Origin of the sequence: Streptomyces yunnanensis (assembly GCF_029011865.1) — a bacterium.
Taxonomy (GTDB): Bacteria; Actinomycetota; Actinomycetes; order Streptomycetales; family Streptomycetaceae; genus Streptomyces; species Streptomyces yunnanensis.
Genome location: NZ_CP095749.1, coordinates 6,622,274 through 6,679,944, shown reverse-complemented (window position 1 = coordinate 6,679,944; position 57,671 = coordinate 6,622,274). Strand labels below are relative to the sequence as shown.

The window sequence follows — 57,671 nt, the reverse complement described above, 5'->3', positions numbered from 1 at the left end:
CGTCGGCCTTGACGGTCAGCGCGCGGGCCGCGAGCGGGCGCAGCCGGGCGGCCAGGCCGAGGGTGGCCTCGATGGACTCGCCGGCCGCGTTCCGCACCGGGCCGGGCACGCCGCGCAGCGCGTCGAGGGAGTCCTGGATGCCGGTGCGGTAGGTGGTGGAGAGCAGCGAGCCCAGGACGGCCACGCCGAGGGTGCCGCCGACCTGCCGGAAGATGTTGTTGAGCGCCGAGCCGGAGCCGGCCTTCTCGCGCGGCAGCGACTGCATGATCGCGACGGTGACCGGCGGCATGATGTGCGCCATCCCGGTGCCCTGGAGGAAGAACAGCACCTCCAGCACCCAGATCGGGGTGTCCGTGCCCAGCAGCAGCATCCCGGCCATCGTGACGGCCACCACCAGCATGCCGACGGTGCACACCGCGCGGGCGCCGAAGCGGTCCACCGCGAGCCGGGCCCGGGGCGCGAAGATCAGCTGGGCGGCGGCCAGCGGCAGGATCAGCATCCCGGACTCCAGCGGGCTGTAGCCGCGCACGCTCTGGACGTAGAAGACGATGAAGAACGTGACGCCCATCAGCGCGAAGAAGACCAGCGCGATGGCGGCGACGGCGGCCGAGAAGGCGGGCTTGCGGAAGTAGCCGATGTCGATGGACGGGTGGTCGCTGCGCCTCTGGTGGACGACGAACCCGGCCAGTACCACCAGGCCGCCGAGGACCGTGGCGAGCACCTCGGGGACGGTGAAGTCGGCGAGCTGCCCGCCCTTGATGATCCCGTAGACCAGCAGGACCAGGCCGACCACCGAGAGCAGCACCCCGACCGGGTCCAGTCTGCCGGGGGCGGGGTCCTTGGAGTCGGGCACCAGGAAGACCATCGCGACCAGCGCGCACACCACGATCGGGACGTTGATCAGGAAGACCGAGCCCCACCAGAAGCGGTCCAGCAGCAGCCCGCCGGCGATCGGGCCGACCGCGATGGCCAGCCCCACGCCGCCGGCCCAGACGCCGATCGCCCGGGGCTGCTCCTCGCGTTCGAAGACGTTCATCAGGATGGCGAGGGTGGCCGGCATGACGAACGCGCCGCCCAGGCCCATCAGGGCGCGGAAGGCGATGAGTTCGGCGGGCGAGGCGGAGACCGCGGCGAGCACCGAGCCGGTGCCGAAGACCGCCAGGCCGAAGAGGAGCACCTTCTTGCGGCCGAGGCGGTCGCCGAGCAGGCCGGAGGTGAACAGCAGCCCGGCGAAGACCAGCGTGTAGGAGTTGATCGCCCACTCCAGCTCGCTCTGGGTGGCGCCGAGGCCGGTGGGGGCCGGGGTCGCGATGGTCTTCATCGCGACGTTGAGGATGGAGTTGTCCAGCACCACGATCAGCAGGCTGAGCATCAGCACGCAGAGGATCAGCCAGCGCCGGCGGTGGATGTGCGCGGGGATGCGGGAGGCTGCTGAGGCGCCGGACGCGTCCGGTGGCGTCGGTGAGGTGGCCATGACGCCACCATACGCTTATATCGATACGGAACCGTTTCGTATTGGTGGCGAGCCGGGCCAAGGCCACCGGTTCGCCGCAGCGGGCCGCCCGCCGCCCCGGCTCCTCGGCTCCCCCGCTCCGCCCCCTTTTGCTCCCCGGCCGGGGCGTGCCAGCATGGAGGGGAGTCCGGAGACACCGTCAGGGTGCTTCGAGATGAAGAAACAGGAGCCGTCACCATGACGCAGCTTTCGCCTGCCCAGAAGCCGGCCGCGGGGGCCACCGCCGAGCCCACCGCCAAGCCCGTCAAGGACAACCCCAAGTCGCTCTACGGGGGCACCAGTTCGCGCCGGATCACGGTCCGCGACATCGCCGCCGCCAAGGAGCGGGGCGAGAAGTGGCCGATGCTCACCGCCTACGACGCGATGACCGCCTCGGTCTTCGACGAGTCCGGGATCCCGGTACTGCTCGTCGGCGACTCGATGGGCAACTGCCACCTCGGCTACGAGTCCACCGTGCCGGTCACGCTGGACGAGATCGCCATCCTGTCCGCGGCGGTGGTCCGCGGCACCAAGCGCGCCCTGGTCGTCGCCGACCTGCCGTTCGGCTCGTACCAGGAAGGTCCGGTCCAGGCGCTGCGCAGCGCCACCCGGCTGGTCAAGGAGGCCGGGGTGAGCGCCGTCAAGCTGGAGGGCGGGGAGCGCTCCGCGCACCAGGTGGAGCTGCTGGTCTCGTCCGGCATCCCCGTCATGGCGCACGTCGGGCTGACCCCGCAGTCGGTGCACGCCTACGGCGGCTACCCGGTCCAGGGCCGCGGCGAGGAGGCCGCCCAGCAGCTGCTGCGGGACGCCAAGGCGGTGCAGGACGCCGGGGCCTTCGCGGTGGTCCTGGAGGCGGTGCCGGCCGAGCTGGCGGCCGAGGTGACCCGCTCGCTGCACATCCCCACCGTCGGCATCGGCGCCGGGGTCGAGTGCGACGCCCAGGTGCTGGTGTGGACCGACATGGCGGGCTTCACCGCCGGCCGGGTGCCGCGGTTCGTCAAGCAGTACCTCCAGCTGCGCGAGCTGCTGGGCGGCGCGGCCAGGGCGTTCGCCGAGGACGTGGTCGGCGGCGCCTTCCCGGCCGAGGAGCACACCTTCCACTGAGGCCCGACCGACGGGCCGCCGACAACCGGTCCTCCCGGGCTGTCGGCGGCCTGTCGGTGCGTTGTCGGTGGCGGCTGGCACCTTTGAGGGCATGACGCGACAGACGATATCCACCAGGGGCGGCAACGCCGTGGAGGTGCGCGGTCTGGTCAAGCACTTCGGCGCGGTCAAGGCCGTCGACGGCGTGGATCTGGACGTGCGGGAGGGCACCGTGCTCGGTGTCCTCGGCCCCAACGGCGCGGGCAAGACGACCCTCGTGCGCTGCCTGTCCACCCTCCTGGTGCCGGACGCCGGCCGCGCCGTGGTGGCCGGCTGCGACGTGGTGCGCCAGCCCCGCGCGCTGCGCCGCCGGATCGGCCTGACCGGCCAGTACGCCTCGGTCGACGAGAAGCTCTCCGGCTGGGAGAACCTCTACATGATCGGGCGGCTGCTGGACCTGCCCCGCAAGGACGCCCGCACCCGCGCCGACGAGTTGCTGGAGCGGTTCTCGCTGACCGAGGCCGCCAGGCGGCCGGCCGGCAAGTACTCCGGCGGCATGCGGCGCCGGCTCGACCTGGCCGCCTCGATGATCGGCCGACCGGCGGTCCTCTTCCTGGACGAGCCGACCACCGGCCTGGACCCCCGCACCCGCAACGAGGTCTGGGACGAGGTCCAGCGGATGGTCCGCGACGGCGCCACGGTCCTGTTGACCACCCAGTACATGGAGGAGGCCGAGCAGCTCGCCGACGAGCTGACGGTCGTCGACCGCGGCCGGGTCATCGCCGAGGGCCGGGTCGACGAGCTGAAGGCCAAGGTCGGCGGCCGGACGCTGCAGATCCGGCCGACCGGGGCGGGCGAACTGGACCGGATGGTGGGCGCCATCGCCCAGGCCGGTCTGGACGGCGTCACCGGGGCCACCGCCGACCACGACGGGGGTGTGGTCAACGTCCCCATCGTCAGCGACGAGCAACTGACCGCGGTGGTCGCGCTGCTCGGCGCCCGGGGCTTCGCGCTGGCCGGGATCAGCACCCATCTGCCCAGCCTGGACGAGGTGTTCCTGGCCATCACGGGCCAGAAGACCTCCGGGGCCGGCACCCCGGAGTCCGATGCCGACACGCACGACGAGCAGGCCGCACACCACGCGGAGGTGGGGGTATGAGCACCGCGACGATCACGGCGCCGATCGGGAAGACCGGCGCCGACGAGGGCCGGATCGGCCTCCGGGGCAATCTGCGGCACATCGGCGCGCTGGTGCGCCGCAACCTCGTGCAGATCAAGAACGACCCGGAGACGCTGTTCGACGTCCTCCTGATGCCGATCATCTTCATCCTGCTGTTCGTCTACGTCTTCGGCGGCGCCATCGCCGGCAAGGGCAACCAGCAGGAGTACGTGCAGTATCTGGTGCCCGGCATGATGGCGATGATGGGCATGAACGTCGCCATGGCGGTGGGCACCGGCGTCAACGAGGACTTCCGCAAGGGCGTGATGGACCGCTTCCGGACGATGCCGATCGCCCGGTCCTCGGTCCTGATAGCCAAGATCGTGGTCGAGATCCTCCGGATGCTGCTGGCCACCGCGATCCTGCTGGCCATGGGCCTGCTGCTGGGCCTCGAAATACGCGGCTCGCTGCTGGAGTTCGCCGGTTCGGTCCTGCTGTCCACGGTCTTCGGCGCCGCCCTGATGTGGATCTTCATCCTGCTGGGGCTCAGCGTGAAGACGCCGCAGGCGGTGCAGGGCATGGCGATGCTGGTGCTGATGCCGCTCCAGTTCGGCTCGTCGATCTTCGCGCCGACGACGTCGATGCCCGGCTGGCTGGAGGGCTTCACCAAGGTCAACCCGCTGTCCAACCTCGCCGACGCGGCCCGCGCGCTGATCAACGGCCAGGGCGCGGTGGCCCATCCGGCGCTGATCACCCTGGGCTGGACGGTCGTCATCACCGCCGTCACCATGCCGCTCGCGGTGCGGAAGTTCCGCTCCAAGACCTGACGCACCGCCCGCGGGGAACCTCCCCGCGGGCGGCCGACGCCCGCCCGGCCCGCGTCAGAGGAGGGCGGCGGCCTCGTCGAGCGAGAGCCCGCCGCCCTCGGCGTGGGCGGCCGTGTAGTCCGGGTCGGCCAGCAGCGCGCGGACGGCCGCCTCGGCGCGGGACCGGCCCTCGCGGATGGACAGCGCCGGCACCAGCGCGCCGGCCCGCAGGGCGTCGAACGCACCGATCAGCCGTGCCGCGTCCCGGGCCCCGGCCGCGCCGCGGACCGCCACCAGCACCCGGGCGCCGGTCAGCAGCTGCACCACCGGCAGATCCGGGTCGACCATCTCCGTCAGCGGGTCCCGCGTCAGTTCCAGCGCCCGCCGGAGCCGTGGGAGGAGCTCCGCCCCGTGCTGCCCCTCGTCCACGTCCAACGCGACCAACAGGCCGTCCAGCAGCCCCAGGAAGAGCTCCGGACCGGACGAGGCGAACGCCTCCCGCACGAGGAGGAGTTCCCGGCGGGCCTCCTGGGTGCGCCCGGTGAGCGACAGCTGCACGGCCAGCGCCATGCGGGTGAACGGCACCGCGTCCCGGCCACTGTTGCGGTCCTGCGCATCGGCCAGCACCTCGCGCAGCATCCGCTCGCCCTCCTCCGGCCGGCCGACCTCGGTCATCACGCCGCCCAGCCGGGCGCGCAGCATCAGGGTCTGGCCGTGCGCGCCCAACTCCTCGGCCTGCACCATCGCGGCCTTGAAGTCGCGCGCCGCGGCCTCGTACTCGCCGCGCTTCTCGGCGGTCTCGCCGCGGCCGGCCAGTGCCTCGGACGCGCCCCAGGCGTCGCCCAGCCCGAGGAAGATCCGCAGTGCCTCGTCGGCGTCCCGGGTCGCCTGGTCCAGCCTGCCGCGCCGGTCGTTGAGCACCCTGGAGCGCAGCTGGAGGACGTAGGCCAGCTCCCAGTCGTAGCCGTAGCCGCGGCACGCCTCGACCGCGTCGTCGAGGAGCCCGGTCAGGTTCTCCCACCGGCCGGTGAGCAGCACCGCGAAGTACCACAGCACCCCGGGCACCTTGCAGGTCTGCGGCATCCCGCCCCGGTAGGCGGCGATGATCCCGGACAGCTCCTCCTGCATCTGAGGGCTGCGCAGCGCCTCCATGTCGCTGTCCAGGGTGGACAGCGCCACCAGCCGGACCTGGCGGCGGGCCTCGGCGAACTGCTCGGGGTCCATCGGCGGGGGTGCGTCGATCGGCCGCTCGTGCAGGTCGGGGGCGGGGGCGACGGGCGGGGCGAACGGGCTGGGGCCCAGGGAGCCCACGGCGAGGGACCAGGTGTGGGCGTCGCGGCGGTGGTCGCGCAGGGACCAGAACCACTGGAGCGAGAGCACCAGGCACAGCGCCTCGTGCTCGTCGCCGGCGGCGACGGCCCGGCGCAGCGCGGTGCGCAGGTTGTCGTGCTCCCGTTCCAGCCGGTCGATCGCGGCGCGCTGCCGGGGGCCGCGCAGCAACGGGTCGGCGGTGCGGGCCAGTTCGCGGTAGCAGACCAGGTGGCGGCGCTCGACGTCGGCCCGTTCCGCGGCCTCGTCCAGCCGCTCGCCGGCGTACTCGGCGACGGTCTCCAGCAGCCGGTAGCGCATCTGGCCGGCGGGCCCGCCGGCGGGCCCGGGGGCGTCCGGGGCCGCGACCACCAGCGACTTGTCGATCAGCGAGCCGAGCAGCCCGGCGACCTCGTCGGCGGCGACGCCGCCGCCCGCGCAGACCTCCTCCGCGGCGGCCAGGTCGCAGCCCCCGGCGAACACCGACAGCCGCCGCAGCACCGCCCGTTCGGGCTCGTCGGTGAGGTCCCAGGACCAGTCCACCACCGCGCGCAGGGTCTGCTGACGCGGCAGCAGCGTGCGGCTGCCGCTGGTCAGCAGCCGGAAGCGGTCGTCGAGCCGATCTGCGATCTGACGAGGCGTCATCATGCGGAGCCGGGCGGCGGCGAGTTCGATCGCCAGCGGCAGCCCGTCCAGCCGGCGGCAGATCTCGGCGCAGGCCACCGCGGTCTCCTCGTCGGCGTCGACGCGGAAACCGGGGCGGGCGGCGGCCCCGCGGTCGGCGAGCAGCCGCAGGGCGACCGGGTCGGGCAGCGGCTCCACCGGCCGCAGCACCTCGCCCGGTACGGCCAGCGGCTCCCGGCTGGTGGCCAGCACGGTCACGCCCGGGCAGGCGGTCAGCAGCCGCTCGGCGAGCTCCGCGGCGGCGCCGATCACATGCTCGCAGTTGTCCAGCACCAGCAGCATCCGGCGGCCGGCGCAGTGTTCGGCGAGCCGGGCGTGCGGGTCGCGGACGGCGTGGTCGGCGGCGGCCCGCAGCCCCTCGGCGGTGGTGCCGCGGACGACGGTCTCGCGGGCCCCGAGCGCGGTCAGCACCGCCTCGGGCACGGTCCGCGGATCGTCCACCGGCGCCAGCTCGGCCAGCCAGACGCCGTGCGGCCAGGCGTCCGGCAGGGCGGCCGCGGCGGTCTCGGCGCCCTCCTGGGACAGCCGGGTCTTGCCGGCGCCGCCCGGCCCCAGCAGCGTCACCAGCCGGTGCCCGGCCAGGTCGGCGCGGAGCGCGGCCAGGTCGTGCTCCCGGCCGACGAAGGAGGTCAGCCGGGCGCGGAGGTTGCCGGGCCGGGCGGGCGCGGCGGGGGCGCCCGGTCCGGCGGGGGCGGTGAGCACGTCGGCGGCCACCGCTGGAGCCGCCGGGACCGCGGGGACGACCGGGGCCGCCGGCACCGCCGTGCGGTCCGGCCGGAGCAGCTCGGCGTGCAGGGCGCGCAGCTCCGGGCCCGGGTCGGCGCCCAGGCGGTCGGCGAGGCCGGTGCGTATCTCCTCGTACGCGGCGAGCGCCTCGGCGGTCCGGCCCGCGTCGCGCAGGGCGCGCAGCCGCAGCGCCTGGAGGGGCTCGTCCAACGGGTGGTCCTGGCACAGCGCGGCCAGGGAGGGCAGCGCCCGGGCGGCCCGGCCCAGGGCCAGGTCGGCGGCGAAGCGGGTGCGCAGGGCGTCCAGCCGGCGGCTCTCGGCGCGGGCCGCCTCGACGGCCGCGTCGGGCAGATCGGCGAGGGCCGGGCCGCGCCAGAGGGCCAGCGCCTCGTCGAGCAGGGCGGCGGCGCGGCCCGGGTCGGCGGCGTCCAGCGCCCGGCCGCCCTCCGCCGTCAGCCGCTCGAAGCGGTGCAGGTCGACCGCGTCCGGCTCGGCGCACAGCAGATAGCCGCCGTCCACGGAGGCGATCGCGGACCGGCCCAGGGCGCGGCGCAGCCGGGCGACCAGCGCCTGGAGGGCGCCGGGCGCGTCGGCCGGCGGGTCCATGCCCCAGACGTCGGTGATCAGGGCGTCCGCGAGCAGCGCCCGGCCGGGGCGCAGCGCGAGCGCGGCGAGCAGGGCGCGCAGCCGGGCACCGCCCAGGGCGACGGGGGTGCCGTCGGCCAGGCCGGCCTGGGTGGTGCCGAGAATTCCGTAGCGCACCGGGCCATTGTCGGTCACCGGCGGAACTCTCCGGGTACCGCACGACGTTTCCGGGACCGGGGCCGCATCCGACCCGGCCCGTGCGCGGGCGACCGCGCCGCGGATACGGTCGGGGCGGCCCGCCGCGGCCCGTGGCCCGGATCCCCGACCGCGACCCACCCCCTGGGAGTCCCCTACCGATGACCACCGCAATCCCGCGCGCCGACCGCCGCGTCAGCCCGGTCTTCCTCGCGCTCGTCGCCGTCCTGGCGGTCTCCGGCTGGGCCGTGTGGAGCGGGACGCTCGCGGCCAGCACCGGCTTCGCGGTCTTCCTGTTCGTGACCGCCGGCTGGGTGGTGTCGCTGTGCCTGCACGAGTACGCGCACGCCCGCACCGCGCTGCACGGCGGCGACGTCACGGTGGGCGGCAAGGGCTATCTGACCCTCAACCCGTTCGTCTACTCGCACGCGCTGCTGAGCATCGTGCTGCCGGTGCTCTTCCTGCTGATGGGCGGGATCGGGCTGCCGGGCGGTGCGGTGTTCATCGAGCGCGGCCGGATCCGGGGCCGCTGGCGGCACAGCCTGGTCTCGGCGGCCGGGCCGCTGACGAACGTGCTGTTCGCCGCGGTGGTCAGCGCGCCGTTCTGGCTGCACGCCGCGGACGGGATCCCGGACGCGTTCCGCTACGCGCTGGCGTTCCTGGCGCTGCTCCAGGTGACCGCGGCGATCTTGAACTTCCTCCCGGTGCCCGGGCTGGACGGCTACGGCGTGATCGAGCCGTGGCTGTCGGACCGGGTGCGGCGGGGCATCGCGCCGTACGCGCCGTTCGGCATGCTGGCGGTCTTCGGGCTGCTGTGGGTGCCGGAGGTCGGCCAGGTCTTCTTCGAGCTGGTGCACGGCGTCCTGCGGGGGCTGGGCGTGTCGGCCTGGGACAGCTACTGGGGCCAGGAGTTCTTCCGCTTCTGGCAGGGCGAGCCGCAGGTCCCGCAGATCGGCGCCGCGGGGTAGCGCCGACCCGGCGGGTCAGCCGGAGGCCGTGGCCCGGCGGGCCCGCTCCAGCTTCGCCTTGCGGACGTAGAACCACGCCATGTTGCTGGAGACGCCGGCCAGCAGGATCCACACGATGCCCACGAAACTGCCCTCGACGAAGGACACCACCGCCGCGGCGACGGCCAGCAGGCAGACGGCGAGGGCGAGGGCGGCGAGGCGCCGGTCCGGTCCGGGCGGGGGCAGGGAGGGCATGGGGTCGGCTCCTGTCGGGTCGTACGGTCCGTTCCAGTGTCCCTTACGCCCCGCGCTGCCCCGCCGCCCCCTCCCCCGCTCCGGCCCCGGTGTCGGTGAGGGGTCGGCTCAGACGTCGGTGACCCGGAGCCCGGCGTGCGCCTTGTAGCGGCGGTTGACCGAGATCAGGTTGGCGACCAGCGACTCGACCTGGTGGGCGTTGCGCAGCCGGCCGGCGAAGACGCCGCGCATGCCGGGGATGCGGGCGGTCAGCGCCTGCACCACGTCGGTGTCGGCGCGACGCTCGCCGAGCACCATCACATCGGTGTCGATCTCGGCGATCTCGGGGTCCTGGAGCAGGACGGCGGAGAGGTGGTGGAAGGCGGCGGTGACCCGGGAGTCCGGCAGCAGGGCGGCGGCCTGTTCGGCGGCGCTGCCCTCCTCGGGCTTGAGCGCGTAGGCGCCCTGCTTGTCGAAGCCGAGCGGGTTGACGCAGTCGATCACCAGCTTGCCGGCCAGCTCCTCGCGCAGCGCCTCCAGCGTCTTGGCGTGACCCTCCCAGGGCACCGCGACGATGACCACGTCGCTGCGCCGGGCGCAGTCGGCGTTGGCGGCGCCCTCGACGCCCAGGCTGCTCAGCTGGGGCTCGTCCGCGGCGGCCCGGGCGCGCTCGACGGCCCGGGAACCGATGATCACCTTGTGGCCGGCCCGGGCGAACCGGTAGGCCAGGCCGCGGCCCTGGTCACCGGTGCCGCCGAGGACGCCGATCACCAGACCGGAGACGTCGGGCAGGTCCCAGGGATCGCGGGCGGCGGGCTTGGCGGCCGTGGCCGAGGTCCCGGCCGGGGTCTCCGCCGGGGTGGCGGACGGGGTCGCAGCAGCGTCGGAAGTAGTCATGACGGCGATCCTGTCACGCCCCGTCCCGGTGCCGGCCGCGCGGTCACGCCTTGACGCTCCCCTCGGTCAAACCGGTGCGCCAGTACCGCTGGAGCACCGTCATCAGGACCATCAGCGGCAGCACCGACAGCAGCGCGCCGCCGACCGTGTACTGGTAGAGCACCGGCTGCCGGTCGGCGTAGCCGATCCAGGTGGTCAGCCCCAGTTGGACCGGGTAGAGACCGGAGTCGGAGAGCATCACCAGCGGCAGGAAGTAGTTGTTCCAGATGTGCACGAACTGGAACAGGAAGACGGTGACCAGCGCCGGGCCCATCAGCCGCAGCCCCAGCCCGGCGAAGATCCGCGCCTCGCCCGCGCCGTCGATCCGGGCCGCCTCCAGCAGCGAGTCGGGCACCGCGGCGGCCGCGTAGATCCGGCACAGGTAGACCCCGAACGGGCTGACCACACTGGGGATCAGCACCGCCGCGTAGGTGTTCGCCAGGCCCAGCGCGCTGAAGAGGAAGTACAGCGGCAGGGCCAGCGCGGTGCTCGGGATCAGCACCCCGGCCAGCACCAGGCCGAAGACCGTCTCCCGCCCCCGGAACGGGAACTTGGCCAGCGCATAGCCCGCCGCGGCGGACAGCCCGGTGGCGCAGACCGCGCCGACGCCGGCGTAGAGCAGGGAGTTGGCGAACCAGCGGGCGTAGACGCCGTGGTCGTAGGTGAGCACGTCGGTGAGGTACCGCAGGGGCCGCGGGTGGTCGGAGAACCAGAAGCCGAAGGTGCCGAAGAGGTCGGCGCTGTTCTTGGTGGCCGAGACGACCAGCCAGTAGACGGGCGCGAGGAAGTAGACGGCGGCGGTGGCCAGGAGGGCACCGATGATGATCCGGTGGCGCACGGGGGCCCGGGTCGGCAGCGCCGCTCCGGGCCGCGTCCGCCGGGGGAACGGGGTCATCCGCGCTCCTTCCCGCGCCCGCCGACCAGCCGCAGGAAGCCGAACGAGGCCGCGCACGCCACCAGCGCCAGCAGCACCGCCTCGGCCGCCGCCCGGTGCTGGTTGTTGCCGACGAACGCCTCGCTGTAGGCGTGCAGGTTGGGGGTGTAGCCGGAGTCGATGGAGGAGGTGAGCGGGCGCAGCACCATCGGCTCGGCGAACAGCTGGAGGGTGCCGATGATGCTGAAGACGGTGGTGAGCACCAGGGCGGGGCGGAGCAGCGGGAGCTTGACGTACCGGGCCACCTGCCAGGCGCTCGCGCCGTCGATCCGCGCCGCCTCGTACAGCTCGCCGGGGACGGACTTCAGCTGGGCGATCAGCACCAGCATGGTGTAGCCGGTGAACTGCCAGGTGACGATGTTGGCGACGGACCACAGCACACTGCCGCGGGAGAGGAAGTCGACGTTCCAGCCGGCCTCCTGGGCGATCCGCACCAGTGGGCTGAGGCCGGGGACGTAGAGGAAGCCCCACAGGATCGAGGCGATCACCCCGGGCACCCCGTAGGGCAGGAAGAAGGCGCTGCGGAAGAAGGTGACCCAGCGGGCGGCGGCGCTCTCCAGGAGCAGCGCCAGCACGGTGGCGAGCAGCGTCATCAGCGGGATCTGCACGGCGCCGAAGAGCAGCACCCGGCCGAACCCGGTCAGGAACCGGTCGTCGGCGAGCGCCTGGGCGTAGTTGGCGAGGCCGGCGAAGGTGTCGTGCTCGGTGCCCAGGCCGAGCGGCCCGGTGCGTCGGATGCGCCGCAGGCTGGTCCACACGGCGTAGCAGACCGGGGCGAGGTAGCACAGGGCGAAGACGGCGAGGAAGGGCAGCACGAAACCGGCCGCGGCCCGGGCGTTGCCGCCACCGGGGCGCCCGGCCCGGCGCGGGCGCCGCGCGGTGGCCGCGCCTGCCGGCAGCCCGCTGTGCCCGCTCACCGGCCGCTCTCCGCCTTCAGCCCCTTGTCCCGCAGGTCGGAGATGGTCTGGCGCTGCACCTTCGTCAGCACCGAGCGGAACGAGCTGCCGTCGGCGAGCGCGTCGGTGAAGGCGTCCCCGAGCCGCTGGAAGAGGGTGTCCACGCCCGGCCCCCACTGCCAGCTGGTGTCCACGTGCGCCCCGGCGTCGGCGAAGACCCTGCTGTACGGCTGGCCGCCGAAGAAGTCCTTGTCGGCGTCGAGGGCGGTGGCGGCGTAGCCGGCCTTGGCGCTGGGGAAGCCGTAGCCGCCCCGGAGGAGCAGGGCGATCGACCCCGGGTCGGTGTTGAGCCAGACGGCGAAGTCCAGGGCGTCCTTGGGGTAGCTCGCCTTGGCGAAGACGGCGGTGGTGGAGCCGCCCCAGTTGGCGTACGCCCGGCCGCCGGGCTGCCACTGGGGCAGCGGGGCGGCCCGCCACTTCCCCTTGGTGCCGGGCGCGTTGCCGGCCAGCAGGGCGTCGCCCCAACTGGCGCCCACCCAGGCCGGGATGGCGCCGGTCTGGATGTCCTTGTACCAGGCGTCCCGGCGGTCCGGGATGGTCTTGACGAGCTTCCTGCGGACCAGTTGCTCCCAGTAGTCGGCGACCCGACGGGTGGGGGCGTCGTCGAGGTGCACCACCCAGGTGTCGCCGTGGGTGGCGTACCACTTGGCGCCGGCCTGCCAGGCCAGGCCGGCGAAGCGGTTGCCGTTGGTCGGGGCGAAGGTCTCGATCCAGGCGCCGTGCCGGCGGACCTCCTGGGCCGCGGCCTCGTACGCGTCCCATGTGCGCGGCACCGGGATGCCCCACCGGTCGAAGAGGTCCTGCCGGACGAACAGCCCCATCGGGCCGCTGGCCTGCGGGATGGCGTAGATCCCGGAGCCGAAGACGGACTGGCCCCACTGCCAGGCGAAGAACGCGTCGCGGTGCCGGGCGGCGCCGAGCGGGGCGAGGTCGCGCAGTCCGCCGTCGAGAAGGAAGCCGGGGATCACCGGGAACTCGATCTGGCCCAGGTCGGGCGGGTCGCCGGCCTTGATGGCGGCGTGCATCTTGGCGTACTGCTCGCCGTTGACCGCCGACACCTTCTCGACCTTGACCTGGACCTCGGGGTGCGTGCGGTTCCACAGGTCCACGGGGCGGTCGATGCCCGGCACCCAGGACCAGAAGGTGAGGGTGATCTTCTGCCCCTTCCGCCGTTCCCGGGGCGCGTCGCCGTCGTCGCCGCAGCCGGCGAGCGCGAGGCCGGCGGCGGCCGCGGCCGCCCCGCCCAGGACCGTTCTCCGGCGGACCCCGCCGCGGCGGCTGTCTGCGCTCTCGTACGTCACGGGTCCCCCTCCGCCGGGCCAGGACGTAGGACGTCCCTTGTCCTGCGGACGATAAGAAGGGCCCAACTGGCCGTCAAGGCACGGCACATGACGCTTTCTCGTGTCGGCAACGGCACCGCCGACGCGGGGTGAAATCCCGGTGAATGGGATGATCGCGACAAAAACCGGTACCCCGGCGCCCCCGCGCGGCCGGCGCCGGGGCGTCCGGTTCCCGGCCGGCGGCTACGCGGTCAGCCGGCGCCGGATGCCGTCGAAGTGCCGGTGCATCGCCGCGACCGCCCGCTCCCCGTCGCCCGCCTCCAGGGCGTCCACGATCTCCGCGTGCTGACGGTAGGTCACCTCCGGGTCCGGCCGGACGTCGGCGAGGTCCTCGCGGACCCGGCGCAGCGCCGCCCAGAACGCGTCCAGCACCTCGCTCAGCAGGTGGTTGCCGAGCGACCGGTACAGCGCGAGGTGGAAGGCCCGGTCGGTGGCGCTGAGCACCTCGCCGCCGCGCGCCTCCTCGGCCATCCGCTGCACCAGCCCCTTGAGGACCGCGAGGTCCTCGGCCGGCAGGCCGCGCGCCACCGTGCCGATCAGCCCCGCCTCCAGGGCCTCCCGGACCTCCATCAGCTCGTACAGGCTGGACTCCCCCTGATGGTGGCGGACCGCGGCCCGGAAGGCGACGCCCTCGACGAACGGTTCGAGGGTGAGCGCGCCGACGTAGGTGCCGAAGCCGTGCCGGATCTCGACGATCCGCATGGCCTGGAGCGCCTTGAGCGCCTCGCGCACCGAGTTGCGGCTGACGTCGAGGATGGCGACCAGCTCGGTCTCCGTGGGCAGCGGATCGCCCGGCGTCAACCCACGGTCCAGGATCAGCTGCTTGATCCGTGCCTGGACGTCCTCGGACATCGTCCCTCGCGCCATCCTCATCGCCCTCTTCCGTCTCGCGCACCTCATGTGCCGCGCGCCGCCGCCCCGTTCGGCCCGTTCCGGGGCGGAAATCCTTGACCGGGTGCCTGCACGCATGCCTATTGTGAACCGCGATATCGGACATCCCATGTCTGATGTCCCAGCTCAGAGCAGCCCTTGGAGCCCCCCATGGCACTCACCGCCCCGCTGCACGGCGTCATCCCTCCGGTCTGCACCCCGCTCGACCCGCACGGCGAGGTCGACACCGCCTCCCTCACCCGCCTGGTCTGCCGCCTCCTCGACGCCGGCGTCCACGGCCTGTTCGCCCTGGGATCCACCGGCGAGGCGGCCTATCTGACCAACCATCAGCGCGCCACGGTCCTGGAGACGGTGGTCACCGCCACCGCCGGCCGGGTCCCGGTCCTCGCCGGGGTCATCGACACCACCACCGCGCGCGTTCTGGAGCACGCCCGGACCGCCGTCGCACTCGGCGCCGACGCCCTGGTCGCCACCGCCCCCTTCTACGCCCGCACCCACCCCCGCGAGATCGCCGCCCACTTCCGGCACCTGCGCACCGCCACCGGCCGGCCGCTGATCGCCTACGACATCCCGGTGTCCGTGCACAGCAAGCTCTCCCCGGCCCTGATCCGCGAACTGGCCGAGGACGGCACGCTGGCCGGGCTCAAGGACTCCAGCGGCGACGACGGAACGCTGCGCCGGCTGCTGGTCGCGCTCGGCGGCCGCACCGGCCGGCACACCGGCCCCGCGCCGGCGTTCGCCGTCCTCAGCGGCTCCGAACTCACCGCGGACGCCGCACTGTTGGCGGGCGCGGACGGCGTCGTCCCGGGCCTGGGCAACATCGACCCGACCGGCTACGTCCGGCTCTACGACGCCGCCCGCGCCGGCGACTGGCCCCGGGCGACCGCCGAGCAGGAGCGGCTGGTCCGCCTCTTCGACCTCACCGACACCGGCCCGGAGGACGAGATGGGCCGCGGCTCCTCGGCGCTCGGCGGCTTCAAGGCGGCGCTCCGACTGCTCGGCGTGATCGCCTGCCGCGACACGGCCGTGCCGCAGCTCCCGCTGAGCGAGGAGTCGGTCGCGGAGGTGGGACGTCGGCTGACCGAGGCGGGGCTGCTGCCCGCCCCCTGAGACGGGCGGCGCCCCGTACACCACCGGCGCCGGGTCGGCAGCGGATGCCCCGAACGGGTGACACCCACCGCACCCGGCCCCCTCGGGGCCCGTCCGTGCGGCACCATGCCGCGCCATGGATGCCGTACGCGTCGCCCTGTTGCGCGAGGTCCTGGCCGGGACCGAGTGGATCGAGGCCACCCACCGCTTCGCCGGTTCGCTGCGGGCCGCCGTCGCCCCGCACGGCGGCGGTCTGCTGCTGGTCGGCAGCGCCGGCTACGAGCCCTGGCACCTGGCCGCCCACCTGGACGACGAGGCGGCCTGGTCGGGGCTGCCGGAGCTGTCGCCGACCCTGGTCCGTCACCGGGTCCCGGCCGGGGCGCCCGCGCACCTCGCGGTGGGTCCGGGCCGGCTGGCGGCGGCCGGGCGCGGTGCGACGCTGCTGGTGGTGACGCCGGAGTCGCCGGACGCCGGGCTGCTGGAGAAGGTGCACGACGCGCGCCGCAACGGCGCCACGGTGCTCGCCCTGGACTCCGGCGACCGCGATCTGCACGCCCTGGCCCACGACGCGCTGATCGCCGCGCCACCACCGGACGACGGGGCGGCCGCCCCGGATCCGCCGCGGCCCCCGGACCTCGACCTGGACACCGTCCAGCACCTGGTCAGCGCCGCCGCCGGCGAGAACAGCCGGCCCGGGCCGCGGCATCACCGAAGGTTCCGCGACCGCCTGGCCCGCCTCGCCGAGGCGCTGGCGGCCCCGCCGCCCCCGCGCTGGTGAGCCGCGGCCCGACCCCGAACCGTCGGTTCGGACACGGCCCGGGCGTCCCGTCCCCATCCCCGTCCTAAGGCGCCCCGTCCCCCTCGCCCTTGCCGCCCTTGTCACCCTTGCCCATGTCGTGCCACCGGGGGTCGGTCTCCCACTCCAGATTCCGCTCGCGTGCGGTCTCCATGGCGTGCGCCGCCTCCTCGCGGGTGGCATACGGGCCGAAGCGGTCGGCGGCGCGGCACTGGGGACCCTCCTCGACCGTGCGGTGCTCCAGGCAGTAGAACCACTCGCCGGGCTTGCCGACCGTCCGCCGCTTGAACAGCGCCATTGCCGCCTCCTGTGCATGACTCCCGTGCCACCATCCTGCCCGACGGCCCGCGGATACACTCGCTGGCATGTCTGGCCAGTCGCTTCTTGTCCCGGGGAGCATCTCCCCCACCCGCCACGTCCCCGCCTCGATCGCGCGCCCCGAGTACGTCGGGAAGGCCGCGCCCACGCCCTATACGGGACCGGAGGTGCAGGACGCCGAAACGATCGAGCGGATGCGGATCGCCGGCCGGATCGCCGCCCAGGCGATGGCGGAAGCCGCCAAGCACATCGCGCCCGGCGTGACCACCGACGAACTGGACCGCGTCGCCCACGAGTTCATGTGCGACCACGGCGCGTACCCGTCCACGCTCGGCTACCGCGGCTTCCCCAAGTCCCTGTGCTCCTCGGTCAACGAGGTCATCTGCCACGGCATCCCCGACTCGACCGTCCTCACGGACGGCGACATCGTGAACCTGGACGTGACCGCGTACATCCACGGCGTGCACGGCGACAACAACGCCACGTACCTGTGCGGTGACGTGGACGAGGACTCGCGGCTGCTGGTGGAGCGCACCCGGGAGGCGCTCAACCGCGCGATCAAGGCCGTCCGGCCGGGCCGCCAGATCAACATCATCGGCCGGGTCATCGAGTCCTACGCCAAGCGCTTCGGCTACGGCGTGGTCCGCGACTTCACCGGGCACGGCATCAACTCGTCCTTCCACTCCGGCCTGATCGTCCCGCACTACGACAGCCCACACCACACCACCGACATCAAGCCCGGCATGACCTTCACCATCGAACCGATGCTGACGCTGGGCACGTACGAGTACGACATGTGGGAGGACGGCTGGACCGTGGTCACCAAGGACCGGAGGCGGACCGCGCAGTTCGAGCACACCCTGGTGGTCACCGAGACCGGGACGGAAATTCTTACGCTGCCCTGATCCGGACGGGAGTAGCGTTTTTACCGACAGGTTGTCGGGAACAGGTTGACCAGGGCCCGCCCTGCGTAGTTAGGTAACCCTAACCTGACGGCTGCGCGTGCCCGTCGGCCTGTTCCCGGGGCCGCACCGCGCGCTCCGTCCCTGTCCGCGCTCTCCCGGCCTCCGGAGGTCCGCCTTGGAAGCGTCCAGCTCGACCCCGTCGTTCTCGACGGCCATCCGCACGGCGTCGCACGAGCAGCACACCGAGGCCGAGAACTCCGCGTTCATGAGTCACCTGCTGGGCGGCGAGCTCGGCGTCGCCGCCTACCGGCGCTACACCGAGCAGCTGTGGTTCGTCTACCGCGCGCTGGAGGACGTCCCGCAGGGGCTCACCGCGGACCGGGTCGCGGGCCCCTTCCTCCGCCCGGAGCTGGCCCGCACCGTCGAGCTGGAGCGCGATCTGGCCCACCTCGGCGGCCCGGACTGGCGCGCCGGCCTCGCGCCGCTGCCGGCCACCGCCGCCTACGCCGAGCGCATAGCCGACTGCGCCCGCGACTGGCCGGCCGGCTATGTCGCCCACCACTACACCCGCTACCTCGGCGATCTCTCCGGCGGCCAGATCATCCGCGGCACCGCCGAGAAGACCTGGGGCTTCGCGCGCAAGGGCGACGGCGTCCGGTTCTACGTCTTCGAGGGCATCGGCAACCCCGCCGCCTTCAAGCGCGAATACCGCGAACTGCTGGACGGGCTGCCGCTGGACGACCTGGAGAAGCAGCGCGTGATCGACGAGTGCAAGCGCGCGTTCGCGCTGAACAGCGCGGTCTTCCGGGAGTTGGGCGAGGAGTTCCCGCGCACCGCGTGACGGGCGCGGCGCCCGCGCCCGCCCCGGGCCTCGTTCACGGCGCCTGCGGCACCCCGGCGCGCACCCGGCCGCCGATCTCGATCGTCCCGTCGGGAAGGGGCCGGGTGAACAACTGCGAGCCGGCCCCCTGACGGATGTCCAGGGAGCGGCCCAGCTGATGCGTCAACAGGAGGGCGGCGGCGCCGGTGGCCTCGTCCTCCCCAATGTTGTCGCCGCGCCGGGGGAAGCCCCGGGCGCGGACCGTGCCCGCCGCCTCGTCCTGCCAGGCCCAGGCGTAGAGCCAGCCGTCGCCGGGCGGCGGCGCGGGCAGCGCGTCGACCTCGGCGGCCGAGCCGTGGCGCTCGGTACGGCGCGCGGTGACCCACTCGGCGCGGGCCCGCACCCAGGTGAGGTCGCCGTCGTAGCGGACGGCCACCTCGCCGGCCGGCGGGCGCAGCGACCGCACCGGCCGGCCCGAACTCCGCAGCAGCCAGGCGAGACCGACCAGGGGGTGCCCGGCGAACGGCAGCCGGACGCTGGGGGTGTGGATGTCCACGGCGCCGGCGGCCGGGTCGTCGCCGATGTTGAGCGCGGCGTCAGCCGCTCCGGTGGAGCCGGTGCTCGCACCGGGGGGATCGAGGAACACCGTTTCGCTGTAGCCCAGTTCGGCGGCGAGGGCGGCCCGGTCGGCCCGGCCGGGAAGGGCGGCGCCGTCCAGGACGACGGCCAGCGGGTTGCCCCCGCCGCCGTCCGGTCCGCAGAAGACCCGCAGCAGGTCCACGTCGGCGGCGCCGCCGCGCCGGTGCGCTTCGTTTCGTTCGTTCACCCCCGCATTGTCCGCCGCCGCCTCCGCACCGCCCGCCGCGGGCCCCGCCCCTCGGGCCCGTCCGAGGACGAACGCCCCCCGACCCCCGCGTACGCCGTCGGCCACCGGGTATGGTTGCGCCGAATCCGTGCCACCCCGGCGGCCGTCCGTCCGCCCCGGTCGCCCCGGTCGCCCCGAAGGAGCCCGAGCCCCATGACACGCAGGTCGCCGTTCCGGGTGCCCGCAGCAGTGACGTCGGCCGCCGCCGCGCTGGTCATGCTGAGCGGATGCATGACGGTGCACGGCGAGCGCGAGGTGCTGCCCGCGGTGTCGCAGGCCGACGCCGCCAAGGCGCTCAAGCAGTTCGCCGACGGCTTCAACAAGGCCAACCGCACGCTGGATCCGACCGTGAACACCTCGATCGAGTCCGGCGCGCTGCTCGCCATCGACCAGGCGCAGATAAAGGCCGCACACGGCGTCCGCCCCAACGGCAACCCCCACTTCGTCCCGCTCTCGTTCACGGACACGCACTTCACCGTGCCCAAGCAGAAGGGCTGGCCGAGGTTCTTCGTCGGGGACGGGCTCAGCAACCGCCGGGACCGCAGCGGCGAGAACACCCGCTGGTTCCTGGTGTTCAGCCGGGACAGCATCCGCGCGAAGTGGCGGGCGACGTACCTCGCGACGTTCCCCGGCAACAACGCCCCGGAGCTGAAGGTCACCGGCGGCTACGCGGAGCCGGTGCCACTGGACGGCTCGTCGGGGCTGACCGTCGATCCGGGCAAGCTGAGCCAGGCGTACGTGGACTATCTCAGCACCGGTAAGGGCGACTTCGCGCCGGGCCAGGAGACCGACCAGTGGCGGGCCCGGCGGGCCCAGGGCGCCAACCAGCCCGGGGCGCGCATCCAGTGGGAGGACCAGGCGTCGGATCTGCCGCCGGTGGCGCTGCGGACCACCGACGGCGGGGCGCTGGTGTTCTTCTCGACCGTCTACCACCAGCAGAAGACGGTCTCCCAGGGCCTGATGATCACGGTGCCGCCGGAGCTGCGCGGGATCGTGGAGGGGCCGATGAAGAAGACCATGCGGATGGCGTTCACGACGGTGTCGGGCCAGGCGGTCACGGTCCCGGCGAAGGGCGCCGGCGGCAAGATCACGGTGCTCAACCGGATCGAGGCGAAGACCGCGGCGAAGGCGCTCTAGAGGATCGGGTGGGCGCCGCCCGACGAGCGGCGCGTGCGCGGGAGCGAGGGGCCGTCGGGCGACCGGCGGCCCTTTTGCGTTGCCGGGGGCGGGTCAGCGGCCGATCGGCCAGGCCGCCGTCTCGTGGTCCGCCTCGTGGTCGATGAACGCGGCGCAGGCGTCGGTGAGGGTCTCCAGCAGGGTCAGCGGGTCCGGCAGCGGAAGCTCGGGGCCGCGCAGCCAGGTCACCGCGGGCTGGTCGCCGGGGAGGGCGGACGGCGGCAGGAGGACGTAGCTGCCGCGGCAGTGCCAGCGAAAGCCGGGATGCTCGTCGAGGGTCTCGGGATGGCAGTCCAGCTCGCACGGCCACCACTCGTCCTCGTCGTCGGGGGTGCCGCGGGTGGCGGTGAAGAACAGCATCCGGCCGTCGCCGAAGCCGGCGCCGCTGAGGCTGACCGGGCCGACGTCGACGCCGGCCGCCTCCAGCCGGCCGAGGGCGCTGCGGCCGGCCTCGACGGGGACGTCGAGGACGTCGTGGGCCATGCCGGTGGCGGTGATGAAGTTGGCCTGCGGGAGGGTGCGGACCCAGGCGGCGACCTTGTCGCGGTCGGTGGTGGCGACGGTCTGCCAGCCGAAGGAGACGGGGTGGCGGCCGGGGGTGGGACAGCCGATGCGCTCACAGGAACAGCCGTAGCCGGAGGGGTGGGCGGCAGGGGCGACCGGGAAACCCGCGTCCACCGCCGCCATCAGCAGGTCCTCGCGGCCGCGCGCGGCGGCCGATCCCGTGTCCGTATCGCCACCCGATCCGCTCCTCGGCCGGCGCAGCCACTGGGAGAACCTGCTCTTGCGTTCCATCAATCCCCTCACTTCGAGCGGTGGTCTGGGGTCAATGCTGCCACCATCCTGGGCGCCAGGTGACCGGTGTGCGGATCCGGGGTGAACGCGGTACGGGCGAACAGGGCATTTCACGCCAACGCCGCCCGTCGCCCCGGGCGTCAGTCGCGCCGGCGCAGACCGCGGAGCACCTGGTCGACGAGGGTGTCGACGAAGGCGTGGGTCAGCTCCCCGGTGCGCATCAGCCAACGCTGTGAGAAGGGACTCAGCAGCATCTCGGCGCCGATCCGGAGGTCGACGTCCGGGTCCAGTTCGCCGGCTTCCCGGGCGGCGCGCAGCCGCTCGACGTAGAGGCGGATGCCCGGTTCCATGAGGCGGCCGACGAAGCTGCGGGAGAGCTCCTCGTCGTTGGTGCCGGCCGCGACCAGGGCACGGTAGGGGGCCTGCCAGGCCGCGTCGTTGAACTCGTCGACGGTGGCGCGCAGAACGGCCTTGAGGTCGGCGGCGAGGTCGCCGGTGTCGGGGAGCCCCTCGTGCTCGTAGGCGTCGGCGGCGGAGCCGAAGGCGTCGAGGAGGACGGCGGCCTTGGAGGGCCACCAGCGGTAGATGGTCTGCTTGCCGACGCCGGCACGGGCGGCGATGCCTTCGATGGTGAGCTTCTCGTAGCCGACCTCGCCGACCAGGGCGAGGGCGGCCTCGAAGATCGCCTGGCGGGAGCGTTCGCTGTAGCGGCGGGTGGGGGTGCCCCCGGCGGAGCCGGGGGGAGCGTCGGGGGCTGCTTTGTTGGCCATGGGCGGGAGTGTAACGAGGAGAGGCGAGACGTATCGTCTCAACGAGACGGGCCGTATCGATCGGGGCGGGGCGGCGGGCGGACGCCGCCCCCGCAGCCGACCTCGGTCAGTGCGGCCAGGCGTCGCCCCAGGCCGCGTCGCGGGCCTCGCGATAGGCGGCGCCGTGCCGCTTGGTGACGGTGTCCCGGCGCAGGGCGTCGTCCGCGGTGCACAGGTCCAGCAGCACCTGGCCCTTGCGGATCTGCGGCCTGCGGACGACCCGCGCCGCGGCCGGCTCGGCCGGGAGGCGGGTGGCGGCCACATAGCTGAACTTCTCGTCCTCGTAGGCCAGGGAGCCGCCCTTGACCTGGCGGTGCAGCGAGGAGCGGCTGACCCGGGCGGAGAAGTGGCACCAGTCTTCCCCCGGGACGATCGGGCAGGCGGCGCTGTGCGGGCACGGCGCGACGACCCGCAGCCCGGCGGCGACCAACTGCTCACGGGCTTCGCGGATCCGCAGATAGCCCTCGGGGGTGCCCGGTTCGATCAGGACCACGGACCGGGCGGCGGCCACCGCGCCGACCACCGCGCGACGGTCCTCCGGACGCAGCTCGCCCAGCACGTAGGAGACGGTGACCAGGTCGGTGTCCTCGGGGAGGGTGAGGCCCTCGCCGAGGGACTGCCGCCGCCAGGTGACGTCCGGCAGGATCCCGGCGGCCAGTTCGCGGCCCAGGTCGAGTGCGGGCTGCGCCCAGTCCAGGACCGTGCTGCGCGGGCCGTCCCAGGTGGCGGCGGTGGCCCAGGTGGCCGCGCCGGTCCCGCCGCCGACGTCGACGTGGGTGGCCGGGGACCAGTCGGGGACGCGGGCGGCGAAGGCGGCCAGCGCGGCCCGCACCGCCTCGAAGGTGGCCGGCATCCGATAGGCGGCGTAGGCGGCGACATCGCCGCGGTCCCGGAGCACCGGGGCGTCGGTGGGGGTGCGGCCACGGTAGTTGGCGATCAGCCGCTCGACGGCCTGCGCGGCCTGCTTGGGCGGCAGGCCGTCGAGCAGGCCCGCCAGGGCGGCGCGCAGTTCGTCGTGCATTCGGGAAAGTCTACGGGGGTCCCGGGCCAGGCCACGCCGGGCCGGGACGGGGTCAGGGCCGGCCCGCGGGGTCGGCGTGCGCCACCGCGCGGGCGAGGTGGGTGGCCGCCGCGGCCCGCGGCGCGCTGCCGCCCGACCGGCGCCGGGGGTGGACGGTGTTGGCGAGCAGCACCAGGAAGGTGTCGGTGGCGCGGTCCAGGACCAGGCTGGTGCCGGTGAACCCGGTGTGCCCGGCCGCGCCCCGGCCGGCCAGCTCGCCCATGAAGTACGGCTGGTCGACGGCGAAGCCGAGGCCGGGCGGGTCGAGCAGGGCGGCGACCGCGGCCGGGCCGAGGATCCGTGCGGTGCCGTACGCCCCGCCGTTGAGCAGCGTCCGGCACAGCACGGCCAGGTCCTGGGCGGTGGAGAACACCCCGGCGTGCCCGGCGACGCCGCCGAGCGCCCAGGCGTTCTCGTCGTGCACCTCGCCGCGCAGCGGGCCCCGGTCCGCCTTGGCCCACGGCCGCCGCTGGTCCTCGGTGGCGGCCACCCCCTGCGGCGCCAGCGGGCCGTAGCAGGTGCTGGTCAGGCCCAGCGGACCGGTGATGCCGTCACGGACCAGGGCGTCCAGGGGGCGGCCGGTGAGCCGCTCCAGCAGCAGCTGGAGGGCGATGAGGTTGAGGTCGGAGTAGCGGTGCGCGCCGTACGGGCCGCCGGAGGGGGCCGCGGCCTCGGCCCACAGCAGCGCCAGTTGGTCGGCGCGGCCCCGGTGGTCGTGGAAGGGCAGCTCGGGGGCGAGGCCGGAGGTGTGCCGGAGCAGGTCCCGGACGGTGATGCCGGGGGCGAAGGCCGGCAGGTGGGCGGCGACCGGCGCGTCCAGGGCGAGCCGGCCCCGCTCGGCCTGCTGGACCGCGGCGATCGCGGTGAAGAGCTTGCTGAGCGAGGCGAGGTCGAAGACCGTGCCCACCCGCATCGGCTCCCACAGGTCGCGGGGCAGGTCCAGGCCGCGGTCCCGCTCAGGGTCGTAGCCGCGGTAGCGCACCGCCCAGCCGGCGGCGGCCTCGGCGGCGACCACCGGGCCCCGGCCGGCCAGCACCACCGCTCCGGCGCACCATGGCGGACGGCCTTCGGGCAGCGCCCGCACGCCGCTGACCAGCCGATCCATCCAGGCGGGGTGCAGTCCCGCCGCGGCCGGTGTGCCGGGCCTCAGTCTCGGGGCGTTCGGTGCGTTCAGAGCCCGTTCCTCTCGCCGGCGGTGCGTTCCTCCTTACGCTGCCACGGACGGCACATTCCCAGGAAGCTCACGAGCGCGAGAACGGCGCACGACAGTTGCACGACGGCCATCGGAACGGCCGTCCGTTCGCCGGCGATGCCCACCAGCGGCGAGGCCACCGCACCGAGCAGGAACGTCGAGGTGCCCAGCAGCGCGGAGGCGGAGCCGGCCGCGTGCGGGGTGCGCAGCAGCGCCAGGGTGTTGGTGCTCGGCATGACCAGGCCCATGGCGGACATCAGCACGAACAGCCCGGCGGCCACCGGCACCAGCCCGACCTTGCCGAAGATCCCGGACGACAGCAGCAACAGGGCCGCACCGGCCAGCGCGACCAGCACCAGGCCGACGCCGAGGACCTTGTCCAGGCCGACCCGGCCGACCAGCAGCTTGCCGTTGACCTGGCCGACCGCGACCAGCCCGACGGAGTTCAGGCCGAAGAGCAGGCTGAAGGTCTGCGGGGAGGCGCCGTAGATCTCCTGGACGACGAACGGCGAGGCGGAGATGTACGCGAACAGCGCGGCGAAGGCGAACGCGCCGACCAGGAGATAGCCGGAGAAGACCCGGTCGGCGAGGAGGTCGCGCATGGTGCGCAGGGCCGGGCCGAGGCCGCCGGGCTGGCGGCGCTCCGGCGGCAGCGTCTCGTCCAGCCGGCGCCAGACGAGGAGGGTGAGCAGCACCCCGACCACGGTCAGCACAACGAAGACGCCGCGCCAGTCGGTGACCCGGAGGATCTGGCCGCCGATCAGCGGGGCGACCACCGGCGCCACCCCGGAGATCAGCATCAGCGTGGCGAAGAAGCGGGCCATCGCCACCCCGTCGTACAGGTCGCGCACCACCGCCCGCGCGATGACGATGCCGGCCGCGCCGGCTAGCCCCTGCAGCAGGCGGAAGGCGATGAGGAGTTCGGCGTCGGTGGCGAGCGCGCACAGGGCGGTGGCGAGCACGTAGACGACCATGCCGATGAGCAGCGGGCGTCGGCGGCCCCACTTGTCGCTCATCGGGCCGACGATCATCTGCCCCAGGGCCATGCCCGCCAGGCAGGTGGTGAGGGTGAGTTGGACGGTGGCGGCCGGACTGTGCAGGGCGGCGGTGACCTGCGGCAGGGCCGGCAGGTACATGTCCATGGAGAGCGGCGGGACCGCGGTGAGACCGCCGAGGACGAGGGTGACGAGCAGGCTGGTGCGGCGGGCGGCGACCGGAGCGGTGGGCGCGTCCCGCGCGGATATGGCGGGCTGGCCGGGGGCGTCGTCCCGGGTCTCGGCGGCGGGGGCGCCGGACTCTGTCATGAGCGTCTCCATGATTCGGTGATGGCGGCACCATGGTGGCACGCGGCGGACACCGCCGGGGCGCCAGGACGCAGTCCTTTGGTCCTAAGCCCGCCGTCAACTGCCGCCCGATCCGCGGCTCCTGGCGGACGCCGCCCGGTTCGCGCCCGGTTCGCGCCCCGTCCGCCGTTACTCTGCCGGCATGGCATATGACACAGAGCGGGCAGGGGCGGCACAGGCGACACCGGTGGCACGGGCCGGGCAGGTGGGCAGTACCGCGACCGCGGCCCGGCCGACGCTCCCGGCACCCTCCTCCCGGGGCCGGGCCCCGCGGACGTCCGCGCTGCCGAAGGAGGCCAGGGGGGACGGCGCGGCGGGCCGCAAGGTGGCGCTGGTCACCGGCGCGGGTTCGGGCATCGGCCGGGCGGTGGCCCTGGCGCTGGTCGCCGACAACTGGACGGTGGTCCTGGCCGGCCGGCGCCCCGACGCCCTGGAGGAGACCGCCCGCCAGGTCGGGTACGCGGGCATCGAGGGCCCCGCGGTGCTGCCCGTCCCGACCGACGTCACCCGCCCCGAGGAGGTCGGCGCCCTCTTCACCACGATCCGCGACCGGTTCGGCCGGCTGGACCTGCTCTTCAACAACGCGGGCGCCTTCGGCCCCCCGGTCCCGGTGGAGGAACTCTCCTACGACGACTGGCGGGCGGTGGTCGACGTCAACCTCGGCGGCGCCTTCCTGTGCGCCCAGGCCGCGTTCCGGACGATGAAGGAACAGGACCCGCAGGGCGGCCGGATCATCAACAACGGCTCCGTCTCCGCCCATGTGCCCCGGCCGCACTCGATCGCGTACACCGCCACCAAGCACGCGATGACCGGCCTCACCAAGTCGCTGTCCCTGGACGGCCGTCCGTACCGGATCGCCTGCGGCCAGATCGACATCGGCAACGCGGCCACCGAGATGACCGGCCGGATGCAGGCCGGGATCCTCCAGGCCAACGGCCGCACCGAGATCGAACCGGTGATGGACGCGGCCGACGTCGCCCGTACGGTCGCGCACATGGCGGCGCTCCCGTTGGAGGCCAATGTGCAGTTCGCGACGGTGATGGCGACCGCGATGCCCTACATCGGGCGGGGCTGACGCACCGCGGGCCGCCCGGGAATAGCCGGGCGGTGGCGGGTGGTTCCCCGGCCATGACACTCGAAACCGCCGCCGGGGGCCCGGCCCGCACTCCCGAGATCCTGCGTTACACCGCGTTCTCCGCCGACCCCGCGGGCGGCAATCCGGCCGGGGTCGTCCTGGACGCCACCGGGCTGGACGACGCCGCCCAGCTCGCCATCGCCGCCGAACTGGGCTACTCCGAGACCGCGTTCCTCACCGCGCCGCCGGAGGGGCTGGGCGAGCCCGGTCGGGCGTTCACCATCCGGTACTTCAGCCCGCTCGCCGAGGTCGCCTTCTGCGGCCACGCCACGGTCGCCACCGCGGTCGCGCTGGCCGAGCGCCAGGGCCCCGGCGACCTGGTCTTCGCCACCCAGGCCGGTCCGGTCCCGGTCACCGTCGCCCGGCACGACGGCGCCCTGCGGGCCACCCTCACCAGCGTCGAGCCGCGCATCGAGCCGATCGCCCCGGCCGACCTCGCCGAGGCGCTGGCCGCGCTGGACTGGCCGGCCGCCGATCTCGACCCGGCGCTGCCGCCCCGGATCGCCTACGCCGGCGCGCGCCACCTGGTCCTCGGCGCCGCCACCCGCGCACGACTGGGCAAGCTCGACTACGACTTCGACCGGCTGGCCGCCCTGATGCACCGCCTCGACCTGACGACCCTTCAGCTGGTCTGGCGGGAGGGCGACACGGTCTTCCACGTCCGCGACCCGTTCCCGGTCGGCGGCGTGGTGGAGGACCCGGCGACGGGCGCCGCGGCCGCCGCCTTCGGCGCCTACACCCGCGCCCTGGGCCTGGTCACCGCCCCGGTGACGCTCACCCTCCACCAGGGCCACGACCTCGGCCGCCCGGGCCTGTTGACGGTGGACCTCCGGTCCGGCGACCCCCGCTCGCACGTCAGCGGCACCGCCACCCGGATCTCGGCGACGGACGCCTGAGGACGCGGGGCCTAGGGCCGCGGATCGGCGCCGGGGCGTGCGGGTGCGGGCGGACGCGGCGGCCCGCCGCCCGCTCACCCGGCGCCCGGCAGGCCCCGCCCCGGCCCCCCGCACGCCCCGCCCCGCGGCGCGCAGGACACCGTGATCGCGCCCTGCCCGGCGCCGCCGGCCGGCCGGACGCCCGCCCCGCCCTCCCGGTGCCCCGCGCCGAAGGTGTCGTCCCGCCACCCCAGCAGCGCCGACGCCACCACCACTATCAGCACCAGCACCACGAAGATCAGCAACGGCCGGGCCCGTACCAGCAGTTGACGCACCCGCCCGGGCCCGCGGTTCGCCGGCCGGCCCCCCGCGCCCCTCCCGGGCACCGCCCCCGCCCGCGTCCTCGTCCCCGGACCGCGGTGCCGTCCCAGCGCCCGCGCGATCCGTCTCTTCCAATACACCAGCCGGTAGTAGTGCTTCAGCACCTCGGCTCCCCCTCGTGTGACTGCCCGGGAAGCCACGAGGGTACTGCCCGCCGGTACCCACGGCGCCCGCTCGTGCCGGCAACGGGCCCACCCGCACGCCCCGACGGACACCCGGCGGCCCGGTGGCCGGCACGGCCGCGGAGACGGCGACCGGCCTCCTCATGAGAACGGCCCCGCTCCGACCCCCTGAGCAGGCGGGGGCGGAACGGGGCCGGCAGGGCACCCGCCGTCAGCCGAGGCCGGGCAGCCCCTTGAGCGGCAGCTGGTCCGTGGACGGCAGCCCCTTGGTGGGCAGGGCGCCGGTCGCCGCCTTCCCGGAGAGCGCGTCCGTCACCGCCTTCCCCGGCAGCCCGTCGGTCAGCCCCTGCCCGCCCTTCCCGGGCAGCGCGTCGGTGGGCAGTCCGCCGAGCAGTCCGCCGTCGGCGGTGGCCGCCTGCGCCGTCTGTCCCAGCAGGTCCCCGGCCGCGCCGGCCGTCGCGCCCACCGCCTCCGCCGCCGGCGGCGTCACCTTCGCCGCGGCCCCGCCGACCGCCGTGGTCTCCGCGGGCACCACCTTGTCGACGGCCTTGCCCTGGACCCCGCCCGCGACCTGCGTGGCCTGCTGCGCGGCCCCGTCCGCCACGCTCCCCAGGGCCCCGGGGTCCACGTTGGTCAGCCCGCCCAGGTCGGGGGTCTGCGGTACGTCGGCGGCGTGGGCTCCGGCAGTCGACCCCAGCGTCATCGCAGCCGCGGCCATGCCCACTGCCGTCAGAACTCGTCGCATCAAGGCTCCTCAAGGAATGAGATGTGCTTGTGTGATGAGAACGATGAGCTGCGCACCCGGACACGCCCGACCCCCACCGGTGCGGCGCGCAGGACGCCGAGGGGGCGGACGCGTCGGTGCACACGCCGGGACCGGGCCGGGCGTGCGCCCGAACGCCCGACGCCGCGCCCCTCCCCCACGAACCTCCTGGTCAGCGGCGGTTCTGCGGTACCAGTGAGGTCGTCAGCGTCGCGTTCGGCGCCAGGCGGGCGAGGACCGGACGACCGGCGGCATCGGTGGCCAGGGCGGCGGCGCCGACCACCGCGCCGGTGAGGGTCTGCCACCGCGGGGCGTGCCCGGCGCCCAGGGTGGCCAGGCTGGTGGTGCCGTCGTTGTTGCCGGCGGCCAGGAGCACGTCGCCGGCCACCGGATGCAGGGCGAGGACCCCGTAGCCGCGGGCGACCAGACCGACGTGCTCGCCCTGCCAGGTCGCGCCGCCGGCCGGCAGCCGATGGACCAGCGGGCGGGCGGACTTGGCCTCGCGGAAGGCGAGGAGGAGCGAACCGTCCGGCCGGGCCAGCGCGGTGGGCGGGTCCGCCGGGCTCGGCAGGCCGGTACGGCGGAGGAAGAACCTCCCGCCGGGGTGCTCCTGCTGCCAGTGGTGGACGGTGTTGTGCCCGGACCCGAAGACATGGACGCACCCCTTGCCGTCGGTGACGGCGGAAAGCCCCTCCTGGACCTCGGCGGGGTCCAGGTCCCTCCAGTCGCTCCAGGTGCCGTCGCCGCGCCGTTGACGGGCGGAGACGCCCTTGGCCGAGTTGCGGGCGAAGAGCCACGTCGTGCCGTCGGCGCCCCGGGCCACGACGGGACCGCCGACCCGGCGGCCGTGATCGGGGGTGCGGTCGGGGGTGCCGAGCGAGGTCCAGGGGCGGAACGGGCCGCCCGGGCGCGGCTGTTCGGCCAGGACGATCTCGCGGCGGTTGTCCGCCGCCTTGGGGCCCAGGGCCGCGATGCGTTCGGCGAACAACTGCCAGCGGCCGTCCTCGGTGAGGGTGGCGGACAGCCCCGGCAGCAGCCCGTCGCCGCCCAGGGGTTCGGGCGTCGTCCAGGTGTCGTCGCCCTTGCCGGTCTGCTGCCATCTGACGGCCTGCCCGGCGAGCACGGCGAAGGCGGTCAGTCGGCCGTCGGGGCCCTGCCGCACCTGTGGGGCGGCGGTGGGATAGCGCAGGCTGGTGCGCTGGAGCCAGCCGGTGCGGTAGGAGCGGTTCCGGCCGACGTCGTAGTCTCCGCAGCCGGCGGGGAAGTCGCAGGAATCCGGCGCTCCGCCATAGGCGTTGAGCGCCTCGGCCTTGTCGCGGACGAGCTGCGCGGGAAGGTTGTCGGGCCAGCGCTCGTTGTAGTAGCCGCGGTACGCCATGACGGCGTGCAGGCGGCCCTCGCCGGGGCCCTTGTAGCGCGCCAGGGCGGCGTAGGTGAACAGCGCGGCGGCCGTGTGGTCGGGGTGGTCGGAGTAGCCGGCCTGGTCGTGGTGGCGCCGGTGCGCTCCGTCGTGCACCTGCATGTCCGGGTCGGGGTCCAGGGTCCGCACCAGCGTGGGCCGGTACCGGTCGAGGAGCTGGACGAGGACGTCGATCAGCCCGGACCGGGTGATCTTCTGGGAGCGGCGCACGGGGGAGCCCGTGCTGACCAGGGTGCTGGTGACCATCGTGGGGTCCGCCCACAGGTCCGGCAGGCCGCGCTTGCGGCCGCGCCCGGCGGCGAAGTGCTGGTGCACGCCCAGGAAGATCAGCTGGACACCGGTGTGGCCGGCGAGGGTGTTCACCTCGATGAGCGTGCCGTCGGGCAGGGCCAGCGCCTGCATCCCCCAGCCCGCGTGCGGGTCGCCGGTCGCCATGAGCGCGTACGCCTGGCGCAGGCCCTGGCGGCGGGCGCCCGCGTAGGCCGCGAGGTTGGGCTCGGGCTTCGGCCGGCCCGGCACCTTGTTGACGCCGCCGGTCTCGCCGCAGTTCAGGTAGACGCTGACGAGTTGGTCGTTGGCCCCGATGGTCTGCTGGACCTCCGGGTTCATGAAGTACAGGTCGTCGTCCGGGTGGGCGAGTATCTGCATGACCCGGCTGCCGCTCCGGCCGTCGTCGGCGGCCGCCACCGCGCCGCGTCCGGCGGAGGGCAGGGAGGCCGTCCGCGTGGCGCCGCTGCACCCCGCCGCGGTGAGGGCGACGAGGCCGGCGACGAGGGTGCGGCGGGTGGGCTGTGGTCGCACGGGAGCTCTCTTGTGGGTCAGCGGGGTAGTTCGTAGCGGCTGGGCACCGGGAAGTACGACTCCAGGAAGGGGCGCAGCAGAGCCGTGCTCCGCTCCAGGTCGTCCTCCGTGGAGAGGGTGTCGTTGAGGCAGAACACCCCCTTGTCGCGCCGGAGCAGGAGCCGGTCGAGCCGGTTGGCGGTGTTGGGGTGGGAGACGTCCAGGTAGACGTACTCCACGTCGCCGGGCAGCGCCCGCCGGGTGTGGAAGGCGTAGTAGTGGTACAGCGACGACGGGATGGACAGGTCCGTCCCGCTGCGGAACCGCTGTGCGGCCGTCCTGCGGTGCTGCTCGCCGAACTCCCGCTCGATCTCGCCCAGGACGCTCCGGGTCAGCGCGTGCGGCACATGGCGCATCTTGCGGACCGGGGTGGTGCCGAAGCGCTCCTGTATCAGCGCGCGGTTGTTCTTCCCCGCGACGGAGACCGGTACGTCCTCCGGCGAGGGCGGTCCGAGCGGGACGAGGGCGGGCGAGGGGAAGAACTTGGTCAGCCCGTTGGCGAGGAAGAAGTCCTTGGGGGTCAGCTCGGCGCCGAGGAAGACGTCGTCGTTGAAGTAGAGGAAGTGTTCGGACAGGCCGTCGATGCGGTGGAGTTGGCTTTCGATGGCGTGGGAGTTGAAGGTGGGCAGCAGTGCGGGGTCGTCGAAGATCTCGCGGTGGCTGACGACCTTGATGCCGGGCAGGGAGGTGTCCAGCCAGGCGGGGGTCTGGTCGTCGGTGACGAGGTAGACGTTGCGCACCCACGGGGCGTACATCGCCAACGACCGCAGCGAGAACCGCAGTTCCTCGTGGTCGGCGTAGCGCGCGGCGTTGGCCGCCTCCTCGTGGTACGCCGCGCCGGCGAACCCGGCCCGGCGCCGCTGCCACGCGGGGTCGGCGCCGTCGACCCAGGTGTAGACGACGTCGATGGGGAAGGTGATGTCCTGGGGCACCGCCGTGGTGAACTCCTGACGGGTGCGCACCCGCACCGGTGAGGTGTCCCGCGTCCCGAAGGGGGCGGTGAAGTCGGTCATGGGGACCCGGAGGTAGGGGGCCTCGGCGGGCACGGAGTCGGTGATCGCGTTGCGCCGCGGGGCGGTCAGCCGGTCGCCCTCGCGCTTCCAGAACTCGATGTCGCAGCCGTGTTCCGGGCCCAGCACGAGGCGGTGGGCCGGGTCGGTGCGGTACCAGAACAGGCGCAGCGACGTGGCCTTGGCGTAGCGCCGCCAACTCGCCAGCCGGTACGCGGGCATGACGCGCCCGCCGTCCTCGCCGCGCGGGCCGAAGTACACGGGGCGCGTCCGGCAGAGGTCGGCGAGGGCACGCAGCACGCGCCCCCGGTCCTCGGTGGAGACCGCCACCGTGGTCCCGCCGGACTCGGCGCGCACGCAGAAGTGGTCGATGTCCGCGGCCTCCAACGCGGCGGTGATCGCGCCCAGGTTGGCGCGGCGGGCCGTCTCCGGCGAGAGCCGCTCCTCGACACAGGCGATCCGCGGGCGGCCGTCCACGGCCAGGACGACGCCTTCCGAAGCCTCGACCAGGACGCGGTGCTGCACGGCGTGGCCGGCGCAGCCCACCCGCTGGACACTGCGGCCGACGGCCGCGGCGCTGACGAACCGCTTGACGCTGCGCCGCATTTCGGGGGAGTACCGGCCGGCGATCGCGCGGCGCATCCGCCGGGGAACGACCTTGCGGTAGACGGCGACCACGGGCGACGCCTCGGTGTTGACCCCGCCGTCGCCGCCGGGGACCGCGCCGGTCGCGCGCGGCTCGGGCCGGGGTCCGGCTGCTGCTGCGCGCTGCTCCGTGGGCCGCACGCTCTCGATCTGCTTCATTCCCTCTTGCAATCCCCCGGCCACGAAGACCGTTTTTGTGTCAAATGACGTAATCTTTACAAGTACACTACCTTTAGCACGAAACGTAAATGAACGTTAAGGTGATCTTGCTTCACCGTCACGGAAGAGGGCGAATCGGGCGATGTGGATGCATCTGGTGTGAGTGATTCGAATCACGCGATCCAGGTGAATCAGGTGATTTTTTTGCCGCCGCCATGCACATGCCCGACACTGGGCGCCGGCCACCGCGCCAAGAGGAGAGATGACGAAGCGCCATGAGTGAAGCCCTGCTGTCCCATGCGGTGACGGCGGCCAAGCGCGCCCGCCGCACCGCGGGCCGGGTCCGACGCCGTGTGGAGCAGATCAACACCGTCCCGGTGCTCGGCGCCCGCGCCCGCCCCCGACCGGCCCTCCGCCCGGCGCACCTCTCGGTACTCGTCGGCCGCACCCTCAACCTCGCGGTGCCCTGGCCTCCGGGCGCCACCGCCGTGACGGAGGCCCACCTCGTACTGGAGCGCCGGGGCCGGCGGCAGAGCATCCCCCTGGAACGGGAACCGCAGCCGGACGGCCGGCTCCTGCTCACCGCCACCGCGCCGTTGCGCCACGCACGGCACGACGACGCCACCGCCCCCGGCCCCCGACTCGACGACGGCATCTGGCGGTTGACCGTCGCGGCGACCGACGCCGACGGGCAGGAGACCCGCTACGGGATCGCCGCGCCAGACGTGCCGGCCTCTGACGGCCCCACGCTCCCCTCCCCGCCCAGCGCGACCAGCGGTGCCTCCTTCCGGCCCGTGCGGTCCGTCGACGGCCACGCCCTGCTCAAGGTGACCGGCCCGCGCGAGCACGCCGAGCTGATCCGCTTCGACCTGCGCTGGGACCGGGTCACCGTGCACGGCCGCCTGATCGCCGCCGGCTCGCCGCCCGACGACTACGCGGTGGAGGCGGTGCGCCGCGGCTCGGGAACGGCCCTCGCCCTCACCCCCGCCTGGGACGGCGACCGCTTCGTCTTCGACGTGCCGCTCGACGCCATGACCCGCGGCGTCGCGACCCAGCGCATGTGGGACTTCCAGCTGCGCCGCGGACGGACCCGCCTGAGGATCGCGCGTCGACTGACCGACGTGCGCCGCCCCAAGAAGGTCTTCCGCACCCCCTTCCGGACGATCGCGACGGAGGACGGCGCGCTCCTGCGCGTCCACGCCCACCTCTCCGCGGCCGGCACCTTCGCGGTCAGCTGCGCCCCCTTCCCCACCACCGAGGACTCCGCCTGATGAAGATCACGTTCCTGCTCACCTGGGGCGACGAGATGGGTGGCACCGAAATGGCCACCTACACCCAGGCGGCACATCTGGCGCCGCGCCACGACGTCGAGGTCCTGAGCGTCCTCAAGACGCGGGAGGAACCCTTCTTCACCGCCGGGCGCGCGATCCCGCGCCGGTACCTGGTCGACCGCACCGGCCCGTACGGCCGCCCGGTGCGCGACAGCGGCCTGGACGAGCAGGCGTGCCGCACGCTCACCTCGCTGCCCAGCGAACTGATCAAGCCGGCCTGGGAGGCCACCTTCGACCGGCTCACCGACATCGAGATGACCGCCGCGCTGGGCGCGCTGGACACCGATGTGCTGGTCACCACCACACCCGCGCTGATGGCCGCCGCGGCCGAGCTGGTGCCCTCCCGCGTCATCACGGTCCACCAGGAGCACCGCGCGTCCCAACTGCGCGGCGTCAGCGGCGAACCGCTGCTGGTGTACGCGCCCCGGATCGACGCACTGGTCTCCCTGACCGAGCGCACCAACGACTGGTTCGCCGATTCGCTCGGCGCCACGGCTCCCGAGCTGGCGGTCATCCCCAACGCCGTCCCCAGCGGCTTCCGGCCGCGCTCCGACCTGGACGGCAAGACCGTCGTGCTGGCCGCCCGCATGACGCCGGAGAAGCAACTCGACCACGCCATCGAGGCGTTCGCCACCCTCGCCGACCAGCACCCCGACTGGACGATGCGCATCTTCGGCGACGGGCCGCAGGAAGTGCGGCTGCGGCGCATCGTCGACGGCCTGGCCCTGCACGACCGCGTCGAGCTCCTGGGCCGTTCGCCGGAGATGGAGCAGGAGTGGGCCAAGGCCGGCCTGGCCCTGCTGCCCTCCCGCAACGAGGCGTTCCCGCTGGTGCTGCTGGAGGTCTTCGCCGCCGGCGTGCCGGTCATCGCCTACGACATCGTCACCGGTCCGGCCGAGATCGTCCGGCACGGCGTCGACGGCCTGCTCGTCCCGGCCGGCGACAAGGACTCCCTCGCCGTCGCCATGGACAAGCTGATGGGCGACGACGAGACCCGACGGGCCTACGGCAGGGCCGCCCGCGAGGGGGTCCACGAGCGCTTCTCGGCCGAGCTGATCACCGCGCGCTGGGAGGAGCTCTTCACGCGCCTGGTGGCCCGTCGCGAGGACCCCCGACGGCTGGCCGACCGCGCCGACCGCACCGCCCGCCGCATCGCGGCCGGCGGCAGCCGCAGCTTCAACGTGGCCGCGCCGATCAGCGTGCTCTCCGGTTCCGCGGACGAGCAGAAGGCGCGCGAGGTGCTGCTCCAGGCGCAGGACCGCACCGGCGCCCTGGTGCGCTCCGCGGGCCGGCTGGCGGAGGTGCGCGACGACGTCCTCGCGCCGCGCATGGCCGAGTGGAACCTGGAGATCGCCACCTCCGCGCTGACCGCGCACGGCATCCCCTACGTCCTGCTGCGCGACGGCGGAACCTCCCACCGCGTCGCCGTCGAGGTCGAGCGTCGCGAGCAGGTCCTCGAAGCCCTCGCCACGGAGCTCCACGGCAGGCCCGTCTACGCGGAACTGATCACTCCGCGCGGGGCGGCGCCCGGAGCCGTGCTCGCCGAACGGCTGCGCGAGGCCGGCGACGTGGCGGGCCTGCGCGTCTTCAAGCCGCTGACCACCGAGAGCCGCACGCTGCGCTACGGGCCCGCGTTCGGCTGCACCGTGGAGTTCTGGACCGAGAACGCCGAGGACGAGGAGATGCCCGGCTGGCGCAGCACCCCCCGCGGCTCCACCCTCCTCGGCCCCCGGCTGCCCTCGCTGGAGGCGGACGCGACCCTGCGCGTCGGCGAGCGCGACCACCCCACCCTGGCCGGCTTCACCGACCGCCTCATGTGGGACGTCACCTTCCCCATCGACGTCGTCTACACCTGGGTCGACGACAGCGACCCGGAGTGGCGCGCGCGCCGCGACGCCGCCAAGCGCGCCGCGGGACTCGCCGACGGCGGCGCGGACAGCGGTGACGTGCGGTTCCGCAACCGCGACGAACTGCGGTTCTCGCTGCGGTCGTTGGCGATGTACGCCCCGTGGGTGCGCAACGTCTACCTCGTCACCGACGACCAGACCCCCGCCTGGCTGGACACCTCCCTGCCCGGCATCAAGGTCGTCAGCCACCGCGAGATCTTCGACGACCCCGCACTGCTGCCCACCTTCAACTCCCACGCCATCGAAAGCCAACTCCACCGCATCGACGGCCTGTCCGAACACTTCCTCTACTTCAACGACGACGTCTTCCTCGGACGTCCGCTCACCCCGCGCTCGTTCTTCGACAGCAACGGCATGGCGCACTTCTTCCGTTCGCCCACCGCCGTCCCGCCCAGCCCGCTCGCCGAGGACGACGAGGGGTACTTCGCCGCGGCGAAGAACAACCGCCGCCTGCTCCAGCGGGAGTACGGACGCACCGCCACCCACGGCTTCCTGCACGCCCCGCACCCACTGCGGCGCAGCGTGCTGGCGGAGATCGCCGAGAAGTTCCCCGAGGAGATCACGGCCACCGCGGCCAGCCGGTTCCGCGCGACCACGGACCTGTCCGTGGCGTCCTCGCTGCACCACCACTACGGCTATCTGACGGGGCGCTCCACCCCGGCGTCCCTGACCTGCTCGTTCGTCAACGCGGGCGACTACACCCACCACACCAGGCTCAGCCGCATGCTGGCCACCCGGAGCCACGGCGTGTTCTGCATAGGCGAGTCGGCGGACGCGGAGGTGCCCGCCGACGAGCAGGACCGGGTGCTGCGCGCCTTCCTCAGCGCGTACTTCCCGGTGCGTTCGCCGTTCGAACGGTCCTGATCCGCCGCTTTGACCGTCCGACCGCCTGTCCGACCTCCCGTCGGACAGGCTTTAGGCCGAGTCGGCTGCTAGGCCGAGTCGGCTGCCCGGGCGTGCTCCGGTGTCCGCTCGTCCTGCGCGGCGTGCGCCACAGCGGGCGGCGGCGGGGGCGGGGTGGTGGCCGGCCGGGCGTGCCGGCGGCGCGGTGCGACGTTCCGGCGGACGTCGTCGATCCCTCGACGCATCGTGGTGCGCAGCCACGTGCCGAGGGGGCGTTCGACGAAGCGGTGGATGAGCCAGGCGGCCACCAGCATGAGTGCGACCACCGAGGCCACCAGGACCGGCGCGGGGATCCTGTTCCGGTAGTGGTGGATGAGGGTCATGCCGATGTTCATGTGGATGACGTAGAGCGGGTAGGTGAGGGCTCCCGCGGTGGTGAGCCACTTCCACTGGATCCGGTCGAAGGCGCCGAGCGCGATCGCGCCGACGACGGCGAAGGCCGCGATGATCAGGAAGCGGGCGGGCCAGGTGGGCAGGGCGTCCACGGCGGCCCTGCCGAGGTTGGTGGCCAGGCGGTAGTCGATATAGCGCTGGGCGAGCAGCAGTTGCAGGATCACGATCGCCCACAGGATCGCGTTCGGCCGGAAGCGCCGCATCAGATAGAAGGCGATACCGGCTATGAAGAACGGCGCGTACTGCGGCATCGCGAACGCGGTGAGCAGGGGCGTGTTCATGACCGGGGCGAGCGCGGCGGCCGCGGTCCATACGCCGCACAGGATCAGGCAGTTGCGGTAGGTGACACCGAACAGCACCACCACGACCATGATCAGGTAGAACTTGAGCTCCACGAAGAGCGTCCAGTACACCGGATCGACATTCGGCGTGTTGTTGCCGCCCTGCAGCATGGTCAGATTGGTGATCACCGTGTCCCAGCCACGGAGAGAAGCGACCTCCGGCCACATCTTCACCACCAGGACGGTGACCAGAATCCCGACCCAGTAGGCGGGGAACAGCCTGGTCAGACGGGAGACGGCGAATTCGCCCACCGTACGGCCCCACACGCTCATGCAAATGACGAAGCCGCTGATCAGGAAGAAGACCTCCACGCCCAACCACCCGTACTGGGCCAGCCGGTGGGCGGTCGGAAAGATCGTGTCCGTGCTGTGGCCCCATGGTCGGGCCAGCGCGACATAGTGGTAGAAGACCACCATCAGCGCGGCAAGCAACCGCAGCCCGTCCAGTACGGCAAGCCTGTTCCCTGTGCGGCGCTCGGCCATTGCGTATCCCCCGTAGCGCCCAGGTCCGGGCGCCCCATGGTCGAAGAAGCTCACCACTTCCGGTCAACCGGTGAGCGAGTTGTCCACTTTTCATGCTTTCACAGACCACAGGACAGCCAACACCTGTTCCATGTGGCAAAAACCACAGCGCGAATACTGAACGCACACGAGCGTTCCGGACTCCACCCCTCCTTTCCCTTACGTCTTAACCGCCGGCGCCCACCGCACAGACCGGACGGCCGCCCAACTCCAGCCGGACGACCATCGGTTCACATGCTCGGAGCAAACGGATCGTCGACCGAGATCAACAGATTTCCGCTCTCGCGAGGACGGCCGAATCCCTGCCTCACGCCCCCAGAGGCAGGAATAGGGATATCGCCTCGGGCGCCCGCCCTCATTCCCATTCCCCGTTCCCGTTCCCATTCTCGTTCCCATGCCCACGAACCAGAATCCACGGGTGATTTCGCATGTCCCACCTGCCCGTCACTTCACGTCGGTTCGTAGCGGAGGCGGGCGGTGTGCGCGGGCCGTCAATGCCCTCCCCTGGGGGGCTTGCAGTCGGTGCCGTCGGGGTAACCGGCGAAGGCGTTCGCCTCGATGAAGTGGGGGTTGACCTTGCCCTCGATACACAGAGCGGATCCGTTGACGAGGAATCCGACGCCGGGATCAACGGCGTAGGACTCCACCTTCGCGGCGGGGTAGCCGAGAGCGGTGAGTGCGCGGCGGGTGCTGTCCGCACTGATGTCGTTGTGCGTGCGCAGGGGTTCGAGCGCGTTCCTGATCCGCTTGACGGCGGCGATTCCGTCGCAGCGGCGCTGGCCGTGGAGGGGCAGCGGGTCCCGAAAGCCGTGGTTTTCGGCGTAGTGGTCGGAAGGGGGCGTGGCGGGTCCCGACGTACCTGCGGTGTGCGCCGGAGCCGTGCTGGGGCTTTCGCCGGGACAGGGGAAGTCCACCGGCGCGCTCGGCCTGCTCGGCTCGGCCGCCGCGGCGCGCGAAGGGGCGCCGGCGGCGATGTCGTGTCCGGGCCGCTCGGTTCCGCAGCCCGCGGCGAGCAGGGACAGCGCCGCTATCGACAGGAGGCCGATCCGCGCTCCGGTATTCCTGGTCATGGCCATGCGGCCATCGTGTCCTGCATTGCGGACACCGGTCATGAGTAGTTCTACTCATGCACTCTGTCCGCGTTTGTGGCATGTGGCACACTCGCCGCCTCCGGGTGCGCACCCCGGCCGCCGGGCACCTCGGCAACGAACGACGGACGCGAACCCCCATATATCCGAATTCACCTTCGGAGGGCGTTCTGTATGATTTGCGATTCGCCAGCAACCGCTCGACCGACGGGCGCGGCCCGCGCCCCGTGCGCCGTCGTGCCGCGGGGCGTCGGGCTCGTACCTCCAGGACTTCCACTCCATGTCTTCGCACCCGCACGCGCACCCCGACCACCGGCCCCCGCTGCGGGCGGCGCACCTGAGCATCCTCGCCCACCCCGACGACGACCTGTACTTCATGAACCCGGAGGTCCTGCAGGCGATCCGCTCCGGGGCGCCCACGACCAGCGTCTATCTCACCAACGGCGAGTCCGACGGGCGCAATCCGCGCCCATGGGAGCCGCGCGACCAGGTGCCGGCCGACCGCGAGGCGTACGCCAAGGCCCGGCAGAACGGCCTGCTGGGCGCGTACGCCGCGATGGCGCTGGCCGACCGCGCCGCGCGGTGGACGCGCAGCACGCTGCGCGGGCCGCACGGGACGGTGCTGGAGATGTGCCGGCTGGAGCGCGCCCCGCACATCACGCTGGTCTTCCTCAACCTCCGCCAGTACGCGCCCGAGGACCCCCAGGTGCGGCTGCGCACGCTGTGGACGGGGCAGGCCCCGTCCGTGCGCACCATCGTGCCGACGGGCGGCGCGGTCGAGGCGGAGTGCGTCTACGACCGGGACGCGCTCATCGACGTGCTGGCCGGGCTGCTGGAGCACTTCCGCCCCACGGCCGTCCGCATCATGGATCCTGACCCCGACCACCAGGAGCACAACGCGCAGTTCCCGCAGCGGCACGACTACGGGGACCACTCCGACCACCAGGACCACACCTACGCCGCGCTGTTCTCGCTGGAGGCGATCGAGCGCCACCGCTCCTCGGGGACGGCCCGGCCGTTCACCGTCACGTCCTACCGCGGCTACTACAACGAGCGCTGGCCGCACAACCTCGGTGTGTACGCGAGCTCGCGCAAGGAGCACTACCTCAACGTCTACGGCGCCGCCGACGGCTACGACTGCGGCGACCCGGCCGGCAGCGGCGACTACTCGGTCGGGTTCGGCGCCCGGGGCACCGGCTGGGTGCAGAGCACCACGCACCGGTACGCCGGGGGCACCGACTGGCTCCGGCGCGACGCCGGCGGGCGGCTGTCGGCGTTCGGGGTGCTGGGCGGCGAGGCCGTGATGTGGCAGGAGACCGGGCCGGGCACCGGGCAGTGGGGCGGCCCGTGGCGGCTGGGCGGCGGGCCGCTGGCACCCCAGCTGTCCGTGTGCGCCACCCCGGACGGGCGGCTGCACGTCGTCGGCCTGCGGTACGCGGCCCTGGGGGCGGGCGCCGACGCGCACCGCCGCCAGCTCGTACATCTGGCGCAGACCGAGCCCGGCGGCGCGTTCGGACCGTGGCGGGACCTGGGCAACCCGGCCGACTCCGCGGACCGCGTACGGCAGTTGGGGGCACCGGTGGCGGCGGTGGACGGGCAGGGCCGGCTGCATGTGTTCGCGCGCAACTGGGGCAAGGGCGTCAGCTCCCGGGTGCTGGAACCGGCGGGCGGGTGGAGCGAGTGGATCGATCTGCGCGGCTCGCAGCTCCAGGAGGGGCTGAGCGCGGCGGTCAATCACGACGGGCGGATCGAGCTGTTCGCGCCCGCCCGCGACCGGGTGGCCCATTGGATCCAGGACGAGGACGGGCCGCTGCTCCGTCCGACGCCGCGCTTCAGACTGTCCACGCCCGCGGGGGCGACGAGCAGCGCGGTACAGGCCAACGGGCGGGTGATCGCGCTCTACCGCAAGCCCGAGCGCGCGGTGACGCTCGTCGGACGGCAGGGCGATCCGGGCGGCGGCTGGCCGCACGGACCGCAGAGCCGGGGCGGGCGCGGCGGTTACGGCCCGGTCGCGGCCACCGCCCTGACGACCAGTGGAATGGAGGACTGTGCGCTGCTCGCCACCCGCAACGACTTCGGCGGGGTCAGCTGCGCGGTCCTCACCCCCGACGGGGCGAACTGGGCCGACCTCGACCTGGACGGCATCGCGGGCGGCCTGATCGGGGCACCGTCGGTGAGCACGGACTCCCTCGGGCGGGGCATGGTCGGCGCGATCGGCGCCGACGCCCATCTGTACCTCGCCCGGCAGACCAGCCTGGCGGCACCGGTGTTCTCGCCCTGGCTGAGGGTCGGATGAGGGCCGGCTGAGGCGGTGGACGGGGCCGGGGCCGGGGCCGGGGCCGGCGCGCCCCTCCCATTCCCCCTTATGCCCCTTCCACTCCGTCTACCCCTTCCACCCCTTTCACTCCTTCTGCTCCTCTCATCACCGATGACAGAGTCACTCCGGCTTGACGCACCTGATCCTCATTCGTTACCTACCCGACGTCCGATTTGCCGGTATTGAGAATTAGGCGCCAATAAGGGCCTTGTTAGGGTTTCACGAGTTTACGTAGAACAGACGACTTCTTGACCGATGGATGACGTGTTGGACGCATTAGAGGCATTGATCGACGACTGATCGCTCGTTCGCCGTCCACCCCGCTCCACGCCGGCGCGGCCCCGCGCCGCGCCCCTTGCCATGGCGGTGTCGCCGTCGCCGCGCGCCGCCGAGACGCCGGTTCCGCCCGACCGTTCATCCGCCCCCACACCCACGACGAATACGGCCCATTGAGTTCCAAGTCCCGTGCCACGGCTGCCGTCAAGCACCTCAGGAAGCCGTCGGCGCTGCCGCGCGCGGCCCGGCGCAAGTTGATCGCCGCGCTCGCACCGGCCCGCGCCCGGCTGATCGCCAAGGTGTGCTACCCGGTGCGCTCCCGCTGGTCCGCCACGGTGCGGTACGCGGCCGTGCTCGACGGCCACACGCTCAGCCTGCACGCCGTCCTGCCGCCCGGCGTGCGCGAGGGCGTCGAGGGCCGTGCGGCCCAACTGACGGTGTCCCGGAGGGGGAAGCGCCACCGGGTTCCGGTCCGGGTCTACCGCGACCGCGACAGCCGCCTGGTCATGGACGCCACGGTGCTGCTGGGCTCCGACCTCGACGGCGTGCCGGTGCGGCCGGGGCGCTGGCGGCTCACGCTCGTCCTGCGCGGACCGCGCGGGCGCAAGCGCATCCCCCTCGCGCTCGCCGTGCCGGCGACCCCGTACGGCGGCCCCACCCGGCCCATGACGACCTGTCCGCGGACGGGCATGCGGCACCGCGCGGGCCGCACCGTCACCGGGCGCCTGCGGCTGGTGTGCGCGACGCCCGCCGCACAGGCCGAGGTCGCCCGTACCGAGTTGCGCTACACCGGTGCGGACGTGGAGTTCCGGGTCTTGGGCACCCGACGGTCGCGCTGGGAGGTGGAGTTCGCCTCGGGCGGTCGGAGCCTGACGCGGCGCGCCGCGCACCTCGGGGACGGCGTCCTGCGCGTCAGCCTGCCGGTCGAGGAGATGTTCCCGCGGCGGCCCAAGGAGCACTGGACGCTCTACGCCCGTCCCCTCAAGGGCGGGCCGCGCGTCGCGCTCGGCCGCCGCCTGCACGACGTCCGCAACCCGCTGCGGGTCTTCGCCATCCGGCACATCGTGATGGCGGTCGGCGAGGGCCGGATCATGCGCGTACAGCCGCGCTACACGAACGCGGGCACGCTGCGCTTCACCTGTGAGCAGATGCCCGAGATGCACGAGGTACGACGGTGAAGATCACCTTTCTTCTGACATCGGCGGACGCCATCGGCGGCACCGAGCGAGCCATCCTCAACCAGGCGGGCGCGCTGGCCGGCCGGCACGACGTGCGCGTGCTGAGCGTCTTCAAGACCTCCGCCGAGCGGTTCTTCGACGCCGACCCGCGCGTGCGCATCGAGCACCTCGTCGACACCAGCGGCGCCACCCCGCGGGTGCTGCGGCCCACGCAGCTGTCCGCGGAGGCGTGCGCCGCGCTGGCCGCCCAGCCGAGCCAGCTCGTCGACCACAGTTGGGAGGCCGCCTTCAACCGGCTCACCGACTTCGAGCTCCAGCACGCGCTGCGCCACACCGACACCGACATCCTGGTCTCCACCACCCCGGCGCTGATGGCCCTGGCCGTCCAGCTCGCGCCGCCCCACGTGGTCACCGTCCACCAGGAGCACCGCGTCTCCGAACTGCGCGGCAACTCCGGCGAACCGCTGATGCGGTTCTCCTCCCAGCTCGATGCGCTGGTGCTGCTCACCCACCGCACCAAGGACTGGTTCGTCGAGGTGCTGGGCCAGTGGGCACCGCGGCTGGACGTCATCCCCAATGCGCTGCCCTCCGGCTACCGCCCACAGTCCAGCCGCGAGTCGCGCACCGTCGTGCTCGCCGGCCGGCTCGTCGCCGAGAAGCAGATCGACCACGCGCTCCAGGCGTGGGCCGTCGTCGCGCGACAGCAGCCGCTCTGGACCCTGCGGATCTTCGGCGACGGCCCCTGCAGCGGGCTGCTGCGCCGTCAGATCGACCAGCTCGGGCTGCACGACTGCGTCCAGCTCAACGGCAACTCCCCCCACCTGGCGGAGGAGTGGGCCAAGGCCGGCATCGCCCTGCTGACCTCCCGCAACGAGGCGTACCCGCTGGTGCTCGGCGAGGCACAGGCCGCCGGCGTGCCCGTGGTGTCCTATGACTGCCCCAACGGTCCGCGGGAGATCATCGCCGACGGCGAGACCGGCCTGCTGGTGCCGCCGGGCGACATCGAGGGGCTGGCCTCTGCGCTGCTGCGGCTGATCGAGGACGCACCGCTGCGGCACACGATGGGCCGGGCCGCCGCCGGCCACGTCCACCGGATCTCCGAAGCGGCCGTCACGGAGCGCTGGGAGGCGCTCTTCCGCGAACTGCTGGCCGCGCGCCGCGGGCCGGGTGCCGCGACCAAGACCGACCGCCAGGCGCTCCAAGCGGCGACGGCCGGGGCCGGCGGGATGCCGCAGACCGCGCCGGTCACCCCCACCGGCGTCGCACCGCGCGAACAGCGGGCGCACCAGGAGCGGGTGGCCCGACGTCACCCGGAACTGGTCCGCAGCGGTGGGCAGTTGGCGAAACTGACCGAGACCGCGACGCCCTTCGACGTCATGCAGGCCAACCTCGACCTGGTCGTGGGCGCCCTGGAATCCGCGGGCGTCCCGCACCTGCTCGTACGGGACAACGCACTGCGCCACACCGTGGCGGTGCACGCATCCCAGCGCGAGGCGGTGCTCGCCGCGCTCGCCGCGCACCACCGCGACGCCGCGGTCTACGTGGCGGCGCTCAACGCCCGACAGGCCGTGCAGAGCACCGCCCTGGCGAACCTGGCCGAGCGGGCCGTCGGCCCCCAGCACCCGCTGGTGCGCGTCTACCAGCCCGTCACCACGCCCTCCCAGACCCTGCGCTACGGGACGGTCTACGGCTGCGACATCGCCTTCTGGGAGGACGACCCGGAGGACCCCGCGGTCTTCCGCTCCCCGACCCGCACCCGGATCGGGGACACCGTGCCGCGCGACGCCCTGGTGCGGGCCCGGACCACGGTGGCGGGCCGCAGCTACGGCACCATCGAGCCCTACACCCGCACCCTCACCGACGACGTCGGCTTTCCCGTCGACGCGGTCTACACATGGGTGGACGGCAACGACCCCGCGTGGCTGGCGCGCAAGAACGCGGCGCTGACCGCGCGCGGGCTGGCCCCGGCGGTGGCCGCCACGGACTCCGCGCGCTTCCGCGACCGCGACGAACTGCGCTATTCGCTGCGCTCCCTCGACATGTTCGCGCCGTGGATCCGCACCATCTACATTGTGACGGACCGTCAGGTACCGACCTGGCTCGACCTCACCCACCCGCGGGTGCGCATCGTGGACCACAGCGAGATCTTCGGCGAGGACGGCGCGCTGCCGACGTTCAACTCGCACGCGATCGAGAGCCAACTGCACCGCATCCCGGGCCTGTCGGAACACTTCCTCTACTTCAACGACGACGTGTTCCTGGGCCGACCGCTCCAGCCCCACCTGTTCTTCCACGGCAACGGGGTCGCCAAGCACTTCCTGTCGCCCACACCCGTCCCCATGACCCCGGTCTCCGCCGAGGACGACTTCAACATCAGCGCGGCCAAGAACAACCGCGCCCTGCTGGAGCAGGTCTTCGGACGCACCCTCACCCACGCCTTCCTGCATACGCCGCACCCCTTGCGGCGCAGCGTCCTGGCCGACGTGGCGGCGTACTACCCCCAGGCGTGGGCACGGACCGCGGCGAACCAGCTGCGCAGCCACACCGACATCTCCATCGCCTCCTCGCTGCACCACTACCTCGGCTACCACACCGGGCGCAGCGTGCCCGGCGGCATCAACTGCGGCTTCGTCAACGTCGGTCTGCGCGAGCACCACACCCGCCTCAACCGGCTGCTCATCAGCCGCCCGCACGACGTGTTCTGCCTGAACGACTACCACGACGGGGACGTCCCCGCCGACGAACAGAGCGCCATCCTGGCGGCGTTCCTGCCCAGCTACTTCCCCGTCGCGAGCCAATTCGAGCGGGGCAGCGCCCGCAACTCCCGCCTCGGCAACGCGTACCGGCGCGCCGCCTGAGGAGCCGCCGGCCCTCGTGAGCCCGGGACACCAGCCACCTCGTCGCACCCCCTAAGGACACCGACCGCATGACCAAACAGACCCGCCGCAAGCCGCGCACCCGCGGCGCGCGCATACGCCGGGCCCTGGGCTGGACCGTGCTGGCCCTCGTGGTCGCCGGCGGCGGCCTGGGCTACTGGGCGTACACCCACCTGGCCGACAACCTCAGCACCGTCGACATCAACCAGGCCCTGGGCAAGGACCGCCCCAAGGACGTGGACGACGGTGCGCGCAACATCCTGATCCTCGGATCGGACTCCCGCTCGGGCGCCAACAAGGACCTGGCGGGCGGCGACACGGGCGGCACGGCCCGCTCGGACACCGCGATGGTCGTCCACCTCCCGCAGGGCCGGAAGCGGGCGACCGCGGTGAGCATCCCGCGCGACACCCTCGTGAGCCGCCCCGCGTGCACCACGGCGAGCGGCTCCGCCCTGCCCGCCGCGGACCGCGTGATGTTCAACTCGGTCTACACCAGCGGCGGTCCGGCCTGCGTGGTCAAGACCGTCGAGTCGATGTCCGGCGTGCGCATGGACCACTACGTCGAGCTGGACTTCACGGGCTTCAAGGGCCTGGTGGACGCCCTGGGCGGAGTACCCGTCACCCTCGACCGCCCGATCCACGACAAGGAGAGCGGCCTGGACCTCTCGGCCGGTACGCACCGGCTGGACGGCACCGGCGCGCTGGCCTTCGTCCGCACCCGGCACGGCATCGGGGACGGCAGCGACCTGGGGCGCATCGGCCTCCAGCAGAAGTTCATCCTCGCGCTGCTGTCCGAGCTGAAACGCCAGAACGTGCTCGGCAACCCCGCCAAGCTCTACAAGACCGCCGACGCCGCGACCAAGGCGCTCACCACGGACTCCGAGCTGGGCTCGCTCCCCAAGCTCGCCGACTTCGCCAGATCCCTCAACGGCCTGGACACCTCGACGATGGAGACCGTGATGCTCCCGGTCGACTACGACACCACCGACCCGAACCGCGTGGTCGCCGCCCAGCCCCAGGCACGCGACCTGTGGGACGCCCTGCGCGAGGACCGCCCCGTCCCCGCCGGCTCCAAGAGGTCACCGGCGCACGGGGGTTAGGGCGCTTCTGACGGATCTCCGTGGAAGAAGGAGCGGCGCCTGGTGCGTGCGATCGCAAGGCGCCGGGATGTCTTCATAGCGGAGCTATGGGGACATCCCGGCAACGCCGCATGGGGGTCCCCCCGCGCCCTTAAGGCGTGGGGGAGGGCGTGCCAGGCGCCGCGACGCCGCGGAGATCCGTCAGAAGCGCCCTAGGGTCCGTCCGGCCCTGCCCCATCTGACCGCCCCCGGACCCAGGTGTGGAAACGGGGGCGGCGGCCGGTCCGGGAGAAGGCAACGGCCTACGCCCGCCGCCACGCCTCCAACGCCAGGCCCCGTTCCGGACGTTGCCGGGTCACCCGGAGGGTGCCGTCCGTGCCGAGGGCCGCGAGCACCAGGCGGCCGAACGCGTCCGCCGCCAGGGCGGGGTGGCCCACGCACCCCTCGCCCGTCGCCGTCCACCACACGCCTCCCGCCTCGGCGCCGGTCACCCAGGCGCCCAGCGTCGGGCGGCCGTCCGCGCCACGGTGGGCCAGGACCGTGCAGTCGTGGCCGTCGACCTCGGCGCGGACCACGGAGAGCGGCCCGCCGCCGGGCGTGCCGCCGAGCGCGAACGTCCCCTCCCCCGGGCGATGGGCGACGAGCCCCCCGCGCTCGGCATCGCTCCAGTAGTACGTGAGCCGGTCCGGGCCGGTCTCCAGGGCGACCGCGGAGCCATCGTGCGGCACGGCCGGGACGTCCTCGGCCCGCGCGAACGCGCCGCGCGGCGTGGGCTGACACCAGCGCAGCACCGAGGTCTCGGCCGGCGCCAGCAGCTCGACCCGTCCCGCGCCCGTGGCGACCGCGGCCATCACGCCCAGCACCCGCCAGCCGCGGATGTCCTCCCACTGCGCCCACTCACCCGCGGCACCCTGCCGCAGCGCGAACACGCCTCCCCCGGCGTTGCGGACGAACACGTGCAGCGCCCCGTCGGCGCCCACGGCGGCCGTGGGGACGCCGAGTCGCGCGGCGAGCTCCGGCTCTTCGTGCGGGTTGTCCACGCGACGCCAGGCGACGAGGGGGCGCCCGGACTGGAACTGGGTGGCATGCGCGAGGTCCACCTCCGCGCCGCCCTCGGGACCCGGCCGGCTGCACCGCGCCACCAAGTGTGCGTAGCCGTCGCCCCCTTGGGCGACGGCGAGGTTGTCCGCACCAGGGAGGGGGAAGACGTCCGGACCGCTCCATTCGGGGCCGCCGGGACGGGTCTCGGTCCAGCGGAGCACGGCGCCGGGGGCCAGGGCGTAGGCGGTGAGCCGGCCGTCCTTGCCCCGCAGCAGCCAGCGCCCGGCGGCAGGCCGAGCCGCGGCGAGGGACGGGGCGGCCGGGCGCGGGACGCGAGCGGCCCCGTGGGCGGCGCGCCGCGGGGCGCCGGACGGGGGCACCCGCCTCCGACCGGACCTGCGCGCGGACCGCAACCCCATCGCTCGCCGCCAACCTTCCGTACTTCCGCGCCCCGGAGGAAGCACCGGCCACCGCGATACGAACGACACGAACGTCCGCCTGATCCGCCGAACACGCCCCAGGCACGCCAACGTTCCCTGTAGGCCGCAGACAATACCATTTTGCCCAGTAAGGGGCATTGGGGGCGGATCCCCTCCAGGAACAGAGCGGCCCACCGCCAGACGGCGACGCCCCGCCCCCCGAGAAGCGCGACCCCTCCCCGAAATCCCCGACCATATGACAACGCCCGGCCCTTGCAAGGAAGTTGATGGCCTTTCATGGCACGCACGGCGCCAACCGCCCGACGAGACTCCAGGGCGTTTCACCAAAGCGACGCCAGCGGGGCGAGCCTCAGCAGACCGGTAGCTCAGTTGACATGTGGATTCCTTGCGTAAAGATTGAGTTAATAATATGTCATCACGCCTTATCAGGCATGAAGAAACTAATGTCCAAGTAAGTGGAGAAGTACGTGGGTTTCCGTCTCGGCCGTAAGCGTGGCCGCGCACTCACCCAGATCGCCACCGCGGCGCTCACAGCAACCCTGCTGGGCGCGACCGGGGGGACCGCAGTCGCCGACAGCCCCGCGCCCGTTCCGGCGCCCTTGCAGAACATCCAGCCCCAGACGCTCAAACTGACCGTGCCCTGGGCCGCCAAGGGCACGACCCCGGACGCCCCCGAGAGTCGCACGGCGACGCCCATGCTCTCCGCTCCGGACACGGCGAGCTCCCCGTCCTTCCACTTCTCGGGCGTGGCCCGCAACGGCGACCTCTACCAGCAGATGCCGAACCGCAACGGATTCGCACCGCGCACTCGCGTGGCGCCCGGCTGGGACATCTTCAAGGCCGCACAGAACGTCGACCGGGACAAGGACGGTTTCGCCGACGGGCTCTACACCTGGGACACCGACGGCAACCTGCGCTTCACGTCCCCGAAGAACGAGTTCGAGACCGAGACCAGCCTCATCGGCGGGGGCTGGAACATCTACGACAAGGTCCTCTCGCCCGGCGACCTCGGCGGCGGCACGGAGCCCGACATCATGGCCATCGACAAGGCGGGCGTCATGCACGTCTACCTCGCCTACTCCGACGGCCGACTGACCGCGCGCGCCACGATCGGCGGCGGCTGGGACCAGTACACCCTGATAGCCGGCCAGGGCGACCTCACCGGCGACGGCAAGGCCGACATCGTCGCTCGCGACAAGTCGGGCGTCCTGTGGCTCTACAAGGGCACCGGAAACCGGCAGGCCCCCTTCGAGCCGCGCGAGAAGATCGGCGGCGGCTGGAACATGTACGACCACCTGCTCTCCACCGGCGACGTGGACGGCGACGGCAACGCCGACCTGCTGGCCCGCACCCCCAGCGGCGACCTGATGCTGTACAAGGGCAACGGCACTGCCGCGGGTGCGTACGACAAGCCCGTCAAGATCGGCTGGAACTACGACACCTACCGGCTGATGTTCTGACGCCGCACCACGCCCTCGCCGCGGACGCAGGGGTCGCGCTCCCTTCGAGGAACGCCACCCCCTCGTCCACCCGCCCCGGAGTGCCCCTTGTCCGCGACCCCGGCGCACCCGAGCCGCCCGCGAGCCCGGGTCGAGTCGTCAGCGGATCCGCGACGACAGTCATCTCGGAACGCCAAGAAATGGTAAGCCTCTCCCCGTGAGGGGCGTCGCTATGCAGTTACATGGGCGACATGTCACCCCATTCTGATCAAGATTTGATAAAGAGTGGAACTTTTTATGACTGGGTGTCAGTTCACTCCAGACCCTGTGATTACGGGCCAGTAGGGCACTTTCGGGGCATGAGCGGCCCTTTCGCGTCAACGCGGGGGCATTGATTCTCTTGGTCGAGACCTGGTACTTACTTAACCAGACATTTACGGATACTGCCCGCCGTCAACGGGCGTCGCTCAGCGGGGGGTTCGACCAGTCATGACCATGGAGGCCGCTCCGGTACCCCCCGCCCCGGGCACAGTCCAGGAGCGATCAGGCCGGTCCAGCCCCGTGTCCCGCTTCCGTGGGGGCGAGGAGTAACGGGCAAGAGAAACACCACCGGTCACCGACACGTTGGTCTACCCGTTTCACGAGCGATCCGACGCGCCGGCAAAGGCACCACAGGGGCTGAACGGCACGCCCCGGAAGGCAGACCGTCCCCGCGGGGACGGTCCTGGGCTCCGTGACCAGACCCGGGACCCCGGGCCGGCTTCGGTATTCCCGACCTCGCCGCACACCCGGGTCCGCAAAGGACCTTGAGCGGGACGAGCGGGAAAAGACCGCCGCTCCCTCCCCTCTGTCCGTCGACCGACGGCAATCAAAATCTCCGAGTTGCGTTTCTCCGTCTGCCCGCACACTCCGGGCCGCGCCCACGAGACGCTGGAAGGGTTACTGAACACAGAATGGACAAGAGCCGTACCAACAACGCGGGAATGCGGAGGGCCGTCAAGCGGGGGATCGTGACCGCCACCGCGCTCGCGGCGGTCACCGGCGTGGCCGCACCGGTTTCCTTCGCCGCACCGACGGACTCCGTGGCCAGGGCAGCGGACATCGGGACCAACGACAAGCAGCGGGTGGACGCCGCGGCCGTGGTCCGCCTCGACCCGAGCCCCGACGTGATGCTCCTGAGCGACGGCGACTTCATCCACGCGCTGTGGCAGAAGGCCAGGGACGCCGGCGAATCCCTGCAAGCGGTGCGTACGGCCGCCGAAGAGGTCATGATGGTCGGCACCTCGGCCGAGGACCAGGTCCGGTTCATCACCACCGGCATCCACGAGGCGTACGAGGTCGACAAGCAGCGGGAGAAGGACCACGCCGCTGCGGACCGTGCGGCGCGGACCGCCAAGCAGCAGGTCCTGATCAAGATCGGCATATCGGTCACCCCGGAACTGCTGGGGCTCAGTGACGACAACTTCATCCGTGCCGTCATGAAGGACGCGGCCTCCGGACCGGAGGTCCGGGACGCGGCTGCCCGCGCGTTGGCCGGTGACGCCGCCTCCTGGCAGGAGTTCATCGCCACCGGTGCGGGTGAGGCCCGCGACCGGGACGTGGCCAACGAGCTCAAGGAGAAGGCGGAGAAGGAGGCGCAGGAACTCAAGCGCCGCGAGGAACTCAAGGACCGCAAGGGCACCGCGACGCTGTTCGAGACGCGCTTCGACCTCTCGTTCCCCGATTCCGTCTACGAGCTCAGCGACGACAACTTCATCCGCGAACTGCTGCGCCGCACCCCCGCCGACGGCCAGCACACCGAGCTCTACGCCGCGGCCCAGCGGGCCGTGCTCAGCTCCAACCCGGCGGACTGGAAGGCGTTCCTGCACGCCGGCGCCATGCAGGCCAACAACCTCGACGCCGAGAAGCTCCGCAAGAAGCGGGCCGACGCGGACCGCAGGCTGGCGCTCCAGATCCAGACCCGCGCCGAGAAGACCGGGGTCCACCCCCATCTGGTCGCCGCGGCGAAGAAGGCGCTGGCCGGCAGCGACCAGGACGTCGCGCGGTTCCTCATGGAGGGCCAGCACCGCGCCCTGCGGCAGTCCTTCCAGGCAAGCGGTGCCCAACTCGCCGGCTGGTACATCCGCCAGTCCGACGCCGACAAGGGAGAGGCATTCCTCGCGCCCGTCAACGGCAAGGACAAGCAGACCGCCCGCGAGGACGCCACCTGGATCATCATGCCCGCCCTCACCGGCCAGTCCGGTTGCTACTCCTTCGAGTCGGCCCGCAAGCCCGGCTACTACCTGGCGCAGAAGGACCGCCGGGTCCAGCTGGGCGCCGACGACAAGAGCGGGGCATTCCGCAAGGACGCCACCTGGTGCGCCCGCAAGGGCCTGACCGGCTCCGGCACGTCTTTTGAGTCGGCGAACCAGCAGGGGCGCTGGCTGCGGCAGTTCCAGGGCGACCTCTACGCGGCCGACAAGGGCGGCAAGCAGCGCTACGAGGCCGAGAAGGACTTCGCCCAGGACGCCACCTGGAAGATCTCCACGCCGCTCGCGCGCTGACGCTCCCCCCGGCGCACCCACGCCTCTCCTGACCGAGCAAGTCCTCACGAAGCACGAAGCAAGAAGGACGGAACACCCCCATGTCCCGGATCACCCGAGTCGCGCTGGCCATCGGCGCCGGCGTCGCCGCGCTGGCCGGCAGCGTCACCACGGCACACGCGGACGGGGCCGAGCCCCGCGCCGCCGCCACCGTTTCGCCGACCGTCGTCCAGCTCCAGGCGGCCCACAGCGGCCAGTGCCTGGCCATCGCCGACGGCAGCTTCCGCAACGGCGCCAACGCGGTGCAGTCGAAGTGCGCCGACGGGGCGGACGGTCAGCTCTTCGAGCTGGTCTCCACCGGTTCGGCGACCTTCGAGGTGCGGGCCAAGCACAGCGGCAAGTGCCTTGAGGTGGAGAACAGCGGCACCCAGGCCGGCGCCAACGTCCAGCAGTGGTGGTGCACCGGCAACAACCAGATGCGCTGGCGCCTGGTGATGGTCGACGTCGCCAAGGAGCTCTACGAGCTGCGGCCCATGCACACGGACCTGCGCTGCCTGGACATCAAGAGCGCCAGCCTCAAGGAAGGCGCCAACGCGCAGAGCTGGTACTGCAACGGCACCGACGCGCAGCGCTGGCAGCTCAAGCCGGCCAAGGTCTGACCCCGCCCGCGTCCGCCGAGCCGGTCGCCGCCGCTGACCGGCTCGGCGCCGCCGGGCCCCACCCCGCGCCCCACCCCGTCGGGCTCCCCACCCATCGAGAAGAAACGGACTTCCAGATGTCTCGGACCATCCGAGCCGCCCTGGCCATCGCCTGCAGCGTCGCCGCACTGACCGTCGGCGCGACCACCGCCCACGCGAGCGGGGACGACGCCGCCAGGGCCACCGCCAAGGACGCCCGCGAGGCGGCGGCCAAGGCCGCCGGCAAGGGCTCCGCCGAGGACGCCGCCAACAAGGCCGCCGAGGCCGCCCGCGAGGCCGCAAACCGGGCCCGGACCGCCAGTGACGCCGCCTCGGACAAGGGCGACACCGTCCGGCTCCAGGTCGCGAGCAGCGGCAAGTGCCTCGGCATCGACTCCGCCAGCAAGGACAACGGCGCGGCCGCACTCCAGTGGACGTGCAACGAGGGCAAGGCGCAGCAGTGGCGCGCCATCCCCACCGTCGACTCGTCCTTCGTGCTGCGCAACGAGCACAGCGACAAGTGCCTCGAAGTGGAGAACAGCGGCACCCAGGCCGGTGCCCGTGTCCAGCAGTGGGGCTGCACCGGCGGCGGCGCCCAGCTGCGCTGGCGGATGGTCCTCGTCGACCCCGTCAACAAGCTCTACCAGCTGCGTCCCATGCACACCCCGGATCGCTGCGTGGACATCGACCACGGCAAGAAGGACGACGGCGTCAAGGCTCAGCAGTGGTACTGCAACCAGACCGACGCGCAGCTGTGGCGGATCCTGCCGGTCGCGTGACCTTGATCAGTGCAGTGGAACCTTCCGATCCTGAGAGGTCAACAGTGAGCCGTAAGTTGTGGGTCGCCCAGGCAGTGGTGGCGGGCCTGCTGGCCGGTGGGGCCGCCGTGGCGACCGTGACCCCCGCCTGGGCCGACGCCCCGGCGCCCGCCGTCGTCCAGGCCGACCGGTCGGCGGACCAGTCCGTCTCCGCCAAGGCCGCGGCGGCCGAGGAGGCGCGCGACTACGTCCATCGGCTGGCGATGTCGCGGCTGCCCGCCGAGATCCGTACCTCGGCGTGGAACGCGCTGCGCAACTCCCGTGGGGACGAGGCGATCGCGGAGTGGCTGGCGCCCGGCGGCGGCTACGACTACGCCAAGCAGCGGCTGCGGGACACCCGGGTCCGGAACAAGGCGTTCTGCGAACGGGTCGTCCAGACCCACACCGCCGAGTTCGCCCCCGCTGCCCGCGCCGCGGCCGCCCGTGCGTTGAAGGGCACCGACGCGGACCGGGCGGCGTTCGTGCGGACCGGGTACGCCGAGGCGCAGCAGCGCGACCGGGCGACCCGCGCGGCGGACGAGGCGCACCGGCGGGAAGTCGCCGCCGGGGACGTTGAGTTCGTCCGTTCGGTGGCCGAGGGCGACCCGGGCGAGCAGGTACGGGTGGCGGCCCAGTGGGCGCTGCGGCCCGGTGCGACCGACGCGGACATCGCGGAGTTCTTCGGCTACGGCTGGGTGACCGGCGCAAGCCTGGACCTGGAGGGTTACCGGCTGCGGACCGCGGACGCGGAACGGGTGCGGCACGCCACCCTGTCCCGTCTGATCAAGCAGGCGGAGGCGGCCGAGGCCGCGGTGAACGACGCGGTCGACGCGGCGAAGGCCAGGGCCGAGGCCGAGCGTGCCTGGCAGGCGGTCGCCGAGCACGCGGGCGCCGCGCAGCGGGCATGGCTGGCCGAGCAGGCCGCGGCCAAGGCCCAGGCGGAGAACTGGCAGCGCGTGGCCCGGCTCGCCCGGGAAGCCGCGGACGGGATCTGGCGCGGCATCGCCGACCCGGCCGAGGCCACCGGGGACACCTGGGCCGAGGAAGGGGCGCAGGCGGTCGAGACCGCCCGTTTCTGGCGGGACATGTACGACCGCGCCCAGGCCGCCGAGAGCCGCGTCAAGGGCTGATCCTCCCAGTCGTTCAGCCGGCGCGCGGCCCAGCGCGCCGGCTGATGACCCCTGCCCTGCTCGTACGGAGAGGGCGGGGGTTTTTCTATATATCCAACTCATCCCAATTGGGGGTTCTTTCCGTGATGGGGAGATTCCGGCCGCGAGCCGGAAGACCACGCGGCGGCGGTCTCGCCGGGATAGCGCGCAAGACAGTGACCACCACGGTGGTTGTCGCGCTGCTGGGCGGCATGACGAGCCAGGCAACGGCTGCGACCACCGAGCGCATGCAGCGCGCCGGGGGCAGGGGCGACTTCACCCAGGCGATGGCGACGCTGGACCGGCTCACCGCCGCCCTGCCGAAGACGTCCGCCACACCGGCCGCCGCACCGCGCTCGGAGCTGGACCGGCTCAGCGCGGAGCGTGACCGTCAACTCGTCGAGGACTTCGCCGAGTTCGACGAGGAGGACGAGGTCCGCGAGGCCGCCAGGAAGGCCCTGGAGAGCAACGACCCGAACGCGATCCGGGAGTTCCTGGAGCACGGCGAGGCCGACGCCCGCCAGCGTGCCAAGGACAAGAAGAGCGGTGTCGACGCCGAGAACCGCAAGAAGATCGAGGCGATGCGCGGCACCGGCGGGCCGACCTTCAACGCCGAGGTCGAACGCGTGCTGGGGCCGAAGGCGACGGCCAAGGACCGCGAGGACTTCCTGGCCTTCGGCGCGGAGATCGCCCGCCAGAAGGACCAGAAGGACGAGAAGAACGCCAAGGAGCGCGCGGCCGAGCTCCGCAAGCGCGTGGAACTGCTGGCCAACGCCGGTGGCCCCGAGGTGAAGAAGGCCGCCCAGGCCGCACTGGACGCCGGCACCGACAAGGCGATCGAGGAGTTCCTGGAGAAGGGCTACCAGATCGCGGCGAAGAAGGACGCCGAGGACCGGGCCGCCCAGGAGAAGGCCCAGAAGGAGGCCCAGGAGGCCGCCGAGAAGCTGCGTGAGCTGGCAGAGAAGGCCAAGCGCGCGGCGGAGGCCCGTACCAAGCTGATCGGCTTCCACGGCGATGCCGTCAAGGCGCTCAAGGACGCGTCCAACGCGATGACGTCGGCGGCCCAGGCATCGCGCGAGGCCGACCGGATGCTCGCGGCGGACCGGGCCGGCAAGCGCCTGTCCTCCTACGACAGCGTCAAGACCGAGGTCGAGCGCCAGGTCGGGTACGCCGCCGAGGCGGCCCGGCGGGCCAAGACCGCCGCGGGCCAGGCCAAGGTGCAGGCCGACGTTCTGGTGGAGACCGGGCTGACCCACGGCACGCAGTGGTCCGAGGTCGCCTCGGGCATCGCGGCCGCGGCGGACGCGGCGGCCAAGGCGGCCCAGACCGCCCAGCACGCCGTCGATGCCACCGCCGCCGACGCCGCTGCGCTGGACGGCAAGAACGCCGCCGAAGCCCACGAGCAGCAGGCCAGGAAGTGGCGCGCCAACGCCGAGGAGCACGCCAAGGCAGCGGCCGAGCTGGCGGCGTCGGCCGACAAGCAGGCCAAGGTCGCGGCCAACGCCGCCGCCCGTGCCAAGCAGGCCCGTCTCGACGCCGAGAAGGCCGAGCGGGAAGCCTGGGAACACGCCAAGAAGACCCGGGAAGCCCGCGTCGAGGCCCAGCGCCAGGCGAAGATCGCCGCCGAGCAGCGCGCGATCGCCGAACGCGAGCGCAACCTGGCCGCCCAGGCACGAGCCCGCGCCGAACGCGAACGCGACAATGCAGCCGCGGCGCGGTCGCGTGCCGAGGCCGAGGCCCGTACGGCGGCCGCGGCACGCGCCGACGCCCAGGCGGCCGCGGCCACCGCGGCCTCGGCGCGGGCCAGCGCCGCCGAGCACGAGGGCATCGCGGCCAAGGCCGACGAGCGGGCCCGCGGCGAGGAGACCAACGCCCGCAAGGCCCGCGACGCCGCGTTCAAGGCCGAGCAGAACCACCAGGCCAAGGAGGCCCGGGCCAAGGCCACCGAGGCGATGGCCGCCTCGGGCCGCGGCACCGCAGCCGCCGGCGAGGCCAACGCCGCCGCACAGGCGGCACGCGCGGACGCCAACACCGCCGGTGCGGCGGCCGGTCAGGCCCGCAGCGCCGCGGACACCGCCAGCGGCGCGGCGGTACGCGCCCGTTCCGCGGCCACCGAGGCCGCGGGTGCGGCGGCCCGGGCCCGGGCCGCGGCGGCCGAGGCCGGCGCGCACGCCGCGCGCGCCAACGCCGCAGCCAACAAGGCCGAGGCCGCCGCCGCACGCGCCAACGCGGCCGCCAACAAGGCCGAAGCCGAGTACCAGGCCACCCACGCCGCGGCGTTGAAGGCCAACACCAAGGCAGCCGAGGCCACCGCCCAGGAAGCCCGCGCCGGCATCGCCGCCCACGAGGCGTCCCGCCTGGCCGGGCAGGCCGCCGTCGAGGCCAACCAGGCCCTCCAGGCAGCCAACCGCACCAAGGACGAAGCCGAGGGCGCGACCCGCGAAGCGGCCATGGCCAGGCTCCAGTCCACCATCGCCGTCCAGGCGTCCGGCGCCGCCCGGAACACCGCCGCCGGGATCGCCGATCCCGCCAACACCGCCATCGAGCTGACCGCCCCCTTCGCCGGCAAGGACGTCGACGCCGACTTCGCCGCCGAGGTCGC

Annotated in this window: 45 protein-coding genes (2 of these 45 running past the window's edge); 23 read left to right on the top strand and 22 right to left on the bottom strand. The window is 73.2% G+C overall.

Annotation, left to right across the window (positions count from 1 at the left end; genetic code table 11):
- Positions 1–1,474, bottom strand: the 5' portion of a protein-coding gene (locus MOV08_RS29140; RefSeq protein WP_275309480.1) for an MFS transporter. Its footprint begins 158 nt before the window's first position; 1,474 of the gene's 1,632 nt are visible here — the first part of the coding sequence; it begins with the start codon at positions 1,472–1,474; its stop codon lies beyond the left edge, outside the window.
- 216 nt (positions 1,475–1,690) lie between these two features.
- On the opposite strand from MOV08_RS29140, the gene panB reads away from it, so the two are divergent.
- The 3 genes from panB to MOV08_RS29125 all read left to right on the top strand — a co-directional run bounded on the left by panB (position 1,691) and on the right by MOV08_RS29125 (position 4,561).
- Entirely contained in the window at positions 1,691–2,596 is a 906-nt protein-coding gene (gene panB, locus MOV08_RS29135) for a 3-methyl-2-oxobutanoate hydroxymethyltransferase (protein WP_039637104.1), read from the top strand.
- A 91-nt stretch (positions 2,597–2,687) separates the two neighbouring features.
- Complete coding sequence (locus MOV08_RS29130; protein WP_039637102.1) at positions 2,688–3,734, top strand: ATP-binding cassette domain-containing protein; 1,047 nt, start codon at positions 2,688–2,690, stop codon at positions 3,732–3,734.
- Positions 3,731–4,561 carry an ABC transporter permease gene (locus MOV08_RS29125; RefSeq protein WP_039637100.1) on the top strand — a complete coding sequence of 277 codons (831 nt, stop codon included), beginning with the start codon at positions 3,731–3,733 and terminating at the stop codon, positions 4,559–4,561. The genes MOV08_RS29130 and MOV08_RS29125 overlap by 4 nt, the downstream gene beginning before the upstream one ends.
- 54 nt (positions 4,562–4,615) lie before the next feature.
- Here the strand turns inward: MOV08_RS29125 and MOV08_RS29120 are convergent, their stop codons facing one another.
- Positions 4,616–8,020 (bottom strand): AfsR/SARP family transcriptional regulator, encoded by a 3,405-nt coding sequence (locus MOV08_RS29120; RefSeq protein ID WP_275311928.1) that lies wholly within the window; start codon positions 8,018–8,020, stop codon positions 4,616–4,618.
- A 179-nt stretch (positions 8,021–8,199) separates the two neighbouring features.
- On the opposite strand from MOV08_RS29120, the gene MOV08_RS29115 reads away from it, so the two are divergent.
- The gene (locus tag MOV08_RS29115; RefSeq protein ID WP_275309479.1) at positions 8,200–9,006 is read left to right on the top strand and encodes a site-2 protease family protein; all 807 of its coding nucleotides are present in this window, start codon (positions 8,200–8,202) and stop codon (positions 9,004–9,006) included.
- Between the two features lie 15 nt (positions 9,007–9,021).
- On the opposite strand, the gene MOV08_RS29110 is transcribed toward MOV08_RS29115, so the two are convergent.
- The 6 genes from MOV08_RS29110 to MOV08_RS29085 form a co-directional block, all read right to left on the bottom strand.
- Complete coding sequence (locus tag MOV08_RS29110) at positions 9,022–9,240, bottom strand: hypothetical protein (RefSeq protein ID WP_275309478.1); 219 nt, start codon at positions 9,238–9,240, stop codon at positions 9,022–9,024.
- Between the two features lie 108 nt (positions 9,241–9,348).
- Positions 9,349–10,116, bottom strand: coding sequence for an NADPH-dependent F420 reductase (gene npdG, locus MOV08_RS29105; RefSeq protein WP_275309477.1), 768 nt, complete (start codon positions 10,114–10,116; stop codon positions 9,349–9,351).
- 43 nt (positions 10,117–10,159) lie between these two features.
- Complete coding sequence (locus MOV08_RS29100; protein ID WP_275309476.1) at positions 10,160–11,050, bottom strand: carbohydrate ABC transporter permease; 891 nt, start codon at positions 11,048–11,050, stop codon at positions 10,160–10,162.
- The gene (locus MOV08_RS29095; protein ID WP_275309475.1) at positions 11,047–12,006 is read right to left on the bottom strand and encodes a carbohydrate ABC transporter permease; all 960 of its coding nucleotides are present in this window, start codon (positions 12,004–12,006) and stop codon (positions 11,047–11,049) included. Before MOV08_RS29095 ends, MOV08_RS29100 begins: the two co-directional genes overlap by 4 nt.
- Positions 12,003–13,346 (bottom strand): ABC transporter substrate-binding protein, encoded by a 1,344-nt coding sequence (locus MOV08_RS29090; protein WP_039637093.1) that lies wholly within the window; start codon positions 13,344–13,346, stop codon positions 12,003–12,005. The genes MOV08_RS29095 and MOV08_RS29090 overlap by 4 nt, the downstream gene beginning before the upstream one ends.
- Positions 13,347–13,568: 222 nt before the next feature.
- Positions 13,569–14,237, bottom strand: a complete 669-nt coding sequence (locus MOV08_RS29085) for a FadR/GntR family transcriptional regulator (RefSeq protein ID WP_275309474.1) — start codon at positions 14,235–14,237, stop codon at positions 13,569–13,571.
- 189 nt (positions 14,238–14,426) lie between these two features.
- On the opposite strand from MOV08_RS29085, the gene MOV08_RS29080 reads away from it, so the two are divergent.
- Positions 14,427–15,386, top strand: a complete 960-nt coding sequence (locus MOV08_RS29080; RefSeq protein WP_275309473.1) for a dihydrodipicolinate synthase family protein — start codon at positions 14,427–14,429, stop codon at positions 15,384–15,386.
- Between the two features lie 115 nt (positions 15,387–15,501).
- A complete protein-coding gene (locus MOV08_RS29075; RefSeq protein WP_039637089.1) occupies positions 15,502–16,143 on the top strand; it encodes a hypothetical protein in 642 nt (213 codons plus the stop codon).
- A 64-nt stretch (positions 16,144–16,207) separates the two neighbouring features.
- Here MOV08_RS29075 and MOV08_RS29070 read toward each other — a convergent pair whose 3' ends face one another.
- Positions 16,208–16,459 carry a hypothetical protein gene (locus tag MOV08_RS29070; protein WP_039637087.1) on the bottom strand — a complete coding sequence of 84 codons (252 nt, stop codon included), beginning with the start codon at positions 16,457–16,459 and terminating at the stop codon, positions 16,208–16,210.
- Positions 16,460–16,526: 67 nt separating this feature from the next.
- On the opposite strand from MOV08_RS29070, the gene map reads away from it, so the two are divergent.
- On the top strand, positions 16,527–17,384 hold the full coding sequence (map, locus tag MOV08_RS29065) for a type I methionyl aminopeptidase (RefSeq protein ID WP_039637085.1): 858 nt from the start codon (positions 16,527–16,529) through the stop codon (positions 17,382–17,384).
- A 175-nt stretch (positions 17,385–17,559) separates the two neighbouring features.
- Entirely contained in the window at positions 17,560–18,225 is a 666-nt protein-coding gene (locus MOV08_RS29060) for a biliverdin-producing heme oxygenase (RefSeq protein WP_275309472.1), read from the top strand.
- Between the two features lie 34 nt (positions 18,226–18,259).
- Here MOV08_RS29060 and MOV08_RS29055 read toward each other — a convergent pair whose 3' ends face one another.
- Positions 18,260–19,030 carry a PhzF family phenazine biosynthesis protein gene (locus MOV08_RS29055; RefSeq protein WP_275309471.1) on the bottom strand — a complete coding sequence of 257 codons (771 nt, stop codon included), beginning with the start codon at positions 19,028–19,030 and terminating at the stop codon, positions 18,260–18,262.
- A gap of 192 nt (positions 19,031–19,222) precedes the next feature.
- Between MOV08_RS29055 and MOV08_RS29050 the strand changes: the two genes are divergently transcribed.
- Positions 19,223–20,206 carry an SCO2278 family lipoprotein gene (locus tag MOV08_RS29050; protein WP_275309470.1) on the top strand — a complete coding sequence of 328 codons (984 nt, stop codon included), beginning with the start codon at positions 19,223–19,225 and terminating at the stop codon, positions 20,204–20,206.
- Positions 20,207–20,299: 93 nt separating this feature from the next.
- Here the strand turns inward: MOV08_RS29050 and MOV08_RS29045 are convergent, their stop codons facing one another.
- The 5 genes from MOV08_RS29045 to MOV08_RS29025 form a co-directional block, all read right to left on the bottom strand.
- A complete protein-coding gene (locus MOV08_RS29045; RefSeq protein WP_039637079.1) occupies positions 20,300–21,040 on the bottom strand; it encodes a bifunctional DNA primase/polymerase in 741 nt (246 codons plus the stop codon).
- A 140-nt stretch (positions 21,041–21,180) separates the two neighbouring features.
- On the bottom strand, positions 21,181–21,810 hold the full coding sequence (locus MOV08_RS29040) for a TetR/AcrR family transcriptional regulator (protein ID WP_039637077.1): 630 nt from the start codon (positions 21,808–21,810) through the stop codon (positions 21,181–21,183).
- A gap of 106 nt (positions 21,811–21,916) precedes the next feature.
- Positions 21,917–22,870 (bottom strand): small ribosomal subunit Rsm22 family protein, encoded by a 954-nt coding sequence (locus tag MOV08_RS29035; protein WP_275309469.1) that lies wholly within the window; start codon positions 22,868–22,870, stop codon positions 21,917–21,919.
- 52 nt (positions 22,871–22,922) lie between these two features.
- Positions 22,923–24,014, bottom strand: coding sequence for a serine hydrolase domain-containing protein (locus MOV08_RS29030; protein WP_275309468.1), 1,092 nt, complete (start codon positions 24,012–24,014; stop codon positions 22,923–22,925).
- Between the two features lie 65 nt (positions 24,015–24,079).
- The gene (locus tag MOV08_RS29025) at positions 24,080–25,405 is read right to left on the bottom strand and encodes a Bcr/CflA family multidrug efflux MFS transporter (RefSeq protein ID WP_275309467.1); all 1,326 of its coding nucleotides are present in this window, start codon (positions 25,403–25,405) and stop codon (positions 24,080–24,082) included.
- 181 nt (positions 25,406–25,586) lie between these two features.
- On the opposite strand from MOV08_RS29025, the gene MOV08_RS29020 reads away from it, so the two are divergent.
- Positions 25,587–26,519 (top strand): SDR family oxidoreductase, encoded by a 933-nt coding sequence (locus tag MOV08_RS29020; protein ID WP_239010159.1) that lies wholly within the window; start codon positions 25,587–25,589, stop codon positions 26,517–26,519.
- A 53-nt stretch (positions 26,520–26,572) separates the two neighbouring features.
- Positions 26,573–27,475 (top strand): PhzF family phenazine biosynthesis protein, encoded by a 903-nt coding sequence (locus tag MOV08_RS29015; RefSeq protein ID WP_275309466.1) that lies wholly within the window; start codon positions 26,573–26,575, stop codon positions 27,473–27,475.
- A 74-nt stretch (positions 27,476–27,549) separates the two neighbouring features.
- On the opposite strand, the gene MOV08_RS29010 is transcribed toward MOV08_RS29015, so the two are convergent.
- The 4 genes from MOV08_RS29010 to MOV08_RS28995 all read right to left on the bottom strand — a co-directional run bounded on the left by MOV08_RS29010 (position 27,550) and on the right by MOV08_RS28995 (position 32,632).
- Positions 27,550–27,939 carry a hypothetical protein gene (locus MOV08_RS29010; protein WP_275309465.1) on the bottom strand — a complete coding sequence of 130 codons (390 nt, stop codon included), beginning with the start codon at positions 27,937–27,939 and terminating at the stop codon, positions 27,550–27,552.
- A gap of 229 nt (positions 27,940–28,168) precedes the next feature.
- Positions 28,169–28,702, bottom strand: a complete 534-nt coding sequence (locus MOV08_RS29005) for a hypothetical protein (protein ID WP_275309464.1) — start codon at positions 28,700–28,702, stop codon at positions 28,169–28,171.
- Positions 28,703–28,892: 190 nt separating this feature from the next.
- On the bottom strand, positions 28,893–30,941 hold the full coding sequence (locus tag MOV08_RS29000) for a PIG-L family deacetylase (RefSeq protein WP_275309463.1): 2,049 nt from the start codon (positions 30,939–30,941) through the stop codon (positions 28,893–28,895).
- A gap of 17 nt (positions 30,942–30,958) precedes the next feature.
- Positions 30,959–32,632 carry a stealth family protein gene (locus tag MOV08_RS28995; RefSeq protein WP_052287550.1) on the bottom strand — a complete coding sequence of 558 codons (1,674 nt, stop codon included), beginning with the start codon at positions 32,630–32,632 and terminating at the stop codon, positions 30,959–30,961.
- 437 nt (positions 32,633–33,069) lie between these two features.
- On the opposite strand from MOV08_RS28995, the gene MOV08_RS28990 reads away from it, so the two are divergent.
- Entirely contained in the window at positions 33,070–34,065 is a 996-nt protein-coding gene (locus MOV08_RS28990) for a hypothetical protein (protein ID WP_275309462.1), read from the top strand.
- On the top strand, positions 34,065–36,896 hold the full coding sequence (locus MOV08_RS28985) for a stealth conserved region 3 domain-containing protein (protein ID WP_275309461.1): 2,832 nt from the start codon (positions 34,065–34,067) through the stop codon (positions 36,894–36,896). Before MOV08_RS28990 ends, MOV08_RS28985 begins: the two co-directional genes overlap by 1 nt.
- Positions 36,897–36,964: 68 nt before the next feature.
- Here the strand turns inward: MOV08_RS28985 and MOV08_RS28980 are convergent, their stop codons facing one another.
- Entirely contained in the window at positions 36,965–38,152 is a 1,188-nt protein-coding gene (locus MOV08_RS28980) for an acyltransferase family protein (protein WP_275309460.1), read from the bottom strand.
- Positions 38,153–38,682: 530 nt separating this feature from the next.
- Positions 38,683–39,267, bottom strand: coding sequence for a hypothetical protein (locus MOV08_RS28975; RefSeq protein ID WP_239010158.1), 585 nt, complete (start codon positions 39,265–39,267; stop codon positions 38,683–38,685).
- A 292-nt stretch (positions 39,268–39,559) separates the two neighbouring features.
- Here MOV08_RS28975 and MOV08_RS28970 point away from each other — a divergent pair, with 292 nt between their 5' ends.
- The 4 genes from MOV08_RS28970 (at position 39,560) to MOV08_RS28955 (ending at position 47,026) form a co-directional block, all read left to right on the top strand.
- The gene (locus MOV08_RS28970; protein ID WP_275309459.1) at positions 39,560–41,575 is read left to right on the top strand and encodes a DUF8189 domain-containing protein; all 2,016 of its coding nucleotides are present in this window, start codon (positions 39,560–39,562) and stop codon (positions 41,573–41,575) included.
- A gap of 470 nt (positions 41,576–42,045) precedes the next feature.
- Positions 42,046–43,050, top strand: coding sequence for a hypothetical protein (locus MOV08_RS28965; RefSeq protein WP_275309458.1), 1,005 nt, complete (start codon positions 42,046–42,048; stop codon positions 43,048–43,050).
- Entirely contained in the window at positions 43,047–45,908 is a 2,862-nt protein-coding gene (locus MOV08_RS28960) for a stealth conserved region 3 domain-containing protein (RefSeq protein WP_275309457.1), read from the top strand. The genes MOV08_RS28965 and MOV08_RS28960 overlap by 4 nt, the downstream gene beginning before the upstream one ends.
- 68 nt (positions 45,909–45,976) lie before the next feature.
- Positions 45,977–47,026 carry an LCP family protein gene (locus MOV08_RS28955; protein WP_275309456.1) on the top strand — a complete coding sequence of 350 codons (1,050 nt, stop codon included), beginning with the start codon at positions 45,977–45,979 and terminating at the stop codon, positions 47,024–47,026.
- 281 nt (positions 47,027–47,307) lie between these two features.
- Here MOV08_RS28955 and MOV08_RS28950 read toward each other — a convergent pair whose 3' ends face one another.
- The gene (locus tag MOV08_RS28950; protein WP_338057211.1) at positions 47,308–48,426 is read right to left on the bottom strand and encodes a PLL family lectin; all 1,119 of its coding nucleotides are present in this window, start codon (positions 48,424–48,426) and stop codon (positions 47,308–47,310) included.
- A gap of 515 nt (positions 48,427–48,941) precedes the next feature.
- Between MOV08_RS28950 and MOV08_RS28945 the strand changes: the two genes are divergently transcribed.
- From MOV08_RS28945 to MOV08_RS28920, 6 genes are all read left to right on the top strand, one after another.
- Positions 48,942–49,946, top strand: a complete 1,005-nt coding sequence (locus MOV08_RS28945; protein WP_275309454.1) for an FG-GAP repeat domain-containing protein — start codon at positions 48,942–48,944, stop codon at positions 49,944–49,946.
- Between the two features lie 932 nt (positions 49,947–50,878).
- Positions 50,879–52,468 (top strand): AbfB domain-containing protein, encoded by a 1,590-nt coding sequence (locus MOV08_RS28940; protein WP_052286931.1) that lies wholly within the window; start codon positions 50,879–50,881, stop codon positions 52,466–52,468.
- Between the two features lie 80 nt (positions 52,469–52,548).
- Positions 52,549–53,106, top strand: a complete 558-nt coding sequence (locus MOV08_RS28935) for an RICIN domain-containing protein (RefSeq protein ID WP_039637047.1) — start codon at positions 52,549–52,551, stop codon at positions 53,104–53,106.
- 116 nt (positions 53,107–53,222) lie between these two features.
- Positions 53,223–53,903, top strand: coding sequence for an RICIN domain-containing protein (locus MOV08_RS28930; protein ID WP_275309453.1), 681 nt, complete (start codon positions 53,223–53,225; stop codon positions 53,901–53,903).
- A 44-nt stretch (positions 53,904–53,947) separates the two neighbouring features.
- Positions 53,948–55,051 (top strand): hypothetical protein, encoded by a 1,104-nt coding sequence (locus tag MOV08_RS28925; RefSeq protein WP_275309452.1) that lies wholly within the window; start codon positions 53,948–53,950, stop codon positions 55,049–55,051.
- A 194-nt stretch (positions 55,052–55,245) separates the two neighbouring features.
- Positions 55,246–57,671: the 5' portion of a hypothetical protein gene (locus tag MOV08_RS28920; protein ID WP_275309451.1), read on the top strand. Its footprint extends 1,561 nt past the window's final position; only the first 2,426 of its 3,987 coding nucleotides appear in the window; it begins with the start codon at positions 55,246–55,248; the stop codon falls past the right edge of the window.

Bases quoted from the DNA above. Each gene is read 5' to 3' on its own strand.
- MOV08_RS29130 (WP_039637102.1), top strand. From the start codon at position 2,688: ATGACGCGACAGACGATATCCACCAGGGGCGGCAACGCCGTGGAGGTG.
- MOV08_RS29050 (WP_275309470.1), top strand. From the start codon at position 19,223: ATGACACGCAGGTCGCCGTTCCGGGTGCCCGCAGCAGTGACGTCGGCC.
- MOV08_RS28935 (WP_039637047.1), top strand. From the start codon at position 52,549: ATGTCCCGGATCACCCGAGTCGCGCTGGCCATCGGCGCCGGCGTCGCC.
- MOV08_RS29035 (WP_275309469.1), bottom strand. From the start codon at position 22,870: ATGCACGACGAACTGCGCGCCGCCCTGGCGGGCCTGCTCGACGGCCTG.
- MOV08_RS28995 (WP_052287550.1), bottom strand. From the start codon at position 32,632: ATGCGCCGCGCGATCGCCGGCCGGTACTCCCCCGAAATGCGGCGCAGC.
- MOV08_RS28940 (WP_052286931.1), top strand. From the start codon at position 50,879: ATGGACAAGAGCCGTACCAACAACGCGGGAATGCGGAGGGCCGTCAAG.
- MOV08_RS29030 (WP_275309468.1), bottom strand. From the start codon at position 24,014: ATGGATCGGCTGGTCAGCGGCGTGCGGGCGCTGCCCGAAGGCCGTCCG.
- MOV08_RS28930 (WP_275309453.1), top strand. From the start codon at position 53,223: ATGTCTCGGACCATCCGAGCCGCCCTGGCCATCGCCTGCAGCGTCGCC.
- MOV08_RS29040 (WP_039637077.1), bottom strand. From the start codon at position 21,810: ATGGCCAACAAAGCAGCCCCCGACGCTCCCCCCGGCTCCGCCGGGGGC.
- MOV08_RS29125 (WP_039637100.1), top strand. From the start codon at position 3,731: ATGAGCACCGCGACGATCACGGCGCCGATCGGGAAGACCGGCGCCGAC.
- MOV08_RS29085 (WP_275309474.1), bottom strand. From the start codon at position 14,237: ATGTCCGAGGACGTCCAGGCACGGATCAAGCAGCTGATCCTGGACCGT.
- MOV08_RS29080 (WP_275309473.1), top strand. From the start codon at position 14,427: ATGGCACTCACCGCCCCGCTGCACGGCGTCATCCCTCCGGTCTGCACC.
- MOV08_RS28980 (WP_275309460.1), bottom strand. From the start codon at position 38,152: ATGGCCGAGCGCCGCACAGGGAACAGGCTTGCCGTACTGGACGGGCTG.
- MOV08_RS29020 (WP_239010159.1), top strand. From the start codon at position 25,587: ATGGCATATGACACAGAGCGGGCAGGGGCGGCACAGGCGACACCGGTG.
- MOV08_RS29075 (WP_039637089.1), top strand. From the start codon at position 15,502: ATGGATGCCGTACGCGTCGCCCTGTTGCGCGAGGTCCTGGCCGGGACC.
- MOV08_RS29070 (WP_039637087.1), bottom strand. From the start codon at position 16,459: ATGGCGCTGTTCAAGCGGCGGACGGTCGGCAAGCCCGGCGAGTGGTTC.
- MOV08_RS28990 (WP_275309462.1), top strand. From the start codon at position 33,070: ATGAGTGAAGCCCTGCTGTCCCATGCGGTGACGGCGGCCAAGCGCGCC.
- MOV08_RS29005 (WP_275309464.1), bottom strand. From the start codon at position 28,702: ATGCGACGAGTTCTGACGGCAGTGGGCATGGCCGCGGCTGCGATGACG.
- MOV08_RS28975 (WP_239010158.1), bottom strand. From the start codon at position 39,267: ATGGCCATGACCAGGAATACCGGAGCGCGGATCGGCCTCCTGTCGATA.
- MOV08_RS28955 (WP_275309456.1), top strand. From the start codon at position 45,977: ATGACCAAACAGACCCGCCGCAAGCCGCGCACCCGCGGCGCGCGCATA.
- MOV08_RS29115 (WP_275309479.1), top strand. From the start codon at position 8,200: ATGACCACCGCAATCCCGCGCGCCGACCGCCGCGTCAGCCCGGTCTTC.
- MOV08_RS29100 (WP_275309476.1), bottom strand. From the start codon at position 11,050: ATGACCCCGTTCCCCCGGCGGACGCGGCCCGGAGCGGCGCTGCCGACC.
- MOV08_RS29110 (WP_275309478.1), bottom strand. From the start codon at position 9,240: ATGCCCTCCCTGCCCCCGCCCGGACCGGACCGGCGCCTCGCCGCCCTC.
- map (WP_039637085.1), top strand. From the start codon at position 16,527: ATGTCTGGCCAGTCGCTTCTTGTCCCGGGGAGCATCTCCCCCACCCGC.
- MOV08_RS29045 (WP_039637079.1), bottom strand. From the start codon at position 21,040: ATGGAACGCAAGAGCAGGTTCTCCCAGTGGCTGCGCCGGCCGAGGAGC.
- panB (WP_039637104.1), top strand. From the start codon at position 1,691: ATGACGCAGCTTTCGCCTGCCCAGAAGCCGGCCGCGGGGGCCACCGCC.
- MOV08_RS29025 (WP_275309467.1), bottom strand. From the start codon at position 25,405: ATGACAGAGTCCGGCGCCCCCGCCGCCGAGACCCGGGACGACGCCCCC.
- MOV08_RS28970 (WP_275309459.1), top strand. From the start codon at position 39,560: ATGTCTTCGCACCCGCACGCGCACCCCGACCACCGGCCCCCGCTGCGG.
- npdG (WP_275309477.1), bottom strand. From the start codon at position 10,116: ATGACTACTTCCGACGCTGCTGCGACCCCGTCCGCCACCCCGGCGGAG.
- MOV08_RS29015 (WP_275309466.1), top strand. From the start codon at position 26,573: ATGACACTCGAAACCGCCGCCGGGGGCCCGGCCCGCACTCCCGAGATC.
- MOV08_RS28985 (WP_275309461.1), top strand. From the start codon at position 34,065: ATGAAGATCACGTTCCTGCTCACCTGGGGCGACGAGATGGGTGGCACC.